Genomic DNA, 57671 nt, shown 5'->3' with positions numbered 1-57671 from the left:
CGCGGCGAAGCCGCCGCCTCCGTCAACGAGCTCAACGCCGCTGCCGGCCGCGTAGCGAACCTCAACGCGCAGATCCGTTCAACACTCGCCGCCGGAGGCTCCGCGAACGAACTCATTGATGCCCGGAGCCAGATCACGGAATCCATCGCTTCCTTGTCCGGCGGCAGTGTCCGCGTGAACGCCGATGGAACTGCGGACGTTTTCATCGGCGGCAACGCCCTGGTCTCAGGAACCTCCGTCCGCCCGCTCACCCTTGCCGGCCCAACGAGCCTCAGTACCGCAGCTACGCCGGTGCAGCTTGAGTGGGCCGACAGGCCCGGTACTGCGGTGAACCTCGACGGCGGCGAACTCGCCGGGGCGGTGTCGCTGCTGGCTCCGGCCAATGGGAGTGGGACGGGCGGCGTGATCGCACAAACCGCTGACGCCTACAACGCTTTCACCACGCAGCTCATGAGCGACGTCAACGCGATCCACCGGACCGGGCAGTCCAGCAACGGCGCAACTGGCCTGGACTTTTTCACCAGCACGCCGGGCCTCCCCGCCGCAATGTCGATCCGTATTGTTCCTACGAATGCCGCCGGCATCGCCACGGGAGCCGTCGGATCCGGCGCGCTGGACGGGAGCGTGGCGGACAGACTCTCCCAAATCGGTTCCGCTGAATCGTCACCCGACGTTTTCTGGAGCGGGGTCGTCTCGGCGATCGGAATGGCTTCCCGGGCAGCCCAACAGCATTCGCAACTGGCCGACGCAGCGGGCGCATCCGCCGTCGTACACCGGAACTCCGGTTCAGGAGTGAGCCTCGACGAGGAGAACATCAGTCTCCTTGCAGGGCAGCACGCGTACCAGGCCGCTGCGCGGGTCATGACGGCAATCGATGAAGCCTTGGATGTCCTGATCAACCGCACCGGACTTGTAGGAAGGTAAGCCATGCTCAATCGGGTTACTACGCAGATGATGGCTGCCTCTTCGCAGCGAAGCCTGCAGTCCGCGCAAGCGAAGTTGGCTGAGGTGCAGGACAGGGCGCTCACGCTGAAAAACATCAACCGCCCTTCGGATGATCCCGCCGGTGCAGCCCAAGCCATTGCCCTGCGGGGCCAGCTGAATGCAGCAAGCCAGTACGGCACCAACATCAGCGACGGCAACGGCTGGCTCGCTGCGGCCGACACTGCGTTGGGACAGGCGACGAACATCCTCAACAGGGTGCGCGACCTCGTTGTCCAAGCAGCCAACGGCACACTCAGCGATTCCGCCAGGCAGGCGATCGCCGTCGAAATCGAGGGCTTGGGCGAGGACCTCCTGACGCAGGCCAATACGCAGTACCTTGGCCGTCATGTCTTCGCGGGCAGCTCGGACACTGACAGCGCCTTCACCAACACTGTTCCCCCGGTGTTCAACGGGGTGTCCGGCAGTTCGGTGGAACGCCGCGTTGACGCCTCGCGGACCGTGCGCGTTGATTCCGACGGCGGTGCAATCTTCGGCACGGGCGCCGGCTCGGCCTTCGCGGTGGTGGGTGACGTCGTCGCGGACATCCGTGCCGGCATCAACCCCAATGGCCGCCTGGCAGCCATCGGCGGGCGCATCCAGGCCGTCATCGACGGAAGGGCCGACGTCGGGATGCGCCAGACACGCCTGGGTCAGGCCCAAAACTCCTTGGAAGGGATGAAAGCTACTCTGGAAACGCAGAGGTCCCGGGTGGAAGACCTGGATTTGGGAAGGGCCGTTATGGACTTGAAGGTGCAGGAAACCAACTATCAGGTTGCCCTCGCGGTGACCGCCAAAGTGCTGCAACCGACGCTCATGGATTTCCTGCGATGAGCACGGCGTTGACATCCTGGACACTGCGCTTCGCTTCGCCCTTGCCCGGACTCGAGGATGCTGAGGGTTTCTCCCTGCGGGAGATCGCCGGCGCCGAAGGTTTGTTTGCCCTCGAGGCGCTCGAACCGAAGGTACGGATGTTCGTGGCGGACGCGTCAGTGTACGTACCTGCTTACGCTCCGGTCCTTCCGGCGTTCGCGGTTGAAGCTGTTGGCCTCGCTTCGCCGGCTGACGGCAACGTGTTGGTGGTGGTGAACCCGTCCGCGGACAAGACCACCGTGAACCTCATGGCCCCGATCCTGCTAAACCCCTCCAACGGGGTGTGCCTTCAAGTGATCCTCGACGGCGGCGAGTACCCGCTGCGGGCCGAACTCGCCAACTGACTGGCACCAGGGGTTGTTCTGACGCCTCAAAACAACCGCTAATGCCAGCCAGTTTCGGCGTCAGGCCGGGATGTTCAGCGAGGCCTCAAGAGCTGCGTCAGCGTCACGGAGGACTTTGGCAGCTACTTCGAGCCCCTCGATTCGTCCCAAGGACGTGTCCTCATGTTCGATGTTGACCAGCATGTCCGGATCCACCTCGTACAGGGCGCGGAGGAACTCGGTCCAGTAGGCGGTGTCGTGGCCCCTGCCGAGGGCTACGAAGTCCCAGGCGGAGTTCTTGGGCCATTCGTTGGCCCACTCATCTCCGCCCAGATTGGTGCGGTTTTCCTCGGGTGAAAGACGGCGGAAGCTGTTGTCCAGCACACCGTAGAGCGCGGCATGGTCCTTGTTCACGCGCACGTCCTTGGCTGCCGCCTGGAACACCAGCGGACCGACCTCACGCACCACCGCGACGGGATCCATCTGCTGCCAGAACAGGTGGGATGCATCCAGTTCCACACCCACATGGGTGGCTCCGGTGAGTTCGATGAGCTTGTAGACGTCAGCGGTGTTGAACACGATGTTTTGCGGGTGAAGCTCTAGGGCTACCTTTACCCCGTGGTCGGCGGCGAGGCGGTCGGTTTCCTTCCAGAAATCGGCGGCCACGCCCCACTGGTAATCCAGGACGTCCAACGCCGCGGAGTTCCATGCGTTGACCACCCAGTTGGTGACGGTCGCGCCGGGTTCGCCGCCGGGCAAACCGGACATGGTCACCACCCTGTCCTGTCCGAGCCTATGGGCCAACGGATGGAGCGGCGGATGTCTTCGGCGTGCTTTTCGCCGATTTCCCTGCGCGGGTGCAGCGGATTGCCGTTGCAGTTCAAGCCCGCGATTGAGACGCCCGTGCCCTCGAAAATACCCAGGAAATCGTCCCTTGCGGCATCCGACTCCAGAATCTGATCCATGCCGGGAACGTGGACAGCGGGCAGGAATCCTCCCGTGTTGATCTCGATGCCGGTCAGGCCGAGGTCCGCGATCACTTTCAGGGCTTCGGGAAGGGACCGGTCGTGCAGGATCGCGTTGTAGACGCCGAGTTTCATAGCGTGATCTTCTTTCCGTTGTTCAGGGCTGATTCGGTAACGGCTCCAAGGAGTTCCATGTTGCGGACGCCCTCGTCGAACGTGGCACAGCGGGGCAGCGACTCCGCCTCGGAAAGTCCGGCAACTTCTTCCAGGAAGGCGCGGGCCTGATAACCGAAGGCGTCGTTCTGGCCGAAGCCGACCTCCGGCGCGTCCATGGCCAGGCCACCGGCAATGTACGGGTGGCCCGGGCCCAGGATGACCTGGCGGTACCCGTTGTGCAGGCCGGACCCGTCGTTGAGGAACAACTGGATTTCATTGGGCCTGCGCTGGTCGAACTTCGCACCCCCGTTCTCGCAGAACACTTCGAACTGGAGGCTGTTGGCGTGCCCGGCAGCCACACGGGAAACCTCGAAACTGCCCGCTCCATTGGCGAACTCAGCATTGAAGGCCGCGTAGTCGTCGTTCTCCACGGCCTCGAAAGTGTCGCTGACGGCCACATGGTCATGGCCCATGACTGCGCTCAAAGGCAGCGGTCGCTTGTTGATGGACGTTGCCAGGCGGCCGCCGCTGATGGACTTAATGTCGCCGCACAGGAACTCGGAAACATACGTCAGGTGGCTTCCGACGTCGGCCAGCGCACCGGAGCCGGGGCCCCCTCTGTATCGCCAGCTCATGGGAGCTGAGGGGCTGAAACCATAGTCGGTCCAGTACCGGCCACTGAAGTGCAGTATGTTTCCGAGGACGCCGTTCCTGATCAGTTCGCGGATGTAGGCAATCCCGGGTGTCCGGCGGAAGGTGAACCCGATGCGGGCCAGGTTACCGCGGGCTTCGGCAGCCCGGGCGGCCCCGGCCATGGCGCGGGCATCCTCGAGGGTGTCGCTGAGCGGCTTCTCGCACAGCACGTGCTTGCCCGCCGCCAACAATCCCTCGACCACTTCCCGGTGCAGCGGGTTGGCGATGACCACACTGACCACATCAATGTCGTCGGCTTCGGCGATTGCCTGCCAGGACGCGTCGTTGCGTTCGTACCCGAACCGGCGGGCGGCCACGGAACCGAACTCAGCGTTGACATCGCCGATCGATACAAGCCGCACCTGGGGCAGCACCGGGCTGTAGAGGGCGGATGCCGTGCGGTACGCGGCGGCGTGGGCTTTGCCGGCCATGCCTGCACCGATGACGGCGACGCCGAGGCTTTCAGCCATGATTTCTCCTTCGAAATTTCGCCGTTTCGTGGGGCACGTGACGGCATTTTGTAGCGCTACAATTTTGCACTGGCATTGATCGTAGCTATGTCCATATGTCCTGTCAATGATGTGCCGACTATCCTCGATAGCAGACCCGAAAGGCATGCCTGAACCCGTGAACAGTCCCCAGACCCGACGCCCCACCCTCTACGACGTCGCCACCGAAGCCGGCGTCTCGCCGTCGTTGGTTTCGCTCTTCCTCAAGGACCCTGAAAGGGTCAGTGCAAAGCGCCGCGACGCCGTCCACGCCGCCATCAACCACCTCGGCTACAGGCCCAGCCGCGCGGCCACCACCTTGGCGAGCAATCGGACCAAGAGCATCGGACTGCTCATCGACGACTACCGGAATCTCTGGTTCGTGGATCTCCTCCGCGGCATGGAGTCGGTACTTTCGGACCTCGGCTACCAAGTCACCGTGGCCGATTCGAGGCCGGGCGAGAACAGGATCAAGGAAGCGACCGACGGCCTCCTGGCCATGCACGTGGACGCGCTGGTCATTGCGGCCGAGCCCAGCGAATCGATGCTGGCACGAACCTGGGTGCCCACCGTCGTCGCGGGCTGGCGCAAGGGCGTTCCCTCCGGGGCAGACCTCATCACCAACGACGACGACGGCGGCGGCGCCATGGCCGCCGAACACCTGCTCGGGCTGGGCCACACGCGCATAGGCCACCTCTCAGGGTCCGACGGCGCCTCCGACCACCGGCGGGCCGGTTACCGCCGCGCTATGGAGACCGCCGGCGTCGAGGTCCTGGTTGCGGAATCGAGCGGAACCTCGGAAGAAGACGGCTACGCCTCCGCGTGCCGGCTGCTGGACCGCCACCCGGACACCACGGCGATCTTTGCCGCCAACGACACCATGGCGCTGGGTGCCTTCGCCGCCTTGAAGGCCCGCGGTTTATCGGTGCCGCATGACGTCTCCGTGATCGGTTATGACAACTCGCCTTTGGCCAAATCCCGCTTCCTTGATCTGACATCCATCGACAACCGGAGCGACGTGGTGGGCGCCAGCGCTGCACGAAGGCTCCTGGACCGTCTGGAGGACCCCGAACTCAAGCCGGAGCAGACCCTGATTGGGCCAACATTGGTGCTGCGCGGGACAACGGCTCCCGCGCGTGCCCGGTAAGCCCGCGACGGCACCACGCGGGCTGCTATTTGCCCGCCCGCAGCGGTCCCGCCACCCGCAGTTGTTCGTTGTCGATCAGCCACTGCACGGACTCGAAGATGGCCTCCTCCGGTTCATACATCGGCGCATAACCGATGAGTGACTCGGCCTTGCGGATGGAAAAACAGTGGTTGCGGTACAGGTGCTGCCAGCTTGTTTCCGCATGCCCTTCCGTGTCCGATGCCCGGAACTCGTCCCACGTGATGGATTCAAGATTGGCCTCGCGGCCGAACCAGCCAGCCGCGATTTCCGCGAACCCTCTGGAGCTGAGGGCCGAGGGAGCAACAATGTTGAAGTCCTCCCCCGCAGCTGCCCCGCGATGTTCCACGGCTTTCTGGAATGCCTGGGCAAGGTCGTCGGCGTGGACGTGGTGCATGAGTGCCGTGCCGCCGTCGGGGACCTTCAAGGCGTGACCGGCCGAGAGCGTGTACCAAACCTCCGGATCCAGGTTCCCCAACGGCCCGATCGGTTGCCAACCCGGACCCACGATGTGCCCCGGGTGCAGGGAAGTGGTTGCCAGGCCGCCGCCGGCCGTCTCCGCCTTCAGCATCCGTGCTATCGAGTCCTTCCGGGTCCCGTATTCGCCGATAGGCGGCAGGTCAGCATCCTCGGGAATGGGCACTTTGCGACTGGGACCATAGCGCCAGATGGAACCGCAGTGCAGCAGATGACCTGTTGCACCGCGCAGCTTTTCAACCAGCCCATCAGCGGACTCCAGCGTGAAACAGACCAAGTCAATGACGACGTCGGCGTTCAGTCCCGCCACCAGGTCACCGAAGGTGCCTGACCGGTCCTCCTGCTCGCGGTCCGCGGCCACATGGCGCACATCCTTCCACTCGGGCACGTCGACATAGGGCTTTCGGTGTCCGCGGCTGACGTTGTTGACCTCATGGCCGGCGCGCACCAGCCGTGGAACGAGGAAGCTGCCGATGTGCCCGCTGCCGCCTATGACGACGATCTTCATGGAGTACCCCTTTGGCCTTGGACGGGTTTTGCCCCACGCTATCCGCTCAGCGCCCGGCTGCGGGAGACCCTGCCGCCTGGAGTCGCCGGGATTCCGTTGCTGCCTTGGTTTCAGCCATCATGAGGTCCGCGTTGATCACGGCGCCGGCCATGTTTCCTGCGGCGGCCGATGCCATGACCTGCCCGGTGGGATCCGAGATGTTTCCGGCCACCCAAACCCCCGGGACTTCCGTTGCCCCGGCGGGTCCGCTCGACTCCACATAGTGACCAATGCCGCTTGGATGCCCGACTGACCTGATGCCCAACGATTCGAGGACGGCGCTCCGGGCTTCCAACCGCGGAGCAACAACAGCCGCATCCACCGGAAATTCCTTGCCGGATTCGAGGACCACGCCGGTCAGGACATCATCCCGGACCACCAGGGACTTCACTTTTCCCTCGACCACCGAGATGGAGCGGGCGGCCAACTGCTCCCACTCTTCATCGCTAAGCTTCAGGACGTCGTTGAGGAACAGTGTGATGTTCGGGCTCCACTGCCGGAACAGCAGGGTCTGGTGGATGGACATCGGCCCCGTGCCCAGGATGCCTATCTTGGTGTCCCGGACTTCCCAGCCATGGCAGTACGGGCAATGGAGGACATCCCGGCCCCAGCGTTCATGGATGCCTCCGATGTCCGGGAGCACATCGCTCAACCCTGTGGCCACCAGAAGGCGCCTGGCTGCCACACGCCGCCCATCCGCCAGCTCCACCGCGAAGCCGGGTTCCGCTCCTGCGCCGGGCTCCGCCGTCGAACGCGCCGCCACGGCCGCCCCGTTAACCACGTCACCGCCGTATTTTCGGACCTCATCACGGCCAACGGCCAACAATTCCTTCGGATTCATGCCGTCACGCGAGAGAAATCCATGGACTCCGGCCGCCGGTGCATTTCGCGGCTCCCCCGCGTCAATGACGAGCACGGAGCGAAGGGCCCGCCCCAAGGTGACAGCGGCGCTCAGCCCTGCCGCGCCGCCCCCGATAACAACGACGTCGTATTGCTCTTCCACGCTTCCGTCCCTTCCACTGCAGACCCCGGTCTTCGACTTGTTGTGGAGATCCTGGGGCTTGAACACTCTTAGCCAATGGTTTCGAGACCACCCTCGGACTGGCAAGAAACTTTGCTGCAATGGCAAACTACTGTTCATGGACCCGGATTTCAGCAAGCTCCTCGGCTCGGTGGGCCCCCGCCTCAGGACGCTCCGCACCCAGCGCAACGTCACGCTCGCCGAGGCCTCAGAGGCAACCGGCATTTCGGTGAGCACACTCTCCCGCCTTGAGTCGGGCCAGCGAAAACCCACCCTGGAACTCCTCCTGCCCATCGCCAGGCTCCACCAGGTCCCGCTTGAGGAACTCATTGACGCCCCGGAGACCGGCGATCCGCGCGTGCATCTCAAGCCGCATGTTCACGAATGGGGCACCGCCCTGCCGCTGACTCGACGGCCAGGCGGGATCCAGGCATTCAAGATGATCCTTCCCGGCGCCACCGGAAACGAGGTGCCCAATCCGCAGTCCCACGAGGGATATGACTGGATGTACATCCTCAACGGGAAACTCCGGTTGATCCTTGGAGAGAACGACTTCGTCCTCAAAGCCGGCGAGGCCGCGGAATTCGACACCCGCACGCCGCATTGGTTCGCCAGCGCCACGAGCCAGCCGGTTGAGCTCCTGACCCTATTCGGACAACAAGGCGAGCGCATCCACTTGAGGGCCAAGCCGAAGCGCTGACTCCGCGCCGGTCATAAAAGAACAGGGTTCATTTAAACCCTTGCGCTCCGGGACGTCTGCCGCCATACTAAATGAACGCTATTCATTTAGTGACAGTCGTCTCACCGGAGAACATGCCATCATGATTGAAATTACCCGCCTCGAAGCCCCGACTTCCCTGGCGCGCACCGAGCCCTCCACCCGCACTCCCCTGCGGGTGGGCGTCGTCCAGCACCGTTGGCACGCGGACGAAGCCGTCCTGCGCGCCGAATTGAACGAGGGCATCGAACGCGCAGCCAAGCTGGGAGCCGCAGTCGTCTTCCTGCCGGAGCTGACCCTGTCCCGCTACCCGGCAGATACCCGCCCGGCCAACAATCCGGCCGCAGGAGTCCGCCCGTCCGACATCGCCGAGGACCTGCTCACCGGCCCCACGTTCACCTTCGCAGCAGAGGCAGCCCGTAAGCTCGGGGTCTCCGTTCATGCTTCCCTGTACCAGCGCGCCGAAAACCCGGACGGCACCGACGACGGCCTGGGCTTGAACACCGCCATTCTGGTCTCCCCCGCCGGGGAACTCGTGGCCCGCACGCACAAGCTGCACATCCCGGTGACGGCCGGCTACTACGAGGACAAGTTCTTCCGGAAGGGCCCTGACGCCGATGACGCGTACGCCGTCCATGCTCCGGCCGAACTCGGTGGAGCACGCCTGGGCATGCCCACGTGCTGGGATGAATGGTTCCCGGAACTCGCACGCCTGTATTCGCTGGGCGGCGCGGAAATCCTGGTCTACCCCACGGCCATCGGCTCGGAACCGGACCATCCGGACTTCGACACCCAGCCCCTGTGGCAGCAGGTCATCGTGGGCAACGGCATCGCCAACGGCCTGTTCATGGTCGCCCCCAACCGCCACGGCAGCGAAGGCACCCTGAACTTCTACGGTTCGTCCTTCATCTCCGATCCCTACGGGCGCATTCTGGTGCAGGCGCCGCGGGATGAATCCGCCGTGCTCGTTGCCGATCTTGACCTCGACCAGCGCAAGGACTGGCTCACGCTCTTCCCGTTCCTGGCCACCCGACGCCCGGAAACCTACGGCCGCTTGACCGAACCCGTCAACCACGACGCTCCGCTCGGCGCCCAACCCCAGGCAGTTCCCGCATGAGCACCTGGCGCATGCCCTCCGAGACCGCCCCGCAGGACCGGGTCTGGATGGCTTTCCCCACTGGCGGGTACACGTTGGGCGGGACGGAGGAAGAAGCACACGCTGCCCGGTCAACATGGGCCGCGGTCGCGAACGCCATCCTCGAGTTCGAACCGGTCACCATGGTGGTAGCGCCCGACGACGTCGAAACAGCCGCGCGCTACGTGGACCCTCGCGTCGAGGTACTGACCGCGGAACTGAACGATGCCTGGATGCGGGACATCGGCCCGTCCTTCGTGCTCGACGCCAACAGGCAGTTGGGTGCCGTGGATTGGATCTTCAACGGTTGGGGCGGCCAGGACTGGGCTGCGTGGGACAAGGACTCCCTGATCGCCGACTACGTAGCCAGCCGTGCCAACGTACAGCGTGTTCCCTCGGGCATCGTGAACGAGGGCGGCGGCATCCAGGTCGACGGCGAGGGAACGGTCCTGGTGACCGAGACCGTCCAATTGGATCAGGGCCGCAACCCGGGCCTGACCAAGGCGGACATCGAAACGGAGCTGGCGCGTACCATCGGCGCAACCCACGTGGTGTGGCTTCCCCGCGGCCTCACCCGCGACTCGGAGAAGTTCGGCACCCGCGGCCACGTGGACATCGTTGCCGCCATCCCAAGCCCGGGAACGTTGTTGGTCCATTCACAGCAGAACCCGGCCCACCCTGACTATGAAGTCTCCCGGCAGATCATCGATTTGCTGCGCACCACCCATGACGCAGCCGGCCGGGAATGGAACATCATTGAAGTTCCGGCACCGGAAACACTGACCGACGACGAGGGTTACGTGGACTACAGCTACATCAACCACCTCGTGGTCAACGGCGGGGTCATCGCCTGCAGCTTCAACGACCCCATGGACGAGAAAGCACTCCGCATACTCTCTGATGCCTACCCCGGCCGCCGCGTGGTCAGTGTTGACGCGCGGGAGCTCTTCGCCCGGGGCGGCGGCATCCACTGCATTACGCAGCAACAGCCTTCGGCCATCTAGAAAGGGCCTTTCATGAGCCAGACAATCCACAGCGGCGCAACCGACGCTGCAACGTCGCACAGCATCAGCGGCAAGGGACTGAAGACGGGGCAGTTGGGGCTCCTCGCCGTCGTCGTTCTTGGCATCTCCACCATTGCACCCGCCTACACGTTGACCGGGGCCCTGGGCCCCACCATCAGCACAGTCGGCCTGCAGCTTCCCGCCATCTTCCTCCTCGGGTTCATCCCGATGATCCTGGTATCACTCGCCTACAGGGAGCTCAACGCAGACTCCCCGGACAGCGGGACCACGTTCACCTGGGTCACCAAGGCATTCGGCCCATGGGTGGGCTGGATGGGCGGCTGGGGGCTGCTCGCGGCCAACATCATTGTGCTGTCCAACCTCGCGGGTGTGGCCGTGGACTTCTTCTACCTGTTCTTGTCCCAGTTGGCGGGAAACCCGGAGATTGCCGACCTCGCGTCGAACAAGCTGCTCAATGTGCTCACGTGCCTCGTGTTCGTAGCGCTGGCCGTGTGGGTCAGCTACCGTGGCCTGCACACCACCAAGATCGTCCAGTACGGACTGGTGGGCTTCCAGTTGCTGGCCCTTGGCCTCTTCGTTGGGATGGCCTTCGCGAACTGGTCAGCCTCCCCTACCGCCATCCCGTTCAGCTGGGACTGGTTCGACGTCACCAAGATTGAGACGTTCGGCCAGATCGCAGCAGGCATCTCCCTCTCGATCTTTGTCTACTGGGGCTGGGATGTGTGCCTCACCGTCAACGAGGAAACCGCCAACGGAAAGAAGACCGCGGGCGCAGCAGGAACCCTGACAGCAGTGGTGGTGCTGGGCATCTACCTGCTGGTGACCATCGCCACCATGATGTTCGCCGGCGTCGGGGACACCGGAATCGGCTTGAACAACGAGGAAAACCACGCCAACGTCTTCACGGCCCTGGCCTCGCCGGTGATGGGACCGTTCGCGATCCTGATGTCCCTGGCAGTCCTGTCCAGTTCTGCAGCGTCACTCCAGTCCACCTTCACATCACCTTCGCGCAGCCTCCTGGCCATGGGCCACTACGGCGCACTGCCGGAACGCTTCACGCACCTGAGCAGGAAGTTCTCGACGCCGGGCTACGCCACCATCGCTGCCGGCATCCTGTCCGCGGGCTTCTACGCGGTGATGCACGTGATCAGCGAGAACGTACTCAACGACACCATCCTGGCGCTGGGCCTCATGATCTGCTTCTACTACGGACTGACCGCTATCGCGTGTGTGTGGTACTTCCGCCACAGCGTTTTCAGCAGCGCACGGAACTTCTTCCTGCGCCTCGTATGCCCGCTCCTGGGTGGCGTGGGCCTGTTCGTGGTGTTCATCCAGACCGCGGTAGACAGCTGGGCCCCGGAGTTCGGCAGCGGTTCGGAAATCTTCGGCGTGGGACTCGTGTTCATTCTGGGCGTCGGCATCCTGGCCTCGGGAGCGGTGGTCATGCTGATCATGTCCCGCGTACGTCCAGGGTTCTTCCGCGGGGAGACCATCCGCAAGGACACTCCCGCCCTGGTGGTCCCGGAGTAGGTAGGTCCGCCAAGTTCGGCTCGCTCCGTTCGCCGGAAAGCTGCTGGTTCGTTGGGAAACTTCCCTGCGAACCCGCAGCTTTCCCGCGTTTTGGGCGGGGGGTTGGTTTTGGACGGGGGTTGGTTTTCGGCGAGGTTACCAGTGGTGCGCCACGTCCACCACCAGGCGCGAACCGCCGTCGGGCCCGTCCAAAGTAAACACCCTGAATGGAAGCCGCGCACGGACACCCAGTCCGATGCTCGTGTAGCCCTCGAAGCTGCCCGCATAGACCACCTGCCGGAAGGTTTGGTAACCGGACACATTGGACAGTTCCGCCTTGGCCGCCGGCGAGTAGGTCGACTGGCCGTTCCGGTCATAGGAAGGCGCGGTTACCGTGATCTGGAGGTCGGCACCGCCAAGGGTCGGGATCTGGAACCCGGAACCGTCCTGGATCACCACGGGGACGTACTGCACTGAGTAGCCGGCCACCTTGCCGGTCAGGTCGATCACCAACCTGTCGTAGCAGGCCTGCTGCCCTGTCCGCACGTTGGTGACATGTGCGGAACTCATGTCGGGGTCGGCCTTGGCCAGGGAACCCCACATAATTCCACAGTACGGTGATGCCGCCGAGGCCACCCCCGGCCCTGCCAGGCCGAGCCCCGCCGCCATTATTGCGGCAGCAAACCCGGCCCCGATTTTCCTCATTTTTTGCCTCCTTAAAGGCGGGTTGGATACCTCAAGCGTAGAAGTTGCGGCGGGCTTTTGAGCGGGTTGTTTCCGCATCGGCATTCAACCGTTAGAGGAAGCCCGGGTCGGTCACGGAAACGTCATTCTGCACCGTGCCGCGTGTCCCTTTGGCACCGTTTTGAAGGCCACCGGCGGCAAATTCGTAACCGTGGATCACAAACAAAAAAACCCCGTCCGCCGGAAGGGCGTGACGGGGCTCGTTGGCTGGTCCCCGGGGTCAGCCTTCGCAATCCTTGCAGTACTTCAAGCCGTTCTTTTCCAAGGCAATCTGGGACCGGTGACGGACCAGGAAACAAGAGCCGCACGTAAACTCGTCGGATTGCTCCGGAACTACTACAACGGTCAGCTCTTCACTGGAAAGATCGGCGCCCGGAAGGTCAATACCTTCGGCAGTGTCGTTCTCATCGAGGTCGATCACTGCAGTCTGGGCGCTGGTCCCACGGGACGCCTGAAGGGCCTCAAGCGATTCGCCGGGAGACTCTTCTTCAGTCTTGCGCGGGGCGTCGTAATCAGTAGCCATGAGGGTTCGCTTTCGTTGCTGCACAGTGCCATTCCGGCACCTCAGTGCAGCAGTTTAGGGCAAAGCCCAAGGAATATCCGAATAGTGTGCCGAACACGACATTGCCGTGTTTATCCGGCCTGCATCAATGCCCCTGCAGCGCCTGCTGCACGATGTACTCGGCAATGGCCATGGACGAGGTTGCCCCGGGCGAGGGGGCATTCCGCACCAGGACGATGTCCCGTCGCCGGGCAATCACGAAGTCGTCCACCAGCGAGCCATCGCTGTTCATCGCTTGGGCCCGCACACCGCGGGTTCCGGTCCGCACCGACGCGCCTTCCAAGGAAGGCACAAAGCGCACTGCCTCCTTGACGAACTTCCTGCGGCTGACCACCGTCTGGAATTCACGGACCGCGGAAGGAATGTTCTGCCGGGCAAAATTCCAGAAGCCGGGGAAGAGTGCGAAATTGAGCACATCCCTCACGTCGACGTGTTTCCAGGAATACGATTCCCTGCCGAAGGAAATGAAAGCATTGGGGCCCAACATCATTTCTCCGTCAATGCGCTTGGTCAGATGCACGCCAAGGAAAGGGTGTTTCGGATCCGGTACCGGGTAGATGAGGCCTTTGACCTTGTGCCGGGCTTCCTCGCCGAGCAGGAAGTACTGGCCGAAGAACGGCACGATCCTGGGCGACCGGCCTTCGCCCGTATCCGCCGCCAGCCGGTCCGACTGGAGACCGGCGCAGGCCACCACCAGGTCGTAATGGTCCGCCCCTGACTTGGTCCGGACCACCGCACCGCTCCCCCGCTGCTCGATCGAGGTGACTTCCTGTCCAAGGCGGATATCACCACCCGCCGCGCGTACGTCGTCGGCGAGCGCGTTCGTGATTGCGCGGTAGTCCACGATCGCCGTTTCCGGTGAGTGCACGGCAGAAAGCCCGACGGCGTTCGGCTCCACCCCGGCGATCTGCTCACCTGTCAGCATCCGTACGCCCGGAACCTTGTTGGCGGTAGCCCGGGCAAAGATGGCCCCGAGCCGTTGCGATTCCTCCGCGGTCTGGGCGATGACGAGCTTCCCACATGCTTCGTAAGGCAGGTTCTTGGTGGCGCAGAAGTCCCGGAGCAGTTCCACGCCCCTGCGGCAGAGGGTGGCTTTCAGCCCACCGGGCTCGTAGTAAAGGCCCGCGTGGACCACCCCCGAGTTATGCCCGGTCTGGTGTGCGGCGAGCCGGTCTTCCTTCTCATAAACAGTGATGTGGGCGTCAAGTTTCATGGCCAGTTCCCGCGCCACTGCGACGCCGATGATGCCGCCGCCTATGACGGCACAACGCTTGATGTTGCTTGCCGGGAAATGGGCCATGACACTCCTCGTTGGTGGGGCCTTGCCGGTATCTGTGCACAGCATGCCACGAGGCGCTGCGGGCCGGGGCTTGAAACGCGAAAGACTCGAGACGCGAAAGAGGGGCGGCCCGTAATGGCCCGCCCCTCTCCCTGCACTTTGTAGCTAGACGCTGCCGGGAACGTCGAAACGCTGGCCCGCCGGGTTGGAAGGCAGCAGCGTGAATACCAGGATGGCCAAGGCACCGAGGAAGGGAACCAGGACCAGGAGCAGGAGCCAACCGCTGAAGTTGGCGTCGTGGAGGCGGCGTACCCCCAAGGCGATGGACGGGATGATGGTGGCAAGCCCCCAAATACCCCACAGGATGAAGCCGATGATCGCTCCCGGGCCAGGAACAGCTGTTCCGTCGGCGGCCATGGTGGCTCCGGTCGCTCCCAGAATCGTGGTCAGCAGCTGCAGCACGAAGTTGACCACTGCAGCGATCAGTGCCCACCACCAGTATTCGCTGCGGCTCGCGCGGCCCGTAAAGACAGTGTATTTCTTGAAGAAGCGCTTAACAGCCGCACCGATGGGCGCCCCGTAATACGGTGCCCAAAGCGGCGGTTCTCCGGCTTGCGCGGCATAGGGCTGCGTTTGTGGTTGTGGTTGGTAACTCATTGGTAGATCCCCCGCTTATTAGTTGAGTCGACTGCGCTCATTGGCATGAGACGTTGCTTATGCTAGTTGCCTTTTGACCAATAAGCACTGCCGGTTGAAAAAAGTTAACGGGGATTTGACTGATTACCGGGTGTTTCCGGAAATTGCTATGCACTCGGGTTATACGCTGACAGGCCTGGCGGAGGTGGTCTCCGAGCCCCGAGATGGCGCGGCGGCACCCCGACAGGCAAGCGTCCCTGGCACCATGGCAAGAATCCCGCATATTCGGAGCCAAGGTCTTCATGGGTACTGCTGTGGGCAATACCCAAATGTGCGGGCATCCCTCGCCGGGATCTACGCGGCTGGCTGGCCGAAAAGATACGCGGCAACATTCAGCAGGACGAATCCCACAGCAATTCCGGCCCCGATCATGGCCGGCACACTTCCTTCTTTGCGCCCGAGCCTCATGGCTTTCCGCCCTTGGATCACCGAGAGGATTCCGGGGATTGAAAAAACAAGGAGGGCCGGAATGACGGCTGCCAGCCTTTGCTGGAGTTCTGTGGCACCGCGTCGTTGGCGAGAGCTGTGAAGATGCCTTCGCCGATGACGAAGGCGGCAGCGAAGGTCACCGGATCAGAGCCAGCGACCACCATGCCCGCCGGTAAGCCCTGTTTGCAGCCTCGCTCGGCGCCGGGCTGCCCGGGGAAGCTCCCGGCCCGACGTGTCCACTTCTCCCGCTCGTCACCCGTACCTCCTCGGCTGCTGACTCCAGAGTGCACCAGCGCATGTGAGCCCGGTAGAGGCGTTAGCCCTTTGCTGTGGCGCGACGTCTCTTGAATAAGGCCACACGCAGGCGAAGACCTCCTGTACACGCCAAGGGAAGAAGTAACGGGCTGATTCAGAAGTCGATGCTCTTGACCAGGGTAACGAACTGTTCCTTGACCTCCTTTTCGGCGGTCCCATTGGGGGAAATCAGGATCTCTGCGGTGAAGATGGCCATGCTCTGACCACGGGCGACCATGAGGGACATCACGCTGACCGGCGCATCGCTCCCGGGCCTGAGGGATTTCGGTCCGCCTGGTTCTGACCGGATGATGAGGACCGCTTGGTCACCAACGCCCTCGATGCTTTGGCCATCGGGAACCTGACGGGATAGCAGGGACGCCCCTCCCTGATGAAGTTCGGTGGAGAATATCAGCGAATCCGGACCAGGTGTGCTCAGCGCACCAAAGAGGTACCGGCAGTTGCCCCCACCCGGGAACACCGCTGCCTGGGTTGTGGCACCGAACGCATTCCCCAAGGCATCGGCACCGACCAGGGCGCATACGGCGCTGGTCGTGGAAGTCTGCGGACCAACACTTGGCGCAGGCGGAACACGAAGTTCACTGCCATTGCCCCACCCGCCGTCGACAAGCGCCTGGGCAAGTGCGCGAGCCGTCGCCTCCCCGTCCGGAACCGGGAATTCCGGCGAGATGGGTGGCATGTCGACAATGCGCAGGTCCAGGGACTCGTTACCCCGCACTGCTTTGAGCACCGTGTTTGCCGATGCCCCTCCAGGCTCACCGCGAAACCAGCCGGTCCACTGCATGCAGGCGAAGTCACCGATTCCCGCCACAGTTGAGCAGTCAGGTGTCTGTTTCGCTTCCACGATCTCCGCCGCCGACGCAGGCGAGGTCAACGAGACGCTGAGTGTCCGGCCCTTGTTCGCTTTACTCATGTAGCTGCATAGATAAGCCGGGCTCCCGGCAGGTTTGCCACCCTGCCCATTTGAGCCAGACCAGGATCGACTTTCACAGCGATGTCGGGTGTGATCAGGTCACAGGCCGGACTGCTCGACCCGGCCGGTGTGGTCGACAGCGACTGGGTCGGTGAGGAGAGCGTGCCCCCTTGCGTGCATCCCCCAAGGACTAGTGCCACTGCCGCGGAAAGCATAGCCATCAACCGAAGTACGAGCTTCCTGTCAGCAACCATTGCTTCCCTCTCCTCGCAGAGCGGCTCCACGGCACATTGCGCGGCATCAAAAGTCGGCCCGCCCCGGCTGGGCAGGATTCGGAAAGCTTCCCACCATGGACCCTTCCGGGCCAGAGACCTTCGGCCCGGGTTGAACAGCTTCAGGATGAGGGCACTCTCAATTTGATACCTGTGGGAGCGTCAAGGGAGGACCCAAACCAACCCGTCGTGATCGCGACGCACCGCGTCATGAGATGCTTGTCCTGGTCATGGGGGCGTCGCATCTGGTTGAAAAATGTAGCGGTCGCGGTTGTTTCTAGTTTTGGAGTTGTCATGGGTCCGCTTATCGCCGATGTTGTCACGCCGCGCCTGGCGGCCGCGGAAATCGGCAATGACGTGGGCTTGCTGCTTGGAAAGCTGCACGCGGCCGGGTCAGCCCTGAATAAGCGCATCCTCAGCGACTTCAGGCTGCGGGAACGGTCCTTCTCCGTACTGACGCTGGCTTGCAGCGGCCTCGAAGCCACCCAGCGCGAAATTGCGGAGTTCCTGGACCTTGACCTCAACCAGGTGGCCGGGCTGGTGGACGACCTCGAACACAGGGGCCTTGTTGAGCGGGTCCCCGGCCAACGGAACAGGCGTTCCCGGGCCATCGTCTCCACGCAGGAAGGACGGCGCATCCACAACAAGATCCGCGCTGAACTGGATGTGTGCGAGCAGCAGCAATTAGCACGCCTGTGCGACGACGAGGTTGTCCACCTGAAGCAGCTTCTCCGGAAGGCACTCTGGGGCTGATCGACGACGCAGGCGGGCATTACGCCCTGCACGTCATGGTCATGTGCACAATCAAAGGACAAGCTGCTAGACATCTGTCCACAACATGGCGGATGCGGTTATGCAAGGATCAAGTTTCATATCCTGTCGAGCGCTTTGAGGCTGCCCCATGCGGCCTGGACTTCCCGGAATGGACCCATGAATCTGCCACTCTTCCACGACCCCCTGCAGGGCACCGTCACCGTCGACGCGCCTGTACGTGATCCGCGACGCGACGTTCCCTTCCGAAGGGACGCCCAGGCCCGCACCAACCAGCCCCGCGGCAAGGCGGCGAAGCCGGGCCGCGTGGAGCACGGATCCGCACCGACGCGCACCGCCCGCCAGCTCAAGGTGGCGGAGGATCTCCAGGCACTGATGGCCAGGTCCGGCGCCAGGCACTGACTCCCTGCAACGTTCCGCCAGCGGGTCCCGGCACTGTGCTGCCGGAAGCACTAGCATCCAATCATGGGCATCCACATTGGCACTTCGGGCTGGAGCTACGACCATTGGAAGGACGTGCTCTACCCTCCAGGCCTGCCCACGGCGAAACGGCTGGACGCCTACGTTGCACGCTTCTCCACGGTTGAGCTGAACGCGAGCTTTTACCGCTGGCCCCGGGACACTACCTTCGCGGGGTGGCGTGAGAGGCTTCCGCCCGGGTTCGCGATGTCCGTGAAAGCTCCCCGCGGGCTGACGCATGGCAAGAAGCTCTACGCCCCGGAGGTGTGGCTTGAGCGCATCACGCGCTGCTGGCACGAGCTCGGCGACAAAAGGGCAGTCCTCCTGGCCCAGTTACCGCCCGATTTCGCCCGCGACGACGCCCGCCTGGACTATTTCCTGGCCGCCGTCCCCGAGTGGATCCGGGTTTCCGTGGAGTTCCGCCACGACAGTTGGGACCACCCGGACGTCTACGCCATCCTTGAGCGCCACCAAGCCGCCCACTGCGTCATGAGCGGGGCCAACTTGCCTTGCAACCTGCGCTCCACCGCGCCTTTTGTGTATGTCAGGCTCCACGGCCCGGACCAGGAGCTCCTTTACGGGGGTTCCTACACGGAGGAGGACATGCGGTGGTGGGCGGACCGCATCCGAGAGTGGAGCGGTGACGGCAAGGATGTGTTCGCGTACTTCAACAACGACGGCGGCGGCAACGCCGTGCGGAACGCTGACACGTTGCGGGGGCTGCTGGGCGTCAACTGAGCAGCAACCCCGCAAGCACGTCAGCCCAGGCGTGCCCTGACGATCTCGCTGACGGTCTTGCCGTCGAACCGCCCAGCCACCTTGGCCGTCACGGGCTTCATAACCGCCCCGAGGGAACGCATGGAGAGTTCCTGCCCGCTGGCCTTGAGAGCGGCAATCTCCTCGTCAACAATCGCCTCGACTTCCTCACGGGTAAGCGGCTTCGGAAGGTAGGCCTCGATGATTTCCGCTTCTGCCACTTCGGCCGCTGCACGTTCACTTTCGCCGGCTTCGGTGTAGATCCGGGCGGTGTCCCTGCGCTTGGCGGCTTCCTTCTGCAGCAAAGAGGTCACCTGGGCTTCGTCGAGGTCCACCGGCGTCTTGCCGGATTTCTCGCGCGTCGCGATCTCGCCCAGGACATTGCGCACTGTGGTCAGGGCAGTCTTGTTGCCGGCTTTCATGTGCTCCACAACGTCTGCCTTGAGACGGTCTTTCAATGACATGCTGCTCCTCGCTCCGGGTTCAACCTCCAGCTTATTGCCCGGCGGGCGGCAACCCGGTGCCGGGTTGTTCTCCCACCGGCAACTTCTCCGGGGTGTCCGGGCGGGCGGGATCCTCGTCCTCCATGGCCCTGTCCACCGGCCCGCTCACCACTACCTGCGCAGGGCTGTGCAGGATGTAGCCGTTGAGCCAGGAGAACAGCGCCCTGACCTTCTGCTGGATTCCGGACAACAGCGCCAAGTGCACCAGGAGCCAGGAAAGGAAGGCAAAAGTGCCCTGCAGCTGGTAACGCTTCCGCCCCAGCTCGGCCACCGCCGCGCCGCGGCCAACCATCGCCATGTAGCCCTTGTCGACGTAATGGAAAGACTTGCGGGTACCACCGTTCAGGTCGGCAATGATGTTGTGGGCCGCCCACTTTCCTGCCTGCTGCGCAACTGAACCCAATTGGGGAAGCTTGTTTCCGGCGTCGTCGGTGATGTTGGCGGCATCGCCGAGGACGTACACCCCGTCAACGTCCGGCGCGGTGAGGTCCGGCCGGACATCGATCCGCCCTCCCCTGCCTTGTGCCAGACCGGATCCGGAGATGAGGTCGCCGGCCTTCAGGCCACCGGCCCACACCACGATTTGCGCCGGAATGAACGTGCCGTCAGCAAGGGAAACCCCGTCGGCCCGGACTTCCGTGACTCCCACCCCCATGCGGAGTTGAACGCCGACCTTCCCAAGATGCTCGGCCGCGTAGGCTTGGGATTTCTTCGAGAAGGCATTCAGTACGCTCGGGACCATGTCCACCAAGTGCACGCGGCACCGTGACGCCAGCTCGGGCGAGAAATATTTGCGGACCACGTACTTGACGTTTTCGGCCATCGCTCCGGCAGTTTCAACACCGGTAGGACCACCACCCACAACCACCACGTCCACCATGCCGTCGTTGCGGTCCGCCTGGTCCAGGAGCCGCGTGAGGCCGGTGCCCAGCTTTGTGGCATCCGTGACGGAGTACAGCGGATAGGCGTGTTCCTCGGCACCTGGAGTATTGAAGAAGTTGGGTACCGCGCCCACTGCAAGCACCAAGATCTGCCCGCGGAGAGTCCGTCCGTCCGTGGTGGTAACCGTCTTCCGTGCCGTGTCCACTGAACTGACTTTCGCGGTCAGGACTTTGACGGATTTGTAGCGCCGGAACACGGACCGGAGCGGGCGGGCTATGGCCGAGACACCGATCTGGGAGGTGGCCACCTGGTAGAGCAACGGCTGGAATTGGTGGTAGTTGTTTGAGTCGATCAGCAGGACGCGAACGCCCTTTCGCCCGAGTTCCTTGGCTGCCGCAACACCTGCGAATCCGCCGCCGACCACAATGACCTGGTATGAGTCGTCCATCCCAGCAACTTACTTCACCCCGGCCGAAGGCAACAGGGCTTGACTGCGGCTCGAAGCACACGGCCACTCCGAAAGCAGCGCAGCACGCGGCAGCCCCGCCGTCGTGCGTTTATCTTCCAAAACCGTGGGTACCCGGTGTGTAGTGTTCTGCAGACAACTGGAAAAGGACAGCTGGATAATCAGCAAGACAACACTGATGGGGTGATTCCGGATGAACGACGACGGGCTGACAGATGCGGTGCAGGAAGCCGGTGCCGTAGAGCTGCTGTTGATCCGGCACGGGGAGAGCGAAGGCAACGTCGCAGCGACGGAGGCGCGGCTCGCCGGGGCAGAAGTCATTGAGGTTCCGGCACGGGACGCGGACGTGAACCTGTCCGATCTCGGGCAGGAGCAGGCAAAGGCGCTGGGAACGGCACTGGCAAGGATTCCGGAGGCTGACCGTCCCGACGCCGTCGTTTCGTCCCCCTACGCCCGGGCGAGGCAGACGGCGGAAATCGCCGTCCGGACGGCCGGCTGGCCTGTCAAAGTCCTGTCCGATGAACGCTTGCGGGACCGCGAACTGGGCATCCTGGACCGGCTGACCCGGCTGGGCGTCGAATCCCGGTACCCGGAGGAAGCCGAGCGGCGGCTCTGGCTGGGCAAACTGTATTACCGTCCGCCGGGCGGCGAATCCTGGGCGGACGTGGCACTGCGGCTGCGCTCCGTGCTGGATGAACTGAATACGCTTAACAGCGGCAAACGGGTGATGCTGGTGTGCCACGACGCGGTGATCATGCTGGTCCGGTACGTGCTTGAGGGTATGTCCGAGGAAGAAGTCCTGGACCTGGCGGCCACAACCTCGATCCTCAACGCCTCCATCACCCGGTACCTGCGACCATCGGGCGCCGGGCCTTGGACGTTGGACAGCTTCAACGTAGCGGACCACCTCACCGAGCAGGGCGTTTCCGTTACCGAGCACGCAGGAGACGCCAGTGTCCACCCCCGCTAACACCCCGACGCCGGTCACCCCGTCGCTGCTGCGGGACTGGTCCCTGCCCGCGCCCGGTGAAGACAAATACTCGCGCGGTGCCGTGCTGGTGGTTGGGGGTGGCCGTTCGACGCCGGGCGCCGTCCTCCTCGCCGGCGCATCCGCGCTCCGGGCAGGTGCCGGGAAACTGACGTTGGCAGTGGCCGAATCGGTGTCCGTGCAGCTCGGCGTGGCGTTACCCGAATGTGGTGCCGTGGGCCTGCCCGAAGACTCCAAGGGCTCCATCACCGGAAAAGGCCTGGACCGTATTTCCTCGTACCTGGACCGGGCGGATGCCGTCCTGATCGGACCCGGCCTTGATGACCAGGAGTTGAGCCGGGACTTGCTGTTCGCCCTTCTTGAACGCGAGGAAGACCGCGGAGGACAAGCCCCGACGCAAGGTCCCGCCGTCGTGCTCGACGCCTTCGCTTTGGGGGCGCTGCCGGAGCTGGAGGACCGGCTGGACCCGTGGCGGGGCCGCATGATCCTCACCCCCAATCCCACGGAAGCAGGAATCCTGCTGGGCCGGGACGTGGAGGATCTCGAGGCCGATGTGGCGGCGGTGGCGCGAAAGTTCGACGCCGTCGTGAGTTGCCAGGGCTACATCGCAGGTGCACCCGGCACGTCGGAAACGGAATCCACACTGTGGAAAATCACCACGGGTTACGGCGGGCTGGGAACATCCGGCAGCGGCGATGTCCTTGCCGGTGCCATTGCCGGGCTGCGCGCCCGGGGTACCAGCAGCACCCAGGCAGCCTGCTGGGGGACCCATTTGCACGCAGCTGCCGCGGACAGGCTGGCCAGTACCATGGGCCCGCTGGGGTTCCTTGCCCGGGAACTTGCCGACCAGCTCCCGGCCTTGATGCTTGAGCTGAAAACCTAGGCAGGCCTGAGGAGTTCGTGCTCCATGACGGTCGAGCGGGACAGGGTTTTGTATCCTTCGTGCTCGAACAGCACGGTGATGACGTCGTCTTCGTGCCGCATGACAAGTCCTGGCCCCCATTCCTTGTGGATCACCGCGGACTGCAACGGGAACGGATCAGGCGAGGCGCCGGCGTCGGGCGTTTCCTTGCCGGTGGGCCGCACGTCGGGATGGTTGGCGGCTTCTGTACAGACGTCGCAGTTTCCGCAGGCCTTTGCCAGTTCTTCCCCGAAGTAGCCCAGCAGGAACTGCCGGCGGCAGCTGTCGGTCTCTGCGTACGCGCGCATCATGGTGAGGCGGGAATGGTCCACGCGCTGGCGTGCTTCGGCCAGCTCGACGGCGTGGGCCGCCAGGGACCGCAGCTTCGCTTTGGAGGCAAGCCGGACGCCGCGCTTGCCCACCTTCACCGCGTCGGCTTCCTCCAGCTGGTTCACCAAGGCAGTAACGCGCCTCGGCGGGAACCCGGTCAGCTCGGCCAGGACCTTCTTGGTTGCCGGCGCCCCCGCGTTCTTCAGGACCTTCAGCACGGCGAGGAGGGACTCCTGGTCCGGAGCATGGGTGCCGAAGAACTTGCGCAGGCCGAGGTCCTCGGACCGGTAGTGCAGCACTGCCCTCGCCTTGTCCCCGTCCCTGCCGCCCCGGCCAATCTCCTGGTAGTAGGCATCGAGGGACTCGGGGATATCGGCGTGCACCACAAACCTGACGTTGGGCTTGTCGATGCCCATGCCAAACGCCGTCGTGGCAACCACTACATCGAGGTCATCGGCCAGGAACTGTTCGTGGATGAGTTCGCGCTCGGATGCGGAACGGCCTGCGTGGTAGGCCTCGGCACGGATTCCCTGCGCCACCAGCTTGGCTGCGTACTTCTCCGTGTCCTTGCGGGTGGCCGCGTACACCAAGCCCTTCTGTCCCGACGTCGTCAACGACGCAACCTGGGACAGCACGGCCTTCCGCTTGGCTTTGTCCTCGTGGTGGCGGACTACTTCCAGGCTGATGTTGGGACGGTCGAAGCCCCGGACCAGGATCAGTGGATCCTGCATGCCCAGGCGCTCAACAATCTCGTCCCGCACGGGCGGGGAAGCCGTTGCTGTCAGGGCCGCGACGGGCGGGTTCCCCAGGCTTTCACGGACGTTGCCGAGGTTGAGGTAGTCGGGCCGGAAGTCGTGTCCCCACGATGAAACGCAATGGGCCTCGTCCACTACCAGCAGGGTGAGGTCCAACCGCGCGATCCGCTCCACCGTCTCCTGCTTGGCCAACTGCTCAGGAGCCAGGAAAAGATAGACCGCCTTCCCGGACTCCACCGCGTCCCATGCAGCTTCCACGTCCGCGTCGCTGTGGGCCGAGTTGACCGCGACGGCGGCGCCCTCGCCCAGGTGCCTGTTGAGGCCCTCCAACTGGTCTTCCTGCAAGGCGATCAACGGAGAAACCACGACGGCGGGTCCCCCGGTTCGGCCGTGCAGTTTCTGTTGCTGCTGGTGCAGGTACAAGGCGGCGACCTGGTATGTGGCGGACTTGCCATATCCGGTGGGCATCACGGCAAGGACGTCGCGTCCTTCGGCGAGCGCGCTCATGGCGGCCAGTTGCCCATCCCTGAGTGCATCCAGCGAGAAGGATGCGGCCGCGAGCGCGGCCAGGGCTGATTCGTCCGACATGGTGTAAAGCTCCGCACCCTAGTACCTGCGGCCGCGTTGCTTGAGCCGGGGGGAATCCAGCCTAGCGCGACCATGTCCACAACACTCAATCAGTGCTTGCGGACCGAATAATAAGCATGCTTAGCTTATCCTGTTGCGCGCGACGCCGCCGTTAACGCGCACATTGGCACCATGGCTACGGGGTTGCGAACGGGGAGGATCGTCATGCCGCTATCAGATCAGGAGCGCAAGGTCTTGCAGGAGCTGGAGCGCGAGCTCTTCATCCAGGATCCCGCGCTGGCCAAACAGCTTGAAACGGGCATCCCGTCCGAGCCCGCACCTGCCCCCAAGGCCCTGAACGTCATCGCGGCAGCACTCGGCTTGGCGCTCATCCTGCTGGGGATCCCCATCCACCCATCGCCGCTCGGACTGCTCGGCTTCACGCTGATGGTGACGGGAATCGTCAGCCAGTGGATGGAACATCGCAGGTGGGCGGAAAGGCGGCGCACGGAACAGCGCAGGGCAAGAAGCCGCCGGCACGCCTGACCGCCCCGGGGCGAGCGTCCGTATCCCGCACTTGCGACAACACCCGACCTTGCATAGGCTGAAAACCATAAGCCTACTTAGTAATTCGTTGCAGGCTTGTCCGTGTTCCACGCAATACCAGGAGGACCGACCATGACTGATCAGTACACGTTCCGAAACCCGGTCACAGCATACGAGCACATTTCACCGCCCAAGCAGCACCAGCCGGAACCGGGACTGGATGCGGAACTCACCCCCAAGGCCGATCTCGGCGAAGACACCTACCGCGGTACCGGACGCTTGGAGGGCCGCAAGGCAATTGTCACGGGAGCCGATTCCGGCATCGGGGCAGCAACGGCCATCGCCTTCGCCCGGGAGGGTGCCGACGTCGTTCTTTCCTACCTGCCGGAAGAAGAGGAAGATGCCTCCCGCATCGCCGGCATCATCGAGGCAGCCGGCCGCAAGGCTGTGAAGGTGCCGGGCGACCTCAAGGATTCGGCAACCTGCCGCGACGTGGTGGACGCAGCAGTGTCCGCCTTGGGCGGGATCGACATCCTGGTCAACAACGCGGGCAAGCAAGTGGCGCAGGAAGAACTCGGGCAAATCAGTGATGAGCAGTTCGACCACACCATCAAGACCAACGTCTACGCAATGTTCTGGCTGACCAAGGCAGCCCTCCCCCACCTGCCCGCGGGATCCACGATCATCAACACCACGTCCATTCAGGCCTACAACCCATCACCCACCCTGGTGGACTACGCCACGACGAAGGCCAGCATCAACAACTTCACCAAGGGCCTCGCCCAGCAGCTGGCTCCCCAAGGCATCCGCGTCAACGCCGTGGCGCCGGGACCCATCTGGACTCCGCTGCAGGTCAGCAGCGGCCAGCCCAAGGAAGCCCTGCCCGAGTTCGGGAAGGACACTCCCCTGGGCCGTGCCGGCCAGCCGGCTGAACTCGCACCGGCCTACGTCTTCCTCGCCTCGCCCGAATCCAGCTACGTCGTCGGCGAGACCCTGAATGTCAACGGCGGCAGCCCCACGCCATAACCTGCCCCGCTGCGTGGGCCACAGCGGACCACGACGACGGCGACGCTCCCACGGCGGGGACGTCGCCGTCGGTTTTTGTTGACGCAGTTATGGCGCCGGGAGGAACCCGACGGGTAGCTTTGGGTTTGTTCCCCGACTCGTCGCGGCGGAGGTGCTGCCGATGCAAGGCCTGGGCATGTCACTGCTGGTGATCGCTTCCCTTGCAGTCCTGGCGCCCTTGTTGGTCCGGGCGTTGGACCGTGTCATCAAAGTCCCCCTGGTGGTCTTCGAGATTCTGTTGGGCATGCTGCTGGGCCCGGCCGTCCTGGGATGGGTCCAATCGGTGGAATTCACTGACACCTTGGCGGATTTCGGACTGGCCATGCTGTTTTTCGTGGCCGGCACGGAGATCGACTTCAGCCTCATCCGCGGCCGGCCTGCCGCACGGGCAGGCATCGGCTGGGTCATCTCCCTGACGGCCGGAATCGGCGCGGGCCTCATCCTCGGACCCGGTTTGGAGGCGGCAGTCATCATCGGCGTCGCGCTCTGCTCCACGGCGCTGGGCACGCTGCTGCCCATCCTCCGCGACGCGGGCGAGTCCCGGACTCCCTTGGGCATCGCGGTGACTGCCCTTGGTGCCGTGGGGGAATTCGGTCCCCTCGTGGCCATCTCCTTGTTCTTCAGCGGCAAGCAGTTGGGTCCGGCCACGGCAGTACTCCTGGGCTTTATTGTCCTGACCGGCCTTGCAGTCTTCCTCGCCTCCCGTTCCCGCCACAAATTCCTGCACGCGCACGTCACCAGGACCCTTCACACCAGCAGCCAATTCGCGGTGCGCTCCATCATGTTCATCCTCACCGTCCTGGTGGTGCTGAGCATGACCCTGGGCCTGGACATGCTGCTGGGTGCCTTTGCTGCCGGGATCCTGTGGAAGGTGGTCATCGCGCGGGCACCCGAACAGGATCGCAGCGTCATCGAGGCCAAAGTGGACGCCATTGCGTTTGGCTTCCTGGTCCCGATTTTCTTCATCGACACCGGAATTGACTTCGATCTCGGCGCACTGACCGCAGACCCCATGACCCTGGCGCTGGTGCCGGTGTTCCTCATCCTGTTGCTGGTGGTCCGGGGCCTGCCCTCGATGCTTGCCGCACCACGGCATTCCACTTTTGCCGGTAAACGCGCCGTTGCCCTGTTCGGCGCAACAGGCCTGCCGATCATCGTTGCGGTGACGGGGATCGGGCAGGACACCCACCTGATCTCCAACGGGATCGCTTCCGCGCTGGTCGGCGCCGGGATGCTCTCAGTGCTGCTCTTCCCGATGCTCGCGTTGCGGCAACGCACACCTGGCGCACCAGTTTCCGCCCCGCGCTCCCGAAAGCACTGGGGCGAACGGCGTTAGCGGTTGCGACGAAGCCCCGGACACGCGGACGTGTGCTGTTCAGTTCCCGGCTGCGAACGAGGCAACGAGGAGTCCCAACGGCAGTGGCGCCTCGCCGTCGGGCAGTGCCTCAACCAACAACCTTGCATACCGGACCTTGTTGCCACTGCGGCCGCCGAAGAATCTCCGCAGTTGGTCCGTCACCGGGCGGTCCCGGAGCGACGGTTGACGCTGCAGGAGCCGGAACGATGCCAGTTCGCCCTGTTCTTCAATGACATTCAGGACGTTCTCCGTTCCAAGGGCACGGATGAGTTCGTCTTCCAGGTCCTCGTGGCAGACGTGGAACCCAAGTTCGGCCAACGTTCCGGGACCGATGCCCGCACGGCTCAGCGCCCTGGCAATGCCGGGAGATTCGCCTGCATCGCACAACCCCAGGAGCCTATGGTCTGCGCCGCTGGGCCCGTAACGGTCCAGGAAGTGGATGATGCTGGTGGCGCCGCCCATGGGTACCACCGTGACGCCCTCTGCCGCCAGGTCATGGCCAAGCTTGGCGGCCAGCGTCTCCACGGCCACCTTGTCGCTTTCACCTTCCACCAGCACAGTGGTCTGCATAGAGCCAGTATGCATGCCGCGGCAACGGCCCGGCACGCCGTGATGACGCCGGCCCGCGAATACGGAAAACCCCTCATTCCGGTGGTGGTCCGCCGGAAAGAGGAGTTAGTGGAGCCCCCTGCCGGATTCGAACCGGCGACCCCCTGTTTACAAGACAGGTGCTCTGGCCAACTGAGCTAAGGAGGCGCGATGAACGATGCCAGCCTGTGCTGGACACTCGCTAAAGAACGCTAGACAAGGTTAGCCCAGACCGTCCCCCACAAGGAAATTCAGCGCAGGACAGCCCCGCCCGGAGACAACAACGGCCGGTCGCCTCCCGGAAGAGGCAATCGGCCGCCGTCGTACGTGGCTGAGAATCAGCCCTTGGCGCTGATGGCCGCCTGGATCTCTGCGTTAAGGTCGGTGGACCCGTCCCACTGCTTGCCGTCGACAAAGACGGTAGGCGTGCCGGTGATACCGATCGCGGCAGCTTCCTGCGTGGCGACCTTCACGTACGGGCGGAACTCCTTGTTATCCACGCAGGAGTCGATATTGGCGGCTCCGACTTCAGTGGCCATGGCCTTGAGGTCCTTGTCGGAAATGCCTGCACCGCCTTCGGACGGCTGGCGCTCGAACAGGAGGTTGAAGAAGTCGGCGTACTTCTCCGGCGAGGTGTTCACGACGCAGGCGGCAGCGTTCGCGGCGCGTGAGGAGTAGTTGGTGGTGGACTGCTGGTCCAGGAAACCAAGCGGCCGGTACTCGAGGGAGATCTTGCCTTCGTTGCGCAGGTTGGTCAGCGATTCACCGTAAGTGGTTTCGAAGCGCTTGCAGACCGGGCAGATGAAGTCGATGTAGGCAACAACCTTGACCGGCTTGCCGGCTTCGGCCTCGGCGCCTGGAGCGGCCACGGTAGCCGGCTTGGTGGTCAGCGGAGCCGGGACATCGGCCACGTTCACCGTTGCGGGCTCCGACTTGACTACTTCGTTGTTGGCCAGCAGCGTCACGCCGCCGTGGACGTTGCCGTTGGCCGGGGTGGGGCCGCTGTCCGCGATGGGGGCGCTGTTCTGGATGTTCTGGACCACCACGAGTGCGATGATCACGAGGATCGCCACGACGGCAACCACGATGCCCCAGCCAATCAGGAGCTTGTTGCGCTTCTCCTTCTTAAGCTGTTCTTCGCGGATCTTGCGCGCTTGTTCGCGGGCCTGGGCTGTGCGCTCGGCCTTGGACAGGCGTGGTTCGTTTGCGGGACTCATCAATTCCTCGTGGTTACTCGATGTCGAAGTGGCAACGGGGCCAGTTTACGGGAGCAAACCTGAAGGTTTGCCGCACACGCAACCGCCCGGTGGTTGAACGATCAACCGCCCCTGAAGATTCCGCCGGTAGGCTGGGAAGCGAGTCACAGCAACCCCAGGGGGCAGTAATGCAGGATTTGGCAAGCGAAAAACTCACGACGGAACAGGGCGTTAGGGCCTCACCCACGCAGAAGCCCACGGCGAGCACGTTCGATTTCATGGTGGTGTCCAACCGCCTGCCCGTGGACCGTTACAGCAACGACGGCGATACTAACGGCGGTGACGGCTGGCGCCGGTCCCCCGGCGGCCTCGTGACCGCACTGGCGCCCATGATGACGAAGTCCGACGGCGCATGGGTCGGGTGGCACGGCGCCCCGGACGAGACAGTGCGTCCTTTCAGCCACGAAGGCATGGACCTCGTCCCGGTCCAGTTGAGCAGCCACGAAGTGGAGCTCTACTACGAGGGATTCTCCAATGCCACCATCTGGCCGCTTTACCACGACGTCATCGCGCCGCCGGAATTCCACCGGACATGGTGGGACTCCTACCGCCAGGTGAACAAGAAGTTTGCCGACGCCGTCATCCGCCATGCCGCGGACGGGGCCACGGTGTGGGTGCAGGATTACCAGCTGCAGCTTGTCCCCAGGCTGCTCCGGGAAGCCCGCCCGGACTTGAAGATCGGCTTCTTCAACCACATTCCTTTCCCGCCGCCGGAAATCTTCGCGCAGTTGCCGTGGCGGCGCGAGATCATTGACGGCCTGCTCGGCGCCGACCTCCTCGGCTTCCAGCGCCCCAGCGACGCCGGCAACTTCATGCGGTCAGCCCGCCGCTTCCTGGGCGCAAGCGTCAAGCAGCAGCAGGTCCACGTCAAGGGACAGGACGGACAGGTCACGCACATTGCCCGCGCCCAGGCGTTCCCCATCTCGATCGACGTGGACCAGATCCGCCAGCTCGCCACGCGGCCGGATATCATCGAACGGGCCCGGCAGATCCGCAAGGACCTCGGCGATCCCAAGACCATCCTGCTGGGCGTGGACAGGCTCGACTACACCAAGGGCATCGGGCACAGGCTGAAGGCCTTCGAGGAACTCCTGGCCGACGGGCACATCAAGGTTGAAGACGCCACCCTGATCCAGGTGGCAAGCCCCAGCCGGGAACGCGTGGAGCAGTACCGCCTCCTGCGGGAAGAAATCGAAGGCACGGTGGGCCGGATCAACGGCACCTACGACACCATCCAGAACACGGCCGTCCGCTACCTGCACCACAGCTACCCCGTGGAAGAGATGGTGGCCCTCTACCTGGCGGCCGACGTCATGCTGGTCACGGCCTTGAGGGATGGCATGAACCTGGTGGCCAAGGAGTACGTCACGGCCCGCTCCGAGGATGACGGAGCCTTGGTCCTCAGCGAGTTCGCCGGCGCTGCCGACCAGCTGAAGCAGGCCTTGCTGGTCAATCCGCACGACATCGACGGGCTGAAGTCATCGATCCTGCGGGCCATCAAACTGGACCCCAAGGAAGCCCGCCGCCGCATGAAGCTGATGCGCAAGCAGATCCTTGACCACGACGTCGACCACTGGTCCGCGGACTTCCTGGCTGCGCTCAAGGAAAAGGTGGTGCGCGATGACAGCTGAGCAGACCCCCCTCTCCCTGGCGCCGGAGCTGCTCGACGCGGTCCGCCGCATCGCCGATACGGAACACCTGCTGGTTGCCCTCGACTTCGACGGCACGCTTGCCCCGATCGTCGATCATGCGTCCGACGCCCGCCCGCTTCCCCGGTCGGCTGCGGCTTTGGAGCAACTCGCTGGGCTTCCGCGCACGACGACGGCACTCATCTCGGGACGCGCCCTGGACAGCCTGCGCGCGGTCGCCTCCCCGCCGGAAACGACGCTTCTGATCGGAAGCCACGGGGCGGAAGTCTGGATGGGAGAAGGATCCCTCGGACTGGAACTGGATGACGAGCAGCGGCAACGCCTGGCTTCGGTGCGCGAGGTGCTCGCCGGCATCGTCAACGTCGCTCCCGGCACGTTGCTGGAAGACAAGCCGGCAGGCGTGGTGCTCCACACCCGGCTGGCGGACGACGACGTGGCCGAGGACGCCGTCCAGGCCGCCCGCCTGGAATTGCAGGACCGTCCGGGGGTGTACTTGAAATCCGGCAAACGGGTGCTGGAAACCTCGGTGATCCAAGCGTCCAAGGGCGAGGCCGTGGAGTTCCTCCGCCAGGCCACCGGAGCCACCGCGGTCCTGTTTGCCGGTGACGACGTCACGGACGAGGACGCGCTGGGCAGGCTCCTGCCCGGGGACGTCGGCATCAAGGTGGGCCTGGATTTCACGCAGGCAGCGTACCGGGTGGAAGCTCCGGTACATGTGGCCGAACTCCTGGAAGCGCTGCTCCGGGAACGACGCCGCGCCGTTGGCTCCGCATGAATCGCGAACAGAATTTCATGTGACCTTCGTAACAGTTCGACAGTTCGTCAAAAAGTCTGACATACTCTCGTATGTGACGTGACGCACAGCATCGTGCGGCGCCACGGGCGACTCCTCGGCTCCGGCCGGGGAGTTTCAACTGAAAAACAAGAACCATTCACTACGGATCGTCCGGCACGTACCTGCCGGTGAAGGGATTGATAACTGTGGCAACAGTTACTTTTGACAACGCTACGCGTCTGTACCCGGGCACTGATAAGCCCGCCGTCGATAAGCTGAACATCGACATCGCTGATGGCGAATTCCTGGTCCTCGTTGGACCCTCCGGTTGCGGTAAGTCCACTTCCCTGCGCATGCTCGCAGGCCTGGAGGACGTCAACGCAGGCCGCATCCTGATCGGCGACCGCGACGTCACCGACGTTCCGCCGAAGGACCGCGACATCGCGATGGTTTTCCAGAACTACGCGTTGTACCCGCACATGACTGTTGCCGACAACATGGGCTTCGCCCTGAAGATCGCCGGCGTCTCCAAGGAAGAGCGCGCAGAGCGTGTCCGTGAAGCCGCAAAGCTTCTTGACCTTGAGCAGTACTTGGACCGCAAGCCGAAGGCCCTCTCCGGTGGTCAGCGCCAGCGTGTCGCCATGGGCCGCGCAATCGTCCGTAACCCGCAGGTCTTCCTCATGGATGAACCGCTGTCCAACCTGGACGCCAAGCTCCGTGTCCAGACCCGTACCCAGATCGCGTCCCTGACCCGCCGCCTCGGCGTCACCACCGTCTACGTGACGCACGACCAGGTCGAGGCAATGACCATGGGCGACCGCGTCGCAGTGCTGAAGGACGGCCTCCTCCAGCAGGTCGACACCCCGCGCAACCTGTACGACCGCCCGCAGAACGTCTTCGTTGCAGGCTTCATCGGCTCCCCCGCCATGAACCTGCTGGAACTGCCGGTTGTTGACGGCGGCGTCCAGTTCGGCGGCACGGTCTACCCCGTTCCGCACGATGTCCTCGATGACGCTTCGGGCAAGACGGTCACCGTCGGTACCCGTCCGGAGGACCTCGAGACCGCTCCTCAGGGCGAAGGCCTCCAGGTTGAGGTGGACGTCGTGGAAGAGCTCGGAGCCGACGCTTACGTCTACGGCCACACCACCCTCGACGGCAAGAGCCACGACATCGTGGCCCGTGTTGACGGCCGCCGTCCTCCGATGAAGGGCGAGTCCATCTTCGTCCGTCCGCAGTCCGGCCACGTGCACCTGTTCGACACCAAGACCGGCCTCCGCCTGGGCGACTAATCCCCACCGACCCCCTAGCCTCGCTTCGCTTCGGCCAGGGAACCCTGTCGGCGTGGGCCCACCCACCGACCCCTAGCCTCGCTTCGCTTCGGCCAGGGAACCCTGTCGGCGTGGGCCCACCCACCGACCTGAAGTAGCGATAACGGCCCGACCCCCGCGTCGGGCCGTTATCGCTTTAACCCGCCCCGTAGCGGCATCGGACCAGAAGGAGAACGGCATGAACGTCACGGAACTCCTCATCCCCAAGCCTGTGCACGTCGCCGTCCTGGATGGCCGGGCTTTCACCTTGGGCGGCGCCACCCGGATCTCCGCAACCGGCGCCGCCGTGCCCGTTGCCGGGCACCTCGCGTCATTCCTGCGTCGCGCTACCGGCCACGAACTTCCGCTGGTCAGCGATTTCCGGCCCGGTGACGTGGCACTGGAGCTGACCAGAACGTTCGACGGCGGCCCTGAGGCTTACGCTCTGACTGTCACCGACGCAGGCGCACGGGTCCGGGCTGACACACCGGCCGGGCTGTTCAACGGCATCCAGACCCTCCGCCAGTTGTTCGACCCCGCCATCGAAGCCCCGCCGGACGGGCCCGCGGGAAACACGGACAGGCAACGCGACTGGACGGTCCCCGCCGTCGAAATCAAAGATGCTCCCCGCTTCCGGTACCGCGGTTTGATGCTTGACGTTGTGCGCAGTTTCTTCACCGTTGCCGAGGTTAAGGAACAAATCGACGTCATGGCGCAGCTCAAGTTCAACGCCTTGCACCTGCACCTGACGGACGACCAAGCATGGCGCATCGAGATCCATGAACCGGAGAACAACCCCTCCGGGCTGGAGTACGCCACCCTCACGGCAGTGGGCGGGGCCGTGAACCACCCTGGCGTTGGCCTCACGCCCGGTCGGACGGGTTTCTACACCCAACAGGACTACCGGGACATCCAGGCCTACGCAGCCGCCCGCAACATCACGGTGGTTCCCGAGATCGACCTCCCGGGCCACGTCAATGCAGCATTGGCAGCCGTGCCCCGGCTCAACCCTGATGGCATGGCCAAACCCATGAACGCCACGGGTGAGGTGGGGTACTCCACGCTGGACGCAGACATTCCCGCCACCTACGAGTTCGTCAGCGAGGTATTGGGGCAGGTTGCCGCCATCACGGACGGCCCATATCTGCACATCGGCGGGGACGAGGCCCACGTGACCGGCCACGAAAACTACCTCGCCATGGTCCGGGAGTTCGCAAGGATCGGCGCCGCCACCGGCAAGACCGTGGTGGGCTGGAACGAGGCGGCCGAAGCGGATCTGCCGGATGGAAGCGTGGTGCAGTACTGGTTCGGAGACTTCGGGCAAGTACTGAACAAGGCCGAACAAGGTACTGCCAAGGTCATCATGTCTCCTGCCGACCGGACGTACCTGGACCAAAAGTACGATTCCACCAGCCCCATCGGACTGTCCTGGGTTGACGGCGGCCCCTTCACCTGGTCCGAGTACTACCAGTGGAACCCCGCCCAAGGCGGCCTTGAAGACCAGCACATCCTGGGCGTCGAAGGTCCCCTATGGACCGAAACCGTCCGCGGCAACCGCCAGGCCTACTGGCTGCTGTACCCGCGTGCGGTTTCCCTCGCGGAAGTGGCGTGGTCGCCACAGGAGGCCCGAAGCCTTGGTGACTTCCGACGTCGGCTGGGCGGCTTCGGCGAGCGGCTCGCCAACCAGGGGGTCACCTTCCAGCCGGCTGCCGACGTCGAATGGTCCGCCACACCGGCCGATCCCTTCACTGAACCGAACAACACCACCGAATACGGAACAATTGAGGCATGAGCGAGCAAAACGGAGCCCAGTGGCACGACGAACCTACCGACTACGGGCAGATCGGCAAGCTCCCACGGAAGGAAGCTGCGAGCGCGCAGGACTCAACCCCGCCGGCGAGCGTCATCGGTTCGCTCAACATCACCGCAGCAGCGGCCGATCCTGAACTGCTGGACCTTCCCTGGCACATCGCCTTGGAGGACTGGCCGGCTGAATTCCTGGCAGCACTCCCCCGCGGTATTTCCCGCCACATTGTCCGGTTCGCGCACCTTGGCGGCTCCGTCATAGCCATCAAGGAAACCTCTGAGCACGTGGCCCGGCACGAATACCACATGCTCCGGAAGCTGGCCCGGCTGGACGTCCCCTGCGTTGAGCCGGTGGCGGTCATCACCGGCCGGACGACGGCGGACGGCAAACCGCTGAACCCCGTGCTGGTCACCCGGCATCTGAAGTTCTCCATGCCGTACCGCGCACTGTTCTCCCAGATGCTCCGCAAGGACACGCTGACCCGCCTCATCGATGCACAGGCGCTGCTTCTGGTCCGCCTTCACCTCATCGGTTTCTACTGGGGCGACGTGTCGCTCTCCAACACCCTCTTCCGCCGCGACGCCGGTGCATTTGCCGCCTACCTCGTGGACGCTGAAACCGGTGAGCTGTACCCGGACCTCTCCATGGGCCAACGCGAGTACGATCTGGAGATTGCCCGGGTGAATATTGCGGGCGAGCTCATGGATCTCCTGGACGGCGGCCTCATCGAGGAGAAAGTGGACCCCGTAGCTACCAGTGAACTGATCATGGACAGCTACCGGCGCCTCTGGGCCGAGCTGACGGAGAAGGAGTCCTTCGAACTCGGCGAACGCTGGCGGGTGGCGGCGCGTATCCGCAGGCTCAACGAGCTCGGCTTCGACGTCGAGGAATATGCCATCAAGACCACGGCGGACGGTTCCACGATCCAGCTGCAGCCCAAGGTGGTGGACGCCGGGCACCACCAGCGCCGGTTGCTGCGCTTGACCGGCCTGGACGCCCAGGAGAACCAGGCCCGCAGGTTGCTGAATGACATGGACCAGTTCCGTGCCGACAACAACCCCGAACTGGACGAGGAAATCAGCGCCCATGCCTGGGTCAGCCAGATCTTCGAACCGATCGTGCGGTCCATCCCCCGGCACCTGGCAGGAAAACTCGAACCCGCCGAGGTGGTCCACGAGGTCCTCGAACACCGTTGGTACATGAGCCAGAAGCAGGACCGCCACATCCCCCTCGCGGAGACGGTGCAGTCCTACATCGACACCGTCCTGCGGCACCGCCGTGACGAGGCCGCCATCATGCTGAACCCGGACACCGAGATGTTGAAGATCCTCGAAGTGGAAGTTGAAGAGTCCGGCCGGTACGACGAGGTGGAAGAATACCCCGACGCCGACGACTGAGGTCCTGGAGGGAACGCACGGCGCCCTCCGGCACCTTATGGTTCCAGGGTTTCCGCGAGCCCGGCCAACACGGGCTCGCGGCCCAGCTCTATGTGGGAGTAGGCCAGCGAGTAAGCGAGCTCGGGACGGCCGTTGAGGATCGCGTTGCACAGCTGGGTGTGTTCTTCCCGTTGGAGTTCGTTGCTGCGGTTGTGCGCCAGGCCGAAGATCCAGCGCATGCGTCCAAACAAGGGCTTCACGGACTCCATCAGGAGGCGGTTGCCTGAAAGGCGGACGATCTCCGCGTGCAGTTCCGCGCTGATGAGGACGACGTCGTCGGTACGGTCCTCGTCGATGGCAGCTTTGGATGCTTCCATGAGTTCCCCGAGGCGGCCGCCGTCGCCACCCTCGGCAACGCGGGCGGCCGCTTCCCTGGCGGCGAAGGTTTCCAGGCACAGGCGGACGTCGAAGAGCTCATTGACGTCCGTCAGGGTGAGTTGGCGTACCACCGCGCCGCGTCGCGGGAAGGTGGCCACGAACCCGTCCTGTTCCAGCCGCTGGATGGCTTCCCGGACGGGGATGCGCGAGACGCTGTACATGTCCGAGAGTTCACGTTCCCGCAGCCGGGAACCCTGGGCGAAGGACCCTGACACGATGCCTTCGAGCACCAGTTGGTATACGTACTCCGCGCGGGCCTCGTCATCGCGGACGTTGCCGTTTTCCGGACCAGCCTCTGCCACTGTGGAACTCCCCTTCATGCCGGCGCCCAACCGAGTTCGCCGGACGGCACCGGTCAGCGCTCCAACCGAGCATACACGGGTGGAAACAGCTACTCGGCGCTGGCGGTGGGAGCATCGTCCAAGGGAGTCCACCACGTCGCAGGAGGGGTCACTTTGAAACGCCGCCCGGTCACGCTGTTGGGCGTAATCCTGATGAACTGGTCCTTCTGGCCTGCTTCCCATGGGAACAGCAGGAGTCCGATGGTATCCAGGACGTCCTGCGTCAATTTCACTGCGGACGCCCTTCCTTTGGCCACCACGCTCCAGGCGACGCCGGTGTCAGGGTTGACTCCGTCCGCCTCAATGGCCACCGGAGTATCGCTGAGTGCGGCGTGGAGCTTGGTGCCTTCCCCTGTACGGAACACCAGGCTTCCGTGGTCAACTTTGTAGTTGACGGGGAAGATGTCCGGGTGGTCGTCCACCCACACGGCCAACCGGCCAACGGAAACTCCCCGCAGGAGTTCCCAGCATTCGTTCACTTCAAGGATTTCGGTCGCGGAGTTCGGTTTGTTGGTCCCAGGTGTGTTCATACGCCGAGAATACGCTGGGCACCCGGCCGCGACCAGCAGCTTTACGGAACAAGCTCAGGTGTGGAGCTTTGGCCCGGGTTGTCCTTCGCGGTTGCTTTGGGGGTTTCAATGCTCACCAGCGGCCCGCGAATCGCCAGGTATCCGGCTGCCGCCAAGACCAGCGCTTCACCCGCCATGGCCAGGAAGGGAGCCTCCCAACCGCCCGACCAGGTGTGCAGCAGCCCCGCAGCAAGAGGGCCCAGGGAGGCCAGGGCAAAGCCGAAGCCCTGGCTCATCGCGGAAAGCCGGCCGGCTGTCAACGGTCCCGCTGAACGTATGACCACCAAGGCCATGGCCAGCCCGAAGCCGGCACTCTGGACCACGCCCAGCACGCCGACCATGAAGAACTGGGCCCCGGACGGAGCTACCAGGACACCAATGAGCGCCACTGCGACGGAAAGGCCCAAACCTGGTCCCAGAACCCGAAGGACCTTGGGCTTTCCGGCCAGGACAGGAGCCAGCAGGCTCGCCGGAAGGCCGGCCAGGCTGAACCACGCCAGCAACGCTGCGGCATCCACGGAGGAGAGTCCCTCGGAGACAAGGAAAACGGCCAGCCAGGACGTGATGGCGAAGTAGAGCATTGCCTGCAACCCGAAGAACGCTGTCACGGCCCAGGCCGTGCGCTGCTTACGCAGTGGAACAACAGCATTGGGCACCACAGCACTGGGCGCGACAGCCGACGACGGCGAATCCGGCGTCAGCGCCGCAGCTTCCCCGGCCGCTGAGGTGGCATTGCCCGCTGAGGTGGCATTGCCAGCCGAGGCGGCATTCCCCGCCGAGGTGACATTGCCCGCTGCGGCCGGTGCCGACGTCGGGCCTCCTCCCGAGCGCTGTATCAGGAAGGCGCCCAACAGAGCGGGCACGGCCCATACGGCGAGTGCCCCACCGAGGCTGCCGCCCAAGGCATGTTCCAAGGGCCGGACGAGTCCGGCGCCCAAGGCTGCACCGAGTCCAAACCCCAGGGCGCAGAGGCCCGTCCACCAGCCCGTGCCGCGGTTGGTCTTGACGATCTGGGGAACCAACACGCTGGCCGTCATAATCGCCATGCCGCACAGGAAGGTTCCGGGCAAAAGGAGCGCCGGGACAGTGGCCCGCACAATGAGCGCCGCAGCCAGTACCAGCAGGGCGACTGCCACGGCGCGCCCAGCGCCGAGACGCCGGGCCAGCCAAGGCCCGATGGGCCCTGATACGCCGAAGGCAAGGACCGGGAGCGTGCCCAGGAGGGGCAGCCATTGCGGACCCAGCTGGAAGGCATCCTCGAGCTGGTTCATCACTCCGGCGATTGTGGTGATAGCTGGCCGGAGGTTGATGGACACCAGCACCAGGGCCAGCAGCACCATGACCGTCTTCAGTCTTGGACTTCTCCCTGTACGGCTCGGCGCTTTTCTCCCACATCCATCCCCTCTTCGGTATTTTGGTATACCAAAATAGAATAGGACGCCAAGACGTCAAAGTAAACCGCTGATAAAGCGCGGCGAAACATGACCGAAAACGCAGATCGAGATTATTGGAATACCAAAAGCCTAGATGGCTAAATGGCCTTTCCGGGGTTCAGGATCCCTGCGGGGTCGAACAGCTCCTTGATCCTGCGCTGCAGTTCACGCACAGGTTCAGGCTGCTCCAGCCCCAGCCAACGGAGCTTGTATTGGCCTACTCCATGTTCCCCGGTGATGGTCCCACCCATCTCCAGGCCTACCCGGATGGACTCATCCAGGGCCGCGTTGAGCCGCACCAAGGCGTCGGCGTCTGTAGCGTCGTCCACGCGGTCCATCCAGAACGTCGGATGCAGGTTGCCGTCGCCGGCGTGGGCTACCACCTTGAGCCGGACCCGGTGGCGGACGGCCATGGCCTCGAGCGATGCGACGAACTCCACCAGCTTCGAGCGCGGAACGGCAATGTCCTCGCCCACGCGGAACTCGTCGTCGACCTCCACGCCGCGGCTGTTGCGGCGCAGCTCTACCAACATTTCCGCTTCCGCGCTGGCTTCCATGGTGACTGTAGCGCCGCCATCGGCAAGGACCTGCCGGACCACAGCCGCCTCAGCGGCCGCCCCAAAGCCGTCGGTCTGAATCAGCAACAACGACTTCCCGCGCTTCTGCAGGTCCGAGCCGTGCAGTGCGTCCAGTTGCTCCAAGGTTCCGTTATCCAGCAACTCCATGATGGCCGGCTGCACCCGCGCTTTGCCGACCGCCAGCACCCCGGCAGCTGCGCTGCGGAAATCCTGGTAGAAAGCCGCAATGGTGTGGACCTCGTGGGGCAAGTACTTGAGGCGGACCGTCACGCCCACCACTATCCCCAATGTGCCTTCAGAGCCCACCATCAGCGCCGTGAGGTCATAGCCTGCCACGCCTTTGAACGTCTGGTGCCCGGTATGCAGGAGGGAGCCGTCTGCCATGACGACGTCCAGGGCAAGAACAGAATCACGCGTCACGCCATACTTTGCACACCTCAGGCCGCCGGCGTTCGTCGCCACGTTGCCGCCAATCGTGGACATCTTGTAACTCGCCGGGTCCGGCGCATACATGAGCCCGTGCGCAGCGGCAGCAGCGTTCAGCTCCGCGTTAATGACGCCGGGTTCGACGACGGCGGTCTCGTCATCCGGGTTCAGGTCAAGGATCCGCTTCATCCGTTCCAAGCTGAGGACGATGCAACCCCGCGTGGCGTGGGCTCCGCCCGATACGCCGGTACCGGCACCGCGTGCAACGATTGGAACCCTGTGCGCGGAGCACGTACGGACAATGTGCTGGACGTCCTGCACCGATTCAGCCCATACGACGGCGAGTGGCAAGTGACGTTCGAGCAGCGGGCCTTGGTCTGCGGAGTAGACCGTCAGTGTTGCCTCGTCCTCGGCCAGCTGGGATGGTGCCAGGCCGGATCCCAGCTGTTCCACGAAATCCCGATCCTCCGGCGCCCGTCCCGCCGAAGCTTTGTCCACGGCTGCGCGGCCTCTAATGCTTTCCTCCGTGGTTCCGGAAATAGCCGTTTCATCCGCCAAGGTCGGTGTTCCTTTCGCTCATGGTCAGCCGACGCTCCATGATCAGCTCACGTTTGGTCTTGTCCTGGGGGAAGGGCTTGGACTCCCCCGTCAGTAAGAAACCATGGCGTTCATAGAAAGACAGCGCGCGGGCATTGTCCTCGTGGACGCCGAGCTCCAGCACGTGGGCTCCCAAGTCATGGGCAGCTGCATCGCAGCACGCCACCAGCAGCTCGTCAGCCAAGCCCAGCCCCCGGTATTCCGGTGCCACGTAGACGCTGATCAACACTGCGTGCAGTGAATTCCCCACCTTTTGCGGATGCGTCAGGGCTACGCGCATGAGGCCCCTGATCCGGCGGGCGGGGTTGTTTTCCTCCGCGATCAAGGTGACGCTTCCGTCTCCCGACATCGCCTTGGCCCGTTCCTGCCACTGCGCATCGGTTTGCCGCCGCGCCGCATCCAGGCTCTCGATATACGCCATGGGAGTATCGGCCAGCATTTCCAACCGCACGGCTTTCAATTGCTGCCAGTCGCCAGCAGTGAGCCGTCTGATCCCGGCCGTGGATGCACCCGCGCTAGGCAACGGCTCCGCCCATGAACCGTGAGTAGTTCGCCAGGACGCCCGGCCATCCTTCAGCGTAGGAATCGCGCGTAGCTTTGGGGTCTTCAGCGCCCTCCCAACCATCGTGCACAAGGCGCACTTCGGTTCCCCCGTCAACGGCCCTGAAGGCTACCAGAATCTCAGTAGACCAGAGCGGGGTGCTGGCAGGGTACCAACTGGTGTGGAAGGACATTGGGGGCTGCCAGTCGTCGATGGTGCCCCAGACCGACGTGCGGCCGTCCTCGGCTGTCTCGAGGATCATGTTCTCCTCAAATTCCACATGCGAGCCGGCCCCGTAGACGCTGTGTTCGGCCATGGGCCACCACAGGTGCGGGTGGTCCGTGAATCCCATGAATGCGTGCTGAATGGTGGTGGGCACCACGGTAGTGAATACCAACGGCTCCAGGTCCTCCCCACCTGCGTTGGCCGGTGTGGAGTCAGGGGTGGGGTGGCTGAAAAGACTTTCCATGACCACCAACTCTACCCGTGGTTTTCGGGGGTGGGTTTTAAATGCAGTGAGCCCCGACCGTCGTGGTCGGGGCTCACTGTGTAATTTGTGTCCGGCGGTGTCCTACTCTCCCACACCCTCCCGGGTGCAGTACCATCGGCGCTGTGGGTCTTAGCTTCCGGGTTCGGAATGGGACCGGGCGTTTCCCCCACGCTATGACCGCCGTAACCTTGTTACCCGTCCCCCGCCTTGTGGTGGGGGTGGGAAGTGTGTGTGGTTACAACTGTGGTGCTTGTTTAGTTGTGTTGTTGTGTTGGTGTTCCCGGGTTGTTGGTTGGGAACCACATAGTGGACGCGTGCAGTGTGTTGTGTGTGGTGTAAGTTGTTGGCCTATTAGTACCGGTCAGCTTCACGAGTCTTTAGTCCTCGCTTCCACATCCGGCCTATCAACCCAGTGGTCTGGCTGGGGGCCTCTCACACATAATGTGTTTGGAAATCTCATCTTGAAGCGAGCTTCCCGCTTAGATGCTTTCAGCGGTTATCCCATCCGAACGTAGCTAATCAGCGGTGCACTTGGCAGTACAACTGACACACCAGAGGTTCGTCCGTCCCGGTCCTCTCGTACTAAGGACAGCCCTTCTCAAATTTCCTGCGCGCGCAGCGGATAGGGACCGAACTGTCTCACGACGTTCTAAACCCAGCTCGCGTACCGCTTTAATGGGCGAACAGCCCAACCCTTGGGACCTACTCCAGCCCCAGGATGCGACGAGCCGACATCGAGGTGCCAAACCATGCCGTCGATATGGACTCTTGGGCAAGATCAGCCTGTTATCCCCGAGGTACCTTTTATCCGTTGAGCGACGGCCATTCCACAATGTACCGCCGGATCACTAGTCCCGACTTTCGTCCCTGCTTGAGATGTATCTCTCACAGTCAAGCTCCCTTGTGCACTTACACTCGACACCTGATTGCCAACCAGGCTGAGGGAACCTTTGGGCGCCTCCGTTACTTTTTAGGAGGCAACCGCCCCAGTTAAACTACCCATCAGGCACTGTCCCTGACCCGGATCACGGGCCGAAGTTAGATGTCCAAAGTGACCAGAGTGGTATTTCAACGATGACTCCACCCGAACTGGCGTCCGGGTTTCAACGTCTCCCACCTATCCTACACAAGCCACTCCGAACACCAATACCAAACTATAGTAAAGGTCTCGGGGTCTTTCCGTCCTGCTGCGCGTAACGAGCATCTTTACTCGTACTGCAATTTCGCCGAGTTTATGGTTGAGACAGCGGGGAAGTCGTTACTCCATTCGTGCAGGTCGGAACTTACCCGACAAGGAATTTCGCTACCTTAGGATGGTTATAGTTACCACCGCCGTTTACTGGGGCTTAAATTCCCAACTTCGCCCGCAAGGGGCTAACCGGTCCTCTTAACCTTCCAGCACCGGGCAGGAGTCAGTCCGTATACATCGTCTTGCGACTTCGCACGGACCTGTGTTTTTAGTAAACAGTCGCTTCCCCCTGGTCTCTGCGGCCCACACCCGCTCCACAAAGCAAGTCTGTATCACGGGGCAGGCCCCCCTTCTCCCGAAGTTACGGGGGCATTTTGCCGAGTTCCTTAACCATAATTCTCTCGATCGCCTTGGTATTCTCTACCTGATCACCTGTGTCGGTTTGGGGTACGGGCGGCTAAAACCTCGCGTCGATGCTTTTCTAGGCAGCATAGGATCACCGGATCCCCCCATGCGGGGGTCCCATCAGATCTCAGGATCGTGCTCGAAACACACAGGAACGGATTTGCCTATCCCTGACCCTACATCCTTGGACCGGGGCTACCATCGCCCGGCCCGGCTACCTTCCTGCGTCACACCTGTTAATACGCTTGCCTCCCGGGATCAGGTCCCAGCACCAGCCCAACCATCACACCACAAGTGGCGCAACAAGAAAGACCGGCGGTGGTTAGTATCCCCCGTTCAACATGGGCGGTTTTTCGCCGGTACGGGAATATCAACCCGTTGTCCATCGACTACGCCTGTCGGCCTCGCCTTAGGTCCCGACTTACCCAGGGCAGATTAGCTTGACCCTGGAACCCTTGATCATTCGGCGGACGGGTTTCTCACCCGTCTTTCGCTACTCATGCCTGCATTCTCACTCGTGTAGGCTCCACCGCTGGTTTACACCGCGACTTCACCGCCCACACGACGCTCCCCTACCCATCCACACCCCTGAACCACGAAGGCTAGGGTAATGCGTGAATGCCACAACTTCGGCGGTGTACTTGAGCCCCGCTACATTGTCGGCGCGGAATCACTTGACCAGTGAGCTATTACGCACTCTTTCAAGGATGGCTGCTTCTAAGCCAACCTCCTGGTTGTCTAAGCAACTCCACATCCTTTCCCACTTAGCACACGCTTAGGGGCCTTAGTTGGTGGTCTGGGCTGTTTCCCTCTCGACTATGAAGCTTATCCCCCACAGTCTCACTGCTGCGCTCTGACTTACCGGCATTCGGAGTTTGGCTGACGTCAGTAACCTTGTAGGGCCCATCGGCCATCCAGTAGCTCTACCTCCGGCAAGAAACACGCAACGCTGCACCTAAATGCATTTCGGGGAGAACCAGCTATCACGGAGTTTGATTGGCCTTTCACCCCTACCCACAGCTCATCCCCTCCATTTTCAACTGAAGTGGGTTCGGTCCTCCACGACGTCTTACCGTCGCTTCAACCTGGCCATGGGTAGATCACTCCGCTTCGGGTCTAGATCACGCCACTGAACACGCCCTGTTCAGACTCGCTTTCGCTACGGCTTCCCCACACGGGTTAACCTCGCGACGTAACACTAACTCGCAGGCTCATTCTTCAAAAGGCACGCCATCACACCCATACAACCCCGAAGGGCTGCAGATGCTCTGACGGATTGTAAGCACACGGTTTCAGGTACTGTTTCACTCCCCTCCCGGGGTACTTTTCACCTTTCCCTCACGGTACTGGTCCGCTATCGGTCATTAGGAAGTATTTAGGCTTATCAGGTGGTCCTGACAGATTCACACGGGATTTCTCGGGCCCCGTGCTACTTGGGATCCTCTCCAAAGGCGGTGCCACACATTACGGTTACGGGACTCACACCCTCTCTGGCCGGCCTTTCAAGACCGTTCACCTATACGCACACCCACACCCCACCGGTCCGGCAGAACCAGCACGGAAAGTCCCACAACCCCGCCCACGCAACGCCCGCCGGCTATCACACATGGAACGGTTTAGCCTCATCCGCGTTCGCTCGCCACTACTAACGGAATCACTCTTGTTTTCTCTTCCTGCGGGTACTGAGATGTTTCACTTCCCCGCGTTCCCCCCACGCACCCTATGAATTCAGGCACGGGTCACACAATCACCTTGCAGCGTTGTGCGGGGTTTCCCCATTCGGACATCCTGGGATCACCGCTCGGTTATCAACTCCCCCAGGCTTATCGCAGATTCCTACGTCCTTCTTCGGCTCCTAATGCCAAGGCATCCACCGTGCGCCCTTAAAAACTTGACCACACAAAACCACAACCCAAACAGGCTGCGGCTGATGCACTCAATCAATTCGAGAGAACCACGACCACAAAAGGGCCAGGTTCATTCATCAAAGAAATTGCTAGAACACACAACCCACACCCCCAAAAAGAGTGCAGGACCATGTGTCCAGATGCTCGCGTCCACTATGTAGTTCTCAAACAACAACCCCGTCAACCACACCCACCCCACACAAACACGAGGGGGTGCCGGCCGCAGGAACAACAAGAAACACCAAGGATTCCCTGCATTGCTGCAAAAAGGCCCTGTTGCCTCAGGACCCAACAGTGCGCCAAACACAACCCGGCAACCAACACCCCGGACCGCTTTCCCAACAACCCCCCCCACACAAAAGTGCGAAAAGAGGGCCGCCGTACTCACGCCAGGACACCACCACCAAAGGCCATGCCAAAAAACTTGATTTGCTGATATTCCACCCATGAGCACCCACCGCAGAACAGACGCCTGCGCAATGGGCAACACTGACAACCACCACCACACCCATGCAGGCACAGCAACCAGTTGCTAGCAGCTCCTTAGAAAGGAGGTGATCCAGCCGCACCTTCCGGTACGGCTACCTTGTTACGACTTAGTCCCAATCGCCGGTCCCACCTTCGACGGCTCCCCCCACAAGGGTTAGGCCACCGGCTTCGGGTGTTACCAACTTTCGTGACTTGACGGGCGGTGTGTACAAGGCCCGGGAACGTATTCACCGCAGCGTTGCTGATCTGCGATTACTAGCGACTCCGACTTCATGGGGTCGAGTTGCAGACCCCAATCCGAACTGAGACCGGCTTTTTGGGATTAGCTCCACCTCACAGTATCGCAACCCTTTGTACCGGCCATTGTAGCATGCGTGAAGCCCAAGACATAAGGGGCATGATGATTTGACGTCGTCCCCACCTTCCTCCGAGTTGACCCCGGCAGTCTCCTATGAGTCCCCGGCCGAACCGCTGGCAACATAGAACGAGGGTTGCGCTCGTTGCGGGACTTAACCCAACATCTCACGACACGAGCTGACGACAACCATGCACCACCTGTAAACCGGCCGCAAGCGGGGCACCTGTTTCCAGGTCTTTCCGGTCCATGTCAAGCCTTGGTAAGGTTCTTCGCGTTGCATCGAATTAATCCGCATGCTCCGCCGCTTGTGCGGGCCCCCGTCAATTCCTTTGAGTTTTAGCCTTGCGGCCGTACTCCCCAGGCGGGGCACTTAATGCGTTAGCTACGGCGCGGAAAACGTGGAATGTCCCCCACACCTAGTGCCCAACGTTTACGGCATGGACTACCAGGGTATCTAATCCTGTTCGCTCCCCATGCTTTCGCTCCTCAGCGTCAGTTACAGCCCAGAGACCTGCCTTCGCCATCGGTGTTCCTCCTGATATCTGCGCATTTCACCGCTACACCAGGAATTCCAGTCTCCCCTACTGCACTCTAGTCTGCCCGTACCCACTGCAGAACCGGAGTTGAGCCCCGGTCTTTCACAGCAGACGCGACAAACCGCCTACGAGCTCTTTACGCCCAATAATTCCGGATAACGCTTGCGCCCTACGTATTACCGCGGCTGCTGGCACGTAGTTAGCCGGCGCTTCTTCTGCAAGTACCGTCACCCCCAAAGAGGGCTTCTTCCCTACTGAAAGAGGTTTACAACCCGAAGGCCGTCATCCCTCACGCGGCGTCGCTGCATCAGGCTTTCGCCCATTGTGCAATATTCCCCACTGCTGCCTCCCGTAGGAGTCTGGGCCGTGTCTCAGTCCCAGTGTGGCCGGTCACCCTCTCAGGCCGGCTACCCGTCGTCGCCTTGGTAGGCCATTACCCCACCAACAAGCTGATAGGCCGCGAGTCCATCCAAAACCACAAAAAGCTTTCCACCCCCCACCATGCGATGAGGAGTCATATCCGGTATTAGACCCAGTTTCCCAGGCTTATCCCAGAGTCAAGGGCAGGTTACTCACGTGTTACTCACCCGTTCGCCACTAATCCCCGGCGCAAGCACCGGATCATCGTTCGACTTGCATGTGTTAAGCACGCCGCCAGCGTTCATCCTGAGCCAGGATCAAACTCTCCGTTCAAAAACAAAAAACGAAACACAACCACCCCCACCGGAAATCACGGCAAAAGCAGCTGCAAATCTGAAACCAGCTGAAAACCAAACCACCACACACGGGGGTGCGCAATGGCCCGGCAAAAATTCAACCAATCAAAAAACAATCGGTATCAACAAACTTGGCACACTATTGAGTTCTCAAACAACAGGTCACTAATCCAAAGCAGTACCACCACCAACCACAACGGCCAGCAGATCGCTCCGGAGCAACTTTTCAAACTTACCCGCTGAACTCCTCCGAGTCAAATCGGCGATTCTGACGTCATTTTTCACCTTGCGGCTACTTGATGTTTTCCTTGCGGTAACTTGTCAGATCGCGATCTCCGCTCGGGGACCAGCGCGAGAATTAACTCTACCCCCGCTCCGCCCAGAACGCAAAGCGTCCGCGAACACGGGTACCGCTCCGGCGGGAAACCCTGCAAACTCAAGGAAAAGGACCCGCATCCATCGGATGCGGGTCCTTTTCCTCACGCAGCACGGCCAGCCACCGCGGACCTGGGTCGCAATGAACGGGATCCGCGCCTGTCCTACTCAGCCACCATGAACCATGAAGCGCCCAGCGGCGGGAGCGTGACCTTCAGTGCGGCTGGTTGACCATCCGCACCCGGAGTGGTCGCTTCCAGGGCGCCGTTGTTTACGACTCCCGAACCGCCGTAGCTTTCGGCGTCGGTGTTCAGCACTTCGGTCCACTTACCGGCGGACGGCACCCCAAGGACGTAGTCCTGGTGCGGGGCACCGGAGAAGTTGACTGCACACACGACGGCCTTGCCTTCACGGTCGTACCGGATGAAGGAGAGGACGTTGTGTTGGGCATCCCCGCCGTTGATCCACTGGAATCCGGCAGGGTCATTGTCCTGCACATGCAGTGCCGGGGTAGCCGCGTACAGCTCGTTGAGGTCCTTGATCAGCAACTGCAGCCCACGGTGCGCGGGGATGTCGGCAAGGAACCAATCCAGGCCGTACTGTTCCGACCACTCGGCTTCCTGGCCGAATTCCGTGCCCATGAAGATGAGCTGCTTGCCCGGGTGTGCCCACTGGTACGCAAAGAAGGCACGCAGGTTGGCCAGCTGCTGCCACCGGTCGCCCGGCATCTTGCGCAGCATGGAACCCTTCCCGTGCACCACCTCGTCATGGCTGATGGGCAACAGGAAGTTCTCCGAGAAGGCGTACACCAAGGAGAACGTGATGGTGCCGTGGTGCCATTGGCGGTTGATCGGATCCTCGGCGATGTACTTGAGCGAGTCGTGCATCCAGCCCATGTTCCATTTGAGCCCGAAGCCGAGGCCGCCGTGGTTGGTCGGTGCCGTCACGCCGGGGAAGGCAGTGGATTCTTCGGCGATTGTCACGGCTCCCGGATGGGTCTTGTACACCGTGGCGTTGACTTCCTGCATGAAGGAAATCGCTTCGAGGTTCTCGCGGCCGCCAAACTTGTTGGGCCGCCACTGCCCCTCTTCCCGTGAGTAGTCCAGGTAGATCATGGAGGCGACCGCATCGACGCGGAGACCGTCAATGTGGAATTCGTCCAGCCAGTAGAGGGCGTTGGCCACCAGGAAGTTGCGGACCTCGCGCCGGCCGAAGTCGAAGATCAGCGTTCCCCAGTCCGGGTGCTCCCCCAGCGCAGGATCCGAATGTTCGTAGAGCGGTTGGCCGTCGAACTGGGCAAGTGCCCACGAGTCCTTGGGGAAGTGCGCGGGAACCCAGTCCAGCAGCACGCCTATCCCGGCTTGGTGGAGGGAGTCCACCAGGAAGCGGAATTCATCGGGATGGCCGAACCGCGAGGTGGGGGCAAAGTAGGACGTGACCTGGTAGCCCCATGAACCGCCGAAGGGGTGTTCGGCTACCGGCATGAACTCCACGTGGGTGAACCCGAGCCACTTGACGTAGTCCACCAGTTCCTTGGCCAGTTCCTTGTAGCCAAGGCCCAGACGCCACGAACCAAGGTGTACCTCGTAGACGCTCATCGGGGAGTTGTGCGGATCCTTGGCGGCACGCGCAGCCATCCACTCCGAATCTTTGAAGCGGTAGCTGGAATCGACCACGCGGGACGCAGTCAGCGGCGGGACCTCGGTCCCGAAAGCAAGCGGGTCAGCCTTCTCCACCCAGTGCCCGGACCGGGTCATGATTTCGAATTTGTAGCACGCCCCTGCTACAACGCCCGGAATGAAGACTTCCCACACACCGGATGAGCCCAGCGAGCGCAGCGCATGCTGCCGGCCGTCCCAGCCATTGAAATCACCGATGACCCGCACAGCCTGCGCGTTGGGAGCCCATACGGCGAAGGACACGCCATGCACATCGCCCAAGGACGTGCGGTAGTTCTGGATATGCGCGCCCAGGACGTCCCAGAGGCGCTCGTGCCGTCCTTCGCCAATCAGGTGCAGATCCACTTCTCCCACCGTGGGCAGGTAGTGGTACGGGTCATCAACGGTGACGGAATCGGCGTCGTACTCCACTTCCAGACGGTAGTCCGGCACGTGGCCGGGCTGGAGCGGCTCCAGGACCGCCACCCACACACCATGGGCTTCGTGTTCCATGGGGGTGCGCCCGGCCTCGGTCACCACTGTTACCGACTTGGCCAGGTGCTTGACCGAGCGGACGGTGACGTGGCCGTGGTCGTCAAGGTGTGCGCCCAGGACCGAGTGGGGCGCGTGGTGGGCGCCGGCTGCCACACGGGCCAAGGTCTCGGCGTCCACCTGCCGGGGAACGCGGGGCCGTTCGGTGCGTGCAGAGCCAGTCATGTCATTACCTTCCGCTGTAGCCGCGGGCGTGCCGCGGTCCGTGTTATCAAGGATGTGCCGTGCCGCGTTGACCGGGATGGCTAACCAATCCGGCCGGTTCCGCAACTCATAGACCACCTCGTACAAGGCCTTGTCCAGCCACAATGCCACAAAGAGCGGTGAGCTGCGGTCAATGGCTCCGGGATTGACTTCCGCGTACCCGGCCAGGAAGGCCTCGGCGCAGTCATCCACCCAGGAGTCGGGCACTGCAGCTTCCGCGTTTTCGCGGATTGCCGCTCCTGCGGCGTAGTCGAAGGAGCGCAGCATCCCCACGACGTCCCGCAACGGGAGGTCCGGCATATTGCGTTCGTCGATGGTCCGGAGCGGCTCGCCTTCGAAATCGAGGATGGCCCAGCGTCCCGGCTTCCCTCCGGCCTCCGGAACCCGGAGAATCTGGCCGAGGTGGAGGTCGCCGTGGACGCGTTGCAGCTGGCCTACGGCGTTGTCGTCGAGGGTCGCCAACAGCTCTTCAAGCCTTTGGTCGTAAGGCCCGACGGCGGTTGCCGCCTCAGCCCACGAGGCCCGGACCCGCCGTGCGAGCGTTGCGATGATCGCCGGGCCCTTTTCCTGGCCGGGGAAAGTCCCAAAGGTCCCGGCCAGCCTCGCATGGACCGTGGCGGTGGCAGCACCGAGCCCGTGGGCTTCGGCCGTGAAGTCGGTGCCGGAACCCGCTGCCTCTACGGCCAGTCGCCAGGCGTCCTGTCCCCCGCGGAGGAATTCGTGGGCAACCGTGAGTTCGCCTCCCGCAGCCTCACCCTGCGCGTGCCACGAACCGGTGATCCAGCCGAGGGTTGCCGGAACTTCCCCGGTTTCGGCGGCGGTCAGGGCCGCGCCCAGCTCCACTTCCGGGTTCTTCCCGGCCGCGAGCACCCGGAAGATCTTCACGATGGACGCTGAGTCACCGTCGTCCACGATCACGGACGTATTGGACTGTTCACCGGAGAGCACCTTCACGGACGTCGGGTTGTCCGGCAGGGTCAGGCGGCCGGCGGCGAGGTGGCCGCGTGCTGCCCCCTCTCCCGCTGTGCTTTCGGCGCGCATGAGTTCCAGCCAACCCTTGATGAAGGCTTCATCGAAGGCAGCGTCGTACACCAGCCGGAGCCCACCCCCGGGCTGCGTCACCTCACCGATAAGAGCTTCGGGGGCGTCCGCCAGCGGTTGGCCGTGGAAGCTCAACGGAACCTGCACGACGTCGGTCCGCGGGCCGCCGTCGGCCGTCTTGTAGGTGACGGCAAGCAGCAGGACTTCCACTGCATCCGCCCCGCCCGGTTCCGGGAGGGCGAAACCACCTACGCGCTCCAGGTCGAATTCCGGACTCTTGACCGGAAACCAGCGCCTCGTGGGGAGCCAGCCGCGCAGAAGGCTTTCAATCAAGGGGTCCAACGTTCCCTTGCTCATCTCATCCTTTCGTCGACACCACCGGGATCGCCTGCGTCATAGGCGACGAGGGATTGGAAAATGCGGAGCGGAGCCTTAGCCAGTAGAAGGCGTGGCTCCCCAACATCACAGTCAGCTGGCCGTTATCACCCACGGCCGGGAAGGGCTGGCCGCCAAAGATGTCCCTGAAGCCGCGGCCGGCGAACTCAGGGAGGTCCAGGGTGGCCGCTACGGGATGCTGCGAAAGATTGAAGACGCACAGAATCGTCTGTGCCGTTTCCCCTTCCTCATTTCCCGGAGCAAGTTCCCGGACGTACGCCAGCACGGCCTCGTGGTCGGCCTCGATGTGGCGGAAGTTGCCCAGCCCGAACACCGGATGGTTCTTCCGGACGCTCAGGATCTGGCGCGTCCAGCGCAACAGCGAGCCGGAATGGGCGGCCTGGGCCTCCACGTTGGCCATGGCGAAGTTGTAAACCAGCGACTGGATGATCGGCAGGTAGAGCTTGCCGGGGTCTGCGTTGGAGAATCCTGCGTTGCGGTCCGGGTTCCACTGCATCGGCGTGCGCACGGCGTCGCGGTCATCGAGCCAGATGTTGTCACCCATCCCGATTTCGTCGCCGTAGTAGAGGAACGGACTGCCCGGCAGGGAGAGCAGAAGGGCGTTGATTAATTCGATTTCGGCCCGGGAGTTGTCCAGCAACGGTGCCAGCCGGCGTCGGATACCGATGTTGGCCCGCATCCGGGGATCCGGGGCGTACCAGCCGAGCATCGCTGCCCGCTCGTCGGACCTCACCATTTCCAAGGTCAGTTCGTCGTGGTTGCGGAGGAAGGTGCCCCACTGCGCTCCCCGCGGAATCCTGGGTGTATCCCGCAAGGTCTCGATGATCGGGGCGGCCTTCTGGTCACGCAGCGCGTAGTACAGCCTGGGCATGATGGGAAAGTGGAACGCCATGTGGCATTCGGGTGCTTCCTCGGTTCCGAAGTACTCCACCACTTCATGCGGGGGCTGGTTTGCCTCGGCGATGATCACCCGGCCCGGGTAGCTTTCGTCCACCATCCGCCTCAGGTCCTGCAGGAAGGTGTGGGTCTGCGGAAGGTTCTCGCAGTTGGTGCCCTCTTCCTCATAGAGGTAGGGAATGGCATCTGCCCTGAAGCCGTCGATCCCCTGGTCCAGCCAGAAACGGACAACATCGTGCAGGGCGTCGATGACGGCCGGGTTCTCGAAGTTCAGGTCCGGCTGGTGGCTGAAGAAGCGGTGCCAGAAGAATTGCCGGCGGATGGGGTCAAAAGTCCAGTTGGATTCTTCGGTGTCCACGAAGATGATCCGTGCGTCCTGGTACTTCTCGTCGGTGTCGCTCCACACATAGAAATCCCCGTAAGGGCCGGTGGGGTCCTTACGGGATTCCTGGAACCAGGGGTGCTGGTCCGAAGTGTGGTTCAGCGGAAGGTCGATGATGACCCGAACGCCGCGGGCATGCGCTTCGGCCACCAGGCGCTTGAAATCGCTGATGGTCCCGAACTCGTCCAGCACTGAGGTGTAGTCGGCAATGTCGTAACCGCCGTCACGCAACGGCGATTGGAAGAACGGCGGCAGCCACAGGCAATCGACGCCCAGCCATTGCAGGTAGTCCAACTTGTCGATCAGGCCCTGGAAGTCACCGGAGCCGTCACCGTTGGCATCCGCAAAGGCCCGAACCAGTACCTCGTAGAACACAGCTTTGCGGTACCAGTGTGGATCATGCTGGAGACCGGGAGCGTTCAGCTCGAAGGTGTTCTTCGGAGTGAAGTACTGGCTCGGGTTTTGCGGAGAAAAACTCACTAAGGCTGCCTCCGGATGCTGAGCACGTGGGCCGGCTCAACGTGGGCGTCCAGCCGGACGTAGTTGTGTTCGCCCCATTCCCAGCTTTGTCCGCTGATGAGGTCGTCCACCCAGTAACGGCCCTCGTCGTTGAAGTCTCCGGGATCGAGCTGCAGCGCAGCGAGGTCCAGCGAAACCGTGCTCTCCCGCGTGCTGTGCGGATCCACGTTGACCACCACGATCAAAGTGTCCTTGCGGCCGTCCGGCAACGTCTTGTGCTTGGAGTACACAACGGTTGCATCGTCCGTGCTCCCGTGCAATGTCAGGTTCTGCAAATCGCCCAGGGCCGGGTGGTCCTTGCGGATGGTGTTGAGCCTGGTGATGTAGGGGGCCAGCGTGTGGCCGGACGCCGCAGCACCCTCCCAGTCACGTGCCTTGTACTCGTACTTTTCGTTGTCGATGTACTCTTCCGCACCGGGCCTGGCAACGTGCTCATACAGCTCGTAGCCGGCATAGACGCCCCATAGCGGGCTGGCGGTGGAGGCGAGGACGGCACGGATCTTGAAAGCCGCCGGGCCGCCGTACTGCAGGTACTCGGTGAGGATGTCCGGGGTGTTCACGAAGAAGTTCGGGCGGAAGAACGCCGGGGTCTCGTGGCTGACCTCGTGGAAGTACTCCTCGATTTCTGTCTTGGTGTTCCTCCACGTGAAGTACGTGTACGACTGCTGGAATCCTGCCCGTCCCAGGGCGTGCATCATGGGCGGCCGGGTGAACGCCTCCGCGAGGAAAACCACCTCGGGATTGCGCTTGTTGATCTTTCCGATCAGCCATTCCCAGAACCAGACAGGCTTGGTGTGCGGATTGTCCACGCGGAAAATCTTCACGCCGTGGCTGATCCACAACTGGACGATGCGCAGGATTTCCTTGGAGAGGCCGGCGGGGTCATTGTCGAAGTTGAGGGGGTAGATGTCCTGGTACTTCTTCGGCGGGTTTTCCGCGTAGGCAATGGAGCCGTCCACGCGGGTGGTGAACCATTCCGGATTCGACTCGACCCATGGGTGGTCTGGAGCGGCCTGCAGGGCCAGGTCCAGTGCCACCTCAAGGCCAAGCTCATTGGCACGCGCAACGAACGCGTCGAAGTCCTCGAAAGTCCCCAGATCAGGATGGATGGCGTCGTGGCCTCCGTCCTTGGAACCGATGGCCCACGGCGAGCCGGGATCCTGCGGGCCCGGTGTCAAGGTGTTGTTGCGGCCCTTCCGGTGCTGGAAACCAATGGGGTGGATGGGCGGCAGGTAGATGACGTCGAACCCCATCCCGGCAACGGCGTCCAGCCGCCGGGCCGCGGTGCGGAAGTTGCCGGAAGTCCATACTCCGGTGGCGTGGTCCAGCACCGCACCTTCGGAGCGGGGGAAGAATTCGTACCACGAGCCACGGCCGGCAAGGTCCCGTTCCACCTTGAGCGGGAACTGCTCGGAAACCGTCACCAGTTCACGGATGGGAACACGCCCGACGGCGGCCAGCACCTCGCGGCTGAAACCGGCGGCAAGGCGCTCCTCGGGTGACTTGGTGGTATCCGCCAGCACGACTGACGCGGCACGCAAGGTGCGCTTTTCCGCGGCGCTGCGTCCGGCGTCGTCCCCTGCCGCCTCGGCGAGGAGCACGGAACCTTCAGTGAGCATGAGCTCGACGTCGATCCCGGCGGCAACCTTCACCTCGGCGTTGTGGTGCCACGTGCCGTACCGGTCGTGCCAGGCTTCGATGACGAACGACCAGGCTCCCACACCGGTGGGGGTCAGGTGGCCCTCCCAGCGGTCCAGACCCTTCCAGCGTTCCTCCTGGGAAGGGGCCAGCCGGACCCGCTGGCGTTCCTTGCCCCTGGGATCCAGGAGCACAGCGGAAACGCCGAGCTGATCATGTCCTTCCCGGAATACCGTGGCAGAAACCCGGAGGTCTTCCCCGGGCAATGCCTTTGCCGGGAAACGGCCCCCGTCCACCACCGGCTGGACAGCCGTGATGGGGAACCGGCCGAAGCGAAGTCCGTCGGTGATGTCCGTTTTTGTCTTGGATTTCAGAGCGGTGCTGGTTCGCTGGATATTCGTCACAAGCACGACGTTACTGACAAAAATCACAGAATGCTAAGCACACGACCTATATTCGGCGCGCTCATGTCTTTTACCTAAAAGAAACCCAAAGCGGTTCCGACTGTCATGGGAGTCGGTTAGTGTGGCGCTCGTGAAGGCAATCCGAAGGTTTACAGTCCGTACCGTCCTCCCTGAGCCCATCAGGCCATTAGCCCGTTTGGCAACGAACTTGCGTTGGTCATGGCACCGGCCCACGCGGGAACTTTTTGCAGGGCTCAACCCTGCGCTGTGGGAAGACGCGCAGCATGATCCCATTGCCTTGCTTGGGTCCATCAGCCGGGAACAGCTTCAGGACCTGGCCGCGGACGGAGAGCTCGTGGCGCGCGTGCAGGAAGCCGCGGCGGACTTGGACCGTTACCTCAGCGAGCCGCGCTGGTACCAAAGCCTGGGCGACGACGCGCCCAAGTGCATCGCCTATTTCTCCCCCGAATTCGGCATCACCGAGGTACTCCCGCAGTACTCCGGCGGCCTCGGCATCCTTGCCGGCGACCACCTCAAAGCCGCATCCGACCTCGGCGTCCCGCTGATCGGCGTCGGCCTCCTCTACCAGGCCGGCTACTTCAAGCAGTCACTCTCCCGCGATGCCTGGCAGCAGGAAACGTACCCCGTCCTGGACCCTGACGGGCTGCCCCTGACACTCCTGCGCCACCCCGCAAAGGACGGCGGCCAGGGCAAGGCCGTGCAGATTTCCCTGCCGCTGCCCAACGGACGCGAGCTGCATGCGCACGTCTGGCGTGCCGACGTCGGACGCGTGCCCCTGCTGCTGCTGGACTCCAACGTTCCCTCCAACGACGAAGCCGCCCGCGGCATCACGGACCGCCTGTACGGCGGAGGCGGCGACCACCGCCTCCAGCAGGAGCTCCTGCTCGGCATGGGCGGCGTGAAGGCCCTGCGCGTCTACCAGGAACTGACCGGCACGCCCGCGCCGGAAGTCTTCCACACCAACGAAGGCCACGCCGGGTTCCTCGGTATTGAGCGGATCCAGGAAGCCATGTCCGATCCCGCTGATCCGCTCAGCTGGGAAGAGGCACTCGCCGCCGGCCGCGCCTCCACCGTCTTCACTACCCACACACCGGTGCCCGCGGGGATCGACCGCTTCGAAGCGGTCCAGATCAAGCACTTCTTCGAAGGGGGCCTCGCCCCTGCCGTCCCGGTGGAACGGATCCTGGAGCTCGGCCGGGAAAACTACGACGGCGGCAACCCTGCGGTTTTCAACATGGCCGTCATGGGCCTGCGCCTGGCGCAGCGCGCCAACGGCGTAGCGAAGCTTCACGGCGTTGTTTCCCGCCAGATGTTTGCAGGCCTGTGGCCGGGATTCGACCACTCCGAGGTGCCCATCGCCTCCGTCACCAACGGCGTCCACGTTCCTACCTGGGTGGACCCGCGGATCTCCTCCCTTGTCCGCAGCCAGTTCGGCGCGGAAGCCGAAGCGATGGGGCGCTGGGACCTCGCCTACAACGTCAGTGACGAGGATGTGTGGGCACTTCGCCGCGAACTCCGCGTCCAGCTGATCGAGGATGTCCGCCGCCGCCTGCGCGCCTCCTGGAAGAAGCGGGGCGCCGCCGACGCCGAACTCGGCTGGACCGCGAAAGTCCTGGATCCGGACGTGCTGACCATCGGCTTCGCCCGCCGTGTTCCCACTTACAAGCGCCTCACCCTGATGCTGCGCGACCCCAAGCGGCTCAAGGCCCTGCTCCTTGACCCGAAGCACCCCATCCAGTTGGTCATCGCGGGCAAGTCGCACCCAGCGGACGATGCGGGCAAGAAAATGATCCAGGACCTGGTCCGGTTCACGGACGACCCCGAAGTGCGCCACAGGATCGTCTTCCTGCCCAACTACGACATCGCCATGGCGCGAACCCTGTTCCCGGGATGCGACGTCTGGCTCAACAACCCCCTCCGCCCCCTGGAGGCGTGCGGCACGTCCGGGATGAAGGCGGCCATCAACGGCTCGTTGAACCTGTCCGTGTTGGACGGTTGGTGGGACGAAATGTACGACGGCGAGAACGGCTGGGCGATCCCCACGGCCAACAACGGCGCCTCAGCCGACCAACGTGACGACATCGAAGCCGCAGCCCTCTACGAACTCCTCGAAACCCAGGTGGCACCCCGCTTCTACGGCACCACCGTGTCCCAAGGTGCCGGGGCGGCAGGACCTTCCGA

The 57671-nt window shown here is 63.2% G+C and carries 44 protein-coding genes, 1 tRNA gene, 3 rRNA genes and 1 pseudogene (2 of these 49 cut by a window edge); 22 read left to right on the top strand and 27 right to left on the bottom strand.

What is annotated here, in order from left to right; genetic code table 11:
• The 3 genes in view from flgK to AUR_RS14635 are tightly spaced (at most 3 nt apart) and all read left to right on the top strand, a layout consistent with a single transcriptional unit that may run on beyond the window.
• A protein-coding gene (gene flgK, locus AUR_RS14645; RefSeq protein ID WP_062095342.1) for a flagellar hook-associated protein FlgK crosses the window boundary here: on the top strand, positions 1-924 show its 3' portion. It extends 498 nt beyond the left edge of the window; 924 of the gene's 1422 nt are visible here — the last part of the coding sequence; the start codon falls outside the window, past its left edge; it ends in the stop codon at positions 922-924.
• Positions 925-927: 3 nt separating this feature from the next.
• Entirely contained in the window at positions 928-1815 is an 888-nt protein-coding gene (gene flgL / locus AUR_RS14640) for a flagellar hook-associated protein FlgL (protein ID WP_062095340.1), read from the top strand.
• Positions 1812-2198, top strand: a complete 387-nt coding sequence (locus AUR_RS14635) for a flagellar assembly protein FliW (protein WP_062095338.1) — start codon at positions 1812-1814, stop codon at positions 2196-2198. Before flgL ends, AUR_RS14635 begins: the two co-directional genes overlap by 4 nt.
• A gap of 60 nt (positions 2199-2258) precedes the next feature.
• On the opposite strand, the pseudogene AUR_RS14630 reads toward AUR_RS14635, so the two are convergent.
• A pseudogene (locus AUR_RS14630) lies at positions 2259-3277 on the bottom strand (sugar phosphate isomerase/epimerase family protein).
• Positions 3274-4461, bottom strand: a complete 1188-nt coding sequence (locus AUR_RS14625) for a Gfo/Idh/MocA family protein (RefSeq protein WP_128397195.1) — start codon at positions 4459-4461, stop codon at positions 3274-3276. The pseudogene AUR_RS14630 and the gene AUR_RS14625 overlap by 4 nt, the downstream one beginning before the upstream one ends.
• Before the next feature lie 145 nt (positions 4462-4606).
• On the opposite strand from AUR_RS14625, the gene AUR_RS14620 reads away from it, so the two are divergent.
• Entirely contained in the window at positions 4607-5626 is a 1020-nt protein-coding gene (locus AUR_RS14620; RefSeq protein WP_062095332.1) for a LacI family DNA-binding transcriptional regulator, read from the top strand.
• A gap of 25 nt (positions 5627-5651) precedes the next feature.
• Here AUR_RS14620 and AUR_RS14615 read toward each other — a convergent pair whose 3' ends face one another.
• The gene (locus AUR_RS14615) at positions 5652-6629 is read right to left on the bottom strand and encodes an NAD-dependent epimerase/dehydratase family protein (RefSeq protein WP_062095330.1); all 978 of its coding nucleotides are present in this window, start codon (positions 6627-6629) and stop codon (positions 5652-5654) included.
• 46 nt (positions 6630-6675) lie between these two features.
• On the bottom strand, positions 6676-7671 hold the full coding sequence (locus AUR_RS14610; protein WP_062095329.1) for an NAD(P)/FAD-dependent oxidoreductase: 996 nt from the start codon (positions 7669-7671) through the stop codon (positions 6676-6678).
• Positions 7672-7807: 136 nt separating this feature from the next.
• Here AUR_RS14610 and AUR_RS14605 point away from each other — a divergent pair, with 136 nt between their 5' ends.
• The 4 genes from AUR_RS14605 (at position 7808) to AUR_RS14590 (ending at position 12097) form a co-directional block, all read left to right on the top strand.
• Entirely contained in the window at positions 7808-8389 is a 582-nt protein-coding gene (locus tag AUR_RS14605) for a helix-turn-helix domain-containing protein (RefSeq protein WP_062095327.1), read from the top strand.
• 121 nt (positions 8390-8510) lie between these two features.
• On the top strand, positions 8511-9524 hold the full coding sequence (locus tag AUR_RS14600) for a nitrilase-related carbon-nitrogen hydrolase (protein WP_062095325.1): 1014 nt from the start codon (positions 8511-8513) through the stop codon (positions 9522-9524).
• Positions 9521-10546: an agmatine deiminase family protein gene (locus tag AUR_RS14595; protein ID WP_062095324.1), complete on the top strand. Its 1026-nt coding sequence runs from the start codon at positions 9521-9523 to the stop codon at positions 10544-10546. Before AUR_RS14600 ends, AUR_RS14595 begins: the two co-directional genes overlap by 4 nt.
• Before the next feature lie 12 nt (positions 10547-10558).
• Entirely contained in the window at positions 10559-12097 is a 1539-nt protein-coding gene (locus AUR_RS14590; RefSeq protein WP_062095322.1) for an APC family permease, read from the top strand.
• A gap of 135 nt (positions 12098-12232) precedes the next feature.
• On the opposite strand, the gene AUR_RS14585 is transcribed toward AUR_RS14590, so the two are convergent.
• The 5 genes from AUR_RS14585 to AUR_RS14565 all read right to left on the bottom strand — a co-directional run bounded on the left by AUR_RS14585 (position 12233) and on the right by AUR_RS14565 (position 17014).
• The gene (locus tag AUR_RS14585; protein WP_062095320.1) at positions 12233-12781 is read right to left on the bottom strand and encodes an AMIN-like domain-containing (lipo)protein; all 549 of its coding nucleotides are present in this window, start codon (positions 12779-12781) and stop codon (positions 12233-12235) included.
• Between the two features lie 259 nt (positions 12782-13040).
• A complete protein-coding gene (locus AUR_RS14580) occupies positions 13041-13343 on the bottom strand; it encodes a DUF4193 domain-containing protein (protein ID WP_021473741.1) in 303 nt (100 codons plus the stop codon).
• A gap of 124 nt (positions 13344-13467) precedes the next feature.
• A complete protein-coding gene (gene lhgO, locus AUR_RS14575) occupies positions 13468-14682 on the bottom strand; it encodes an L-2-hydroxyglutarate oxidase (protein WP_062095318.1) in 1215 nt (404 codons plus the stop codon).
• Between the two features lie 144 nt (positions 14683-14826).
• The gene (locus AUR_RS14570; RefSeq protein WP_062095315.1) at positions 14827-15318 is read right to left on the bottom strand and encodes a DUF805 domain-containing protein; all 492 of its coding nucleotides are present in this window, start codon (positions 15316-15318) and stop codon (positions 14827-14829) included.
• 877 nt (positions 15319-16195) lie between these two features.
• Entirely contained in the window at positions 16196-17014 is an 819-nt protein-coding gene (locus AUR_RS14565) for a hypothetical protein (protein WP_241650932.1), read from the bottom strand.
• A gap of 566 nt (positions 17015-17580) precedes the next feature.
• Here AUR_RS14565 and AUR_RS14560 point away from each other — a divergent pair.
• From AUR_RS14560 to AUR_RS14550, 3 genes are all read left to right on the top strand, one after another.
• The gene (locus tag AUR_RS14560; protein WP_021473746.1) at positions 17581-18039 is read left to right on the top strand and encodes a MarR family winged helix-turn-helix transcriptional regulator; all 459 of its coding nucleotides are present in this window, start codon (positions 17581-17583) and stop codon (positions 18037-18039) included.
• A gap of 177 nt (positions 18040-18216) precedes the next feature.
• Complete coding sequence (locus AUR_RS14555) at positions 18217-18459, top strand: hypothetical protein (protein WP_062095313.1); 243 nt, start codon at positions 18217-18219, stop codon at positions 18457-18459.
• 63 nt (positions 18460-18522) lie between these two features.
• Positions 18523-19254 carry a DUF72 domain-containing protein gene (locus tag AUR_RS14550; RefSeq protein ID WP_062095311.1) on the top strand — a complete coding sequence of 244 codons (732 nt, stop codon included), beginning with the start codon at positions 18523-18525 and terminating at the stop codon, positions 19252-19254.
• A 20-nt stretch (positions 19255-19274) separates the two neighbouring features.
• Here the strand turns inward: AUR_RS14550 and AUR_RS14545 are convergent, their stop codons facing one another.
• On the bottom strand, positions 19275-19736 hold the full coding sequence (locus AUR_RS14545) for a GatB/YqeY domain-containing protein (protein WP_062095309.1): 462 nt from the start codon (positions 19734-19736) through the stop codon (positions 19275-19277).
• A gap of 31 nt (positions 19737-19767) precedes the next feature.
• Positions 19768-21105, bottom strand: a complete 1338-nt coding sequence (locus tag AUR_RS14540; RefSeq protein WP_021473750.1) for an NAD(P)/FAD-dependent oxidoreductase — start codon at positions 21103-21105, stop codon at positions 19768-19770.
• Positions 21106-21316: 211 nt separating this feature from the next.
• Here AUR_RS14540 and AUR_RS14535 point away from each other — a divergent pair, with 211 nt between their 5' ends.
• Both AUR_RS14535 and AUR_RS14530 read left to right on the top strand, forming a co-directional pair.
• Positions 21317-22093, top strand: a complete 777-nt coding sequence (locus AUR_RS14535; protein WP_062095307.1) for a histidine phosphatase family protein — start codon at positions 21317-21319, stop codon at positions 22091-22093.
• Positions 22077-22994, top strand: a complete 918-nt coding sequence (locus AUR_RS14530) for an NAD(P)H-hydrate dehydratase (protein ID WP_021473752.1) — start codon at positions 22077-22079, stop codon at positions 22992-22994. Before AUR_RS14535 ends, AUR_RS14530 begins: the two co-directional genes overlap by 17 nt.
• On the opposite strand, the gene AUR_RS14525 is transcribed toward AUR_RS14530, so the two are convergent.
• Entirely contained in the window at positions 22991-24685 is a 1695-nt protein-coding gene (locus AUR_RS14525; RefSeq protein ID WP_062095305.1) for a RecQ family ATP-dependent DNA helicase, read from the bottom strand. The genes AUR_RS14530 and AUR_RS14525 overlap by 4 nt on opposite strands.
• Positions 24686-24889: 204 nt before the next feature.
• On the opposite strand from AUR_RS14525, the gene AUR_RS14520 reads away from it, so the two are divergent.
• The 3 genes from AUR_RS14520 to AUR_RS14510 all read left to right on the top strand — a co-directional run bounded on the left by AUR_RS14520 (position 24890) and on the right by AUR_RS14510 (position 27611).
• Positions 24890-25210, top strand: a complete 321-nt coding sequence (locus tag AUR_RS14520) for a DUF3040 domain-containing protein (RefSeq protein WP_062095302.1) — start codon at positions 24890-24892, stop codon at positions 25208-25210.
• A gap of 132 nt (positions 25211-25342) precedes the next feature.
• Positions 25343-26236, top strand: a complete 894-nt coding sequence (locus AUR_RS14515; RefSeq protein ID WP_021473755.1) for a glucose 1-dehydrogenase — start codon at positions 25343-25345, stop codon at positions 26234-26236.
• Positions 26237-26411: 175 nt separating this feature from the next.
• Positions 26412-27611 carry a cation:proton antiporter gene (locus AUR_RS14510; RefSeq protein WP_241650931.1) on the top strand — a complete coding sequence of 400 codons (1200 nt, stop codon included), beginning with the start codon at positions 26412-26414 and terminating at the stop codon, positions 27609-27611.
• A 39-nt stretch (positions 27612-27650) separates the two neighbouring features.
• Here AUR_RS14510 and AUR_RS14505 read toward each other — a convergent pair whose 3' ends face one another.
• The 3 genes from AUR_RS14505 to AUR_RS14495 form a co-directional block, all read right to left on the bottom strand.
• Positions 27651-28202, bottom strand: coding sequence for a TOPRIM nucleotidyl transferase/hydrolase domain-containing protein (locus AUR_RS14505; RefSeq protein ID WP_021473757.1), 552 nt, complete (start codon positions 28200-28202; stop codon positions 27651-27653).
• A gap of 109 nt (positions 28203-28311) precedes the next feature.
• Positions 28312-28388, bottom strand: a tRNA-Thr gene (locus AUR_RS14500).
• A gap of 170 nt (positions 28389-28558) precedes the next feature.
• Positions 28559-29437 (bottom strand): DsbA family protein, encoded by an 879-nt coding sequence (locus tag AUR_RS14495; protein WP_021473758.1) that lies wholly within the window; start codon positions 29435-29437, stop codon positions 28559-28561.
• Between the two features lie 167 nt (positions 29438-29604).
• Here AUR_RS14495 and AUR_RS14490 point away from each other — a divergent pair, with 167 nt between their 5' ends.
• From AUR_RS14490 to AUR_RS14470, 5 genes are all read left to right on the top strand, one after another.
• Complete coding sequence (locus tag AUR_RS14490; protein ID WP_021473759.1) at positions 29605-31107, top strand: alpha,alpha-trehalose-phosphate synthase (UDP-forming); 1503 nt, start codon at positions 29605-29607, stop codon at positions 31105-31107.
• A complete protein-coding gene (gene otsB / locus AUR_RS14485) occupies positions 31097-31900 on the top strand; it encodes a trehalose-phosphatase (protein ID WP_021473760.1) in 804 nt (267 codons plus the stop codon). The genes AUR_RS14490 and otsB overlap by 11 nt, the downstream gene beginning before the upstream one ends.
• 206 nt (positions 31901-32106) lie before the next feature.
• Complete coding sequence (locus AUR_RS14480) at positions 32107-33189, top strand: ABC transporter ATP-binding protein (RefSeq protein ID WP_021473761.1); 1083 nt, start codon at positions 32107-32109, stop codon at positions 33187-33189.
• Positions 33190-33406: 217 nt separating this feature from the next.
• Positions 33407-34999, top strand: coding sequence for a beta-N-acetylhexosaminidase (locus AUR_RS14475; protein WP_062095297.1), 1593 nt, complete (start codon positions 33407-33409; stop codon positions 34997-34999).
• A complete protein-coding gene (locus AUR_RS14470) occupies positions 34996-36411 on the top strand; it encodes a DUF4032 domain-containing protein (protein ID WP_021473763.1) in 1416 nt (471 codons plus the stop codon). Before AUR_RS14475 ends, AUR_RS14470 begins: the two co-directional genes overlap by 4 nt.
• A gap of 35 nt (positions 36412-36446) precedes the next feature.
• On the opposite strand, the gene AUR_RS14465 is transcribed toward AUR_RS14470, so the two are convergent.
• The 12 genes from AUR_RS14465 to AUR_RS14410 all read right to left on the bottom strand — a co-directional run bounded on the left by AUR_RS14465 (position 36447) and on the right by AUR_RS14410 (position 55469).
• Positions 36447-37148, bottom strand: coding sequence for a GntR family transcriptional regulator (locus AUR_RS14465; RefSeq protein ID WP_031216928.1), 702 nt, complete (start codon positions 37146-37148; stop codon positions 36447-36449).
• A gap of 71 nt (positions 37149-37219) precedes the next feature.
• Entirely contained in the window at positions 37220-37699 is a 480-nt protein-coding gene (locus AUR_RS14460; RefSeq protein WP_021473765.1) for a pyridoxamine 5'-phosphate oxidase family protein, read from the bottom strand.
• 41 nt (positions 37700-37740) lie between these two features.
• Positions 37741-39078 (bottom strand): MFS transporter, encoded by a 1338-nt coding sequence (locus tag AUR_RS14455; RefSeq protein ID WP_021473766.1) that lies wholly within the window; start codon positions 39076-39078, stop codon positions 37741-37743.
• A gap of 191 nt (positions 39079-39269) precedes the next feature.
• A complete protein-coding gene (locus tag AUR_RS14450) occupies positions 39270-40619 on the bottom strand; it encodes an FAD-binding oxidoreductase (protein ID WP_375338543.1) in 1350 nt (449 codons plus the stop codon).
• Between the two features lie 103 nt (positions 40620-40722).
• Entirely contained in the window at positions 40723-41295 is a 573-nt protein-coding gene (locus tag AUR_RS14445; RefSeq protein ID WP_277749648.1) for a GNAT family N-acetyltransferase, read from the bottom strand.
• Positions 41288-41782: an SRPBCC domain-containing protein gene (locus AUR_RS14440; RefSeq protein WP_021473769.1), complete on the bottom strand. Its 495-nt coding sequence runs from the start codon at positions 41780-41782 to the stop codon at positions 41288-41290. The genes AUR_RS14445 and AUR_RS14440 overlap by 8 nt, the downstream gene beginning before the upstream one ends.
• Before the next feature lie 89 nt (positions 41783-41871).
• A 5S ribosomal RNA gene (gene rrf / locus AUR_RS14435) occupies positions 41872-41988 on the bottom strand.
• Between the two features lie 145 nt (positions 41989-42133).
• Positions 42134-45294: ribosomal RNA gene (locus AUR_RS14430) — 23S ribosomal RNA — on the bottom strand.
• 557 nt (positions 45295-45851) lie between these two features.
• Positions 45852-47380 (bottom strand): 16S ribosomal RNA (locus AUR_RS14425).
• Together the 16S, 23S and 5S rRNA genes form the textbook arrangement of a ribosomal RNA operon.
• 562 nt (positions 47381-47942) lie before the next feature.
• Positions 47943-51590: a 1,4-alpha-glucan branching enzyme gene (locus AUR_RS14420; protein ID WP_062095295.1), complete on the bottom strand. Its 3648-nt coding sequence runs from the start codon at positions 51588-51590 to the stop codon at positions 47943-47945.
• A 1-nt stretch (position 51591) separates the two neighbouring features.
• Positions 51592-53388: a maltose alpha-D-glucosyltransferase gene (gene treS / locus AUR_RS14415; protein WP_021474282.1), complete on the bottom strand. Its 1797-nt coding sequence runs from the start codon at positions 53386-53388 to the stop codon at positions 51592-51594.
• Positions 53388-55469: an alpha-1,4-glucan--maltose-1-phosphate maltosyltransferase gene (locus AUR_RS14410; protein WP_375338541.1), complete on the bottom strand. Its 2082-nt coding sequence runs from the start codon at positions 55467-55469 to the stop codon at positions 53388-53390. Before AUR_RS14410 ends, treS begins: the two co-directional genes overlap by 1 nt.
• A 130-nt stretch (positions 55470-55599) precedes the next feature.
• Here AUR_RS14410 and glgP point away from each other — a divergent pair, with 130 nt between their 5' ends.
• Positions 55600-57671, top strand: the 5' portion of a protein-coding gene (gene glgP / locus AUR_RS14405) for an alpha-glucan family phosphorylase (protein ID WP_197521500.1). It continues 553 nt past the right edge of the window; the window shows 2072 of its 2625 coding nt (coding positions 1-2072); its start codon is at positions 55600-55602; the stop codon falls past the right edge of the window.

It is taken from the genome of Paenarthrobacter ureafaciens (assembly GCF_004028095.1).
In the GTDB taxonomy this organism is placed as follows: domain Bacteria; phylum Actinomycetota; class Actinomycetes; order Actinomycetales; family Micrococcaceae; genus Arthrobacter; species Arthrobacter ureafaciens.
Note: the sequence above shows the minus strand (reverse complement) of the source record. Positions and strands in the feature narration are given on the sequence as shown.

Coding starts and splice junctions, on each gene's coding strand:
- flgL (WP_062095340.1), top strand. CDS start 928: ATGCTCAATCGGGTTACTACGCAGATGATGGCTGCCTCTTCGCAGCGA.
- AUR_RS14560 (WP_021473746.1), top strand. CDS start 17,581: ATGGGTCCGCTTATCGCCGATGTTGTCACGCCGCGCCTGGCGGCCGCG.
- AUR_RS14545 (WP_062095309.1), bottom strand. CDS start 19,736: ATGTCATTGAAAGACCGTCTCAAGGCAGACGTTGTGGAGCACATGAAA.
- AUR_RS14470 (WP_021473763.1), top strand. CDS start 34,996: ATGAGCGAGCAAAACGGAGCCCAGTGGCACGACGAACCTACCGACTAC.
- AUR_RS14535 (WP_062095307.1), top strand. CDS start 21,317: ATGAACGACGACGGGCTGACAGATGCGGTGCAGGAAGCCGGTGCCGTA.
- AUR_RS14420 (WP_062095295.1), bottom strand. CDS start 51,590: ATGAGCAAGGGAACGTTGGACCCCTTGATTGAAAGCCTTCTGCGCGGC.
- lhgO (WP_062095318.1), bottom strand. CDS start 14,682: ATGGCCCATTTCCCGGCAAGCAACATCAAGCGTTGTGCCGTCATAGGC.
- AUR_RS14580 (WP_021473741.1), bottom strand. CDS start 13,343: ATGGCTACTGATTACGACGCCCCGCGCAAGACTGAAGAAGAGTCTCCC.
- AUR_RS14495 (WP_021473758.1), bottom strand. CDS start 29,437: ATGAGTCCCGCAAACGAACCACGCCTGTCCAAGGCCGAGCGCACAGCC.
- otsB (WP_021473760.1), top strand. CDS start 31,097: ATGACAGCTGAGCAGACCCCCCTCTCCCTGGCGCCGGAGCTGCTCGAC.
- AUR_RS14625 (WP_128397195.1), bottom strand. CDS start 4,461: ATGGCTGAAAGCCTCGGCGTCGCCGTCATCGGTGCAGGCATGGCCGGC.
- AUR_RS14590 (WP_062095322.1), top strand. CDS start 10,559: ATGAGCCAGACAATCCACAGCGGCGCAACCGACGCTGCAACGTCGCAC.
- AUR_RS14540 (WP_021473750.1), bottom strand. CDS start 21,105: ATGGACGACTCATACCAGGTCATTGTGGTCGGCGGCGGATTCGCAGGT.
- AUR_RS14515 (WP_021473755.1), top strand. CDS start 25,343: ATGACTGATCAGTACACGTTCCGAAACCCGGTCACAGCATACGAGCAC.
- AUR_RS14605 (WP_062095327.1), top strand. CDS start 7,808: ATGGACCCGGATTTCAGCAAGCTCCTCGGCTCGGTGGGCCCCCGCCTC.
- AUR_RS14615 (WP_062095330.1), bottom strand. CDS start 6,629: ATGAAGATCGTCGTCATAGGCGGCAGCGGGCACATCGGCAGCTTCCTC.
- AUR_RS14475 (WP_062095297.1), top strand. CDS start 33,407: ATGAACGTCACGGAACTCCTCATCCCCAAGCCTGTGCACGTCGCCGTC.
- AUR_RS14620 (WP_062095332.1), top strand. CDS start 4,607: ATGCCTGAACCCGTGAACAGTCCCCAGACCCGACGCCCCACCCTCTAC.
- AUR_RS14600 (WP_062095325.1), top strand. CDS start 8,511: ATGATTGAAATTACCCGCCTCGAAGCCCCGACTTCCCTGGCGCGCACC.
- AUR_RS14525 (WP_062095305.1), bottom strand. CDS start 24,685: ATGTCGGACGAATCAGCCCTGGCCGCGCTCGCGGCCGCATCCTTCTCG.
- AUR_RS14490 (WP_021473759.1), top strand. CDS start 29,605: ATGCAGGATTTGGCAAGCGAAAAACTCACGACGGAACAGGGCGTTAGG.
- AUR_RS14570 (WP_062095315.1), bottom strand. CDS start 15,318: ATGAGTTACCAACCACAACCACAAACGCAGCCCTATGCCGCGCAAGCC.
- AUR_RS14510 (WP_241650931.1), top strand. CDS start 26,412: ATGTCACTGCTGGTGATCGCTTCCCTTGCAGTCCTGGCGCCCTTGTTG.
- AUR_RS14460 (WP_021473765.1), bottom strand. CDS start 37,699: ATGAACACACCTGGGACCAACAAACCGAACTCCGCGACCGAAATCCTT.
- AUR_RS14550 (WP_062095311.1), top strand. CDS start 18,523: ATGGGCATCCACATTGGCACTTCGGGCTGGAGCTACGACCATTGGAAG.
- AUR_RS14635 (WP_062095338.1), top strand. CDS start 1,812: ATGAGCACGGCGTTGACATCCTGGACACTGCGCTTCGCTTCGCCCTTG.
- AUR_RS14520 (WP_062095302.1), top strand. CDS start 24,890: ATGCCGCTATCAGATCAGGAGCGCAAGGTCTTGCAGGAGCTGGAGCGC.
- AUR_RS14565 (WP_241650932.1), bottom strand. CDS start 17,014: ATGAGTAAAGCGAACAAGGGCCGGACACTCAGCGTCTCGTTGACCTCG.
- AUR_RS14465 (WP_031216928.1), bottom strand. CDS start 37,148: ATGAAGGGGAGTTCCACAGTGGCAGAGGCTGGTCCGGAAAACGGCAAC.
- AUR_RS14505 (WP_021473757.1), bottom strand. CDS start 28,202: ATGCAGACCACTGTGCTGGTGGAAGGTGAAAGCGACAAGGTGGCCGTG.
- AUR_RS14555 (WP_062095313.1), top strand. CDS start 18,217: ATGAATCTGCCACTCTTCCACGACCCCCTGCAGGGCACCGTCACCGTC.
- AUR_RS14595 (WP_062095324.1), top strand. CDS start 9,521: ATGAGCACCTGGCGCATGCCCTCCGAGACCGCCCCGCAGGACCGGGTC.
- AUR_RS14585 (WP_062095320.1), bottom strand. CDS start 12,781: ATGAGGAAAATCGGGGCCGGGTTTGCTGCCGCAATAATGGCGGCGGGG.
- AUR_RS14455 (WP_021473766.1), bottom strand. CDS start 39,078: ATGGTGCTGCTGGCCCTGGTGCTGGTGTCCATCAACCTCCGGCCAGCT.
- AUR_RS14440 (WP_021473769.1), bottom strand. CDS start 41,782: ATGGAAAGTCTTTTCAGCCACCCCACCCCTGACTCCACACCGGCCAAC.